Here is a 56779-nt window from a genome sequence, read left to right on the forward strand (position 1 = left end):
AAGGCATCGGTGAGTCAACCGCCGTGGCGTCGGACGAAGGCCAAAACATCCTGAGCAGCGATCTCTTCAAGCACCACCTGGACACCTGCAACTCGCTCTACGACGGCAGCAAAGTCATGCTGAACCGGGCTCGTGGCCAGAGTGTTATTGCAACCGATGCGAGTCTGGTCGCGCTTGTGATGGTCCAGCCGGACATTTTCGGCACGTACTTGCGCAAGTATGGTGAATACGCACGTGGGGTCGGCTTCATTGCGCGCACGTTGTTCACGATTGCAACGCCGCCGCAGTGTTTGTCGCTTGAGGTACGCCCAGGCAGCGACTCATCACTCGTGCAATACCACAGCAGGGTAGAATCGCTCTTGAGAGAGCAGCGTGCGCGAGCGGAAAGTGGGCAAGTCCAGCGCGAACCACTCCAATTTACACCCGAAGCTAGCGCCCTCTTCACATCGCTTGCCCTCGAGCAAGCTCAAAACACGCGAACCCGTTACGCACATATGGAAGACGCTGCCAATCGTGCGTTACAAAACGTGATACGACTCGCCGCCATCATGCATGCCTTCAACGGCGAGCCGGGACATATTCCAGCAGCCACGCTGCTGGCTGCCTATCACATGGTGCAATGGCATCTCGCTCACTTTTCCGTGCTTTTCCCCACGGGAATACATAAAGGCACTCTCTCTGCGCAGGAGCGCTCATATCAGCGCGCCATGCAGCGACTGACAGACGATCGCAACGCTGTTCTCGCCATCATTGGCGAGCTCTGCCGAGCCGCGCAGTCGCCTAGCGCGTTCAAGTCCGAAGTCCAGACGCTGTTCCGTGCCCACGCGTATGACTCGCGCTTCAGAGCTGCCCTGCTACGGCTTAAGAATGAAGGCTTTGTTATCGAGACAGGCGAGGGCAAGGCGTCTCGCCTGAGTTTCGCTCCACTGACCACATGGCCTCCCCAACCGGCCATCGCAACCTCAATGCCAGGGCTCCATTAAGACGCGAATTGATGTCGAGCATCTCGCCCAGAGCTTTGACACCGTGCCCTGCCCTCCCATCAACCGACCAGCTTCATGGCTTCGTCCCAGGCGCGCTGCTTGAGCTGCGCGCCCTGGCCGAACCAGGCGGCATCGCGGCGGTGATCGTCACTGCGTGCACGCCGGTGGTGATCGATGTACTCGGTGACGCTGTTGAGTAGGCCCCACGCCGTGCCACGACTGGAGGCCATCTGCGCCCCCCGTCCGCCGCCCTCGTACAGGGCGCGCACCGTGGCCACCGCTTGCTCATTGACCACCAAGGCCTTGGTGTCCTGCCCCTGGTAGGTGAGGACGCGACGCAACAGCCCCTCCACCGAGTCCGGATCGACCGGACGGTCGACCAGCGCCTTCATGCGCGCGACAAAGCCATCCCAAGACGACACGGTGATGCCGAGCTGGCGCTTGACCGCCTCGGGATCGAACGCACTGCGGTGCGGCACCTTGATCGCGCCGCTGGCCTGCCCCAAGGCGATTTGCAGCGTGTTGTTGCAGACCACCCTGACGCTGGTGAACTGCGCCGTGGTCGCCAGCGTGCCGTCGCAGGCGGTCGCCAGCAGCAGGTAGCCATCGACCTTGTCTCGGCCCTTGAGCGTGGTGCTCTGGCCCGTGCGGGCCAGCGCCCAGAACTTCCGTCCCTCGCGCAGCACGCCGGCCGTTTCCAGCTCGAAACCGTTGCAGGCGGTCAGGTCGCGGTAGAACTCCAGGATCTCGCCCGGCTGGACGACCTGGAAGCGCTTGCTGACCACGGCCAGCGGCGCCTTGGTGTCGGAGCGATACAGCACCTTCTGCTCCGGAAAGGCGTTGATGACACCGACGGTGGTGCCACCAGTGATGTAGCGGACCTCGGAGGCCTCGATCTGCCAGTCCATGCCGGCGTTGACCTTCCAGACCTCGATGGGTTGCTGGGCTTCGAGCTTCTTCCCCAGGCCGTGCCACGGCTTCTCGCCGGCATAGGCCATCGTTTCAACCAGGTGCATGTGGATTTCCTCGGTAATGTGGGAGGCATAAAACGCCGAAGGCCCGGAATCTCCGGGCCTTCGGTGTCTGTCGCGGTGGTAGGTGGGTGGATCAGTCCGGCTTTGTTAGGCCTCCGCTGCAGCGGAGAAAGCCCAACAGCAGGGCGGCCGTCGCGACGAGGACACAGGTCACGACATCGTTCTTCTCAGGGATCATGCGAGTCCATCCCAAGGGGCGCTTCAGGGCGGAAACACCCAAACGCAAGACGGAAGCTCCCCGTCTCGCGTGGGTAATGTAGGCCTGAAGAATATTTGGATCGACCGTACCTGCTCCACCGAGCCGCGTGTGGCGCCGTTATCCATGGCTCTGATCACTTCCCCCCGCCCAGAGCTCGATCCACAGGGCGTGATTTCGGCCTATGACGCGCGTATCCCGCCCACGGCCGGTGGTTTCCCAGCCGCCTGTCAGAGCTGACTTTGGCCGGGCTGCTTGCCTTCACCACACCACTGGTGCCACTCGTCGAGCTGGTCCTGCGTAACTATCGCGTCTTGACCCACTTCCTTCCGGTAGGCCTTGGTCCAGGCATCGACACACGGAGCCAGGGTGTCATCCACACCAGGGGCCACCGCGGCGGTGGCGACCGATGCCGAGGCCCCCATGGCTTGCGCAGGCGCGCTAGCGGCCCGCTGCGGTGGCATCGCTGCCGATGGCGATGCGCCCGCTGCCAGAGCTGACGTCGAGCCCTGGTCAGTGACTATTGCAGAAGTCGAGGTGGGCATTGCTGAGGGATCGGGGACGTGGATGGGATCAACCACGTGCTTGATGAGAGCGTCGTAGCCATCTCGCTTCTGCTCCCACGCTTTCCGCATGAGGCTCTGCTCGCAGAACCAAGGGCTTTGAGCACGCGCGCAGCTCGGATCGATGCTTGGTGCCCCCTGACTCGGCGGGGGGTTGATCGAGACAGCGTTCAACGCGCTGAGCGTGGCGGCGTCCGAGAAGACAAAATGCTTTCCGGTGGCCGGATCGATTCGCACCACGGGAGGAAGGATGTCCTCGCCCTGGAGATTGAACGTCAGGAGCACATGCTTATCGACGTCGTAGACTTTGACGGGACCCGAGGGTGTTCCCTTGCTCCAGGTAAGTTCGACGGAGCTGGCTTGAGGTAAACCGAATAGCTCATCAAGCCTCATGCCGAAGTCATGGGAGAAGCCTTCCTTCAGTAGCTGGTCAACGGCCACGCTGCCGCGATAGACCCACGGCCCATCCTGTTGGCCGTCCCGGTAATTGCCATCGACGACGTGCTTGCTCTCGTCGCTCTCATCCATCCTGAAGTACGTCCCTTCCTTCACGCCGTCCTTGAGCGTGTAGACAGCCGACTCCTTGGGCACATAGATGGTACCGGTGTACTTTCCATCGTCGCCCCACTCGCCCTTGGACAGTCGGCTGCCATCGGCGTTGCGTCGCACTTCTTCCCCGGTCTTGCGGCCATGGTCCTCGTGCCACTCGTGCATGACGTACTTGCCTTCTGCGGACCAGATCCTCTGGTCCCCATCGAGCTGGCCATCGGCCCAGTGATATTCGAAGGCCTTGCCGCCTCCCTGGCCGTAGATGACCTCCTCACCATCCATGCGTTGGTTGCGGACTGAAAACGTTATTGACCTATCCCCGCCGCGGTCGTGGCAGATCACATGCCCCTCGACGACGCCGTTCTTGAATTCGACATCGCAGTTGTCGGTGGAGACGAGCGGATCGACAAAGGCCCCGGTCATCCGTTCAGGCGGAAAACGCAATTGATCGGATACGAACGGAGGCACGTCGTTGAAGTGCACAGTGCCGGTATAGGGATCGGTGCTGCCGTGTTTGTAGGCAACGCCATGGTCGAAGTCGAGCTGCCCGGATTGGATTTTTGATGCACACCCGGCCAGCGCAACAACAGCTGACAGGAACGTCCAGACCTTCAGATGTTTCACGGATATACCCCTTCGCTTGTAATTGGTGAGCGTCCCTTTGGCCTGGGCGACGCCAGACCGCCCCTCAGGGCAGACGCAACAGGCTTTCAACGAGTTAGCTCGCTCTACTGGCCGCGTGGCCCACTCCGCTCGTGCACAAATTGCCCGGCAGCGTATCCATCCCGGCGATCAACATCAAATCTTTTGATATTAAATGTCGGCGTATCTAAAGATGCGCTTTAGGTTCCCCGTCGTTGCGACGAGGTGGACCGATGCCGAACCCCAAGAAGCCGCGCCCGAAGGCCCCGCCGGCGCCGAAGAGCCTGCATCGCCCGGAGTACAAGGCCGTCCTTGCGACGTTGCTTGAGATCCGCGAGGAAGCCGACCTTCTTCAGGCCGAACTGGGCAAGAAGCTGCGACGGTCGCAGTCGTACGTCTCGATGGCCGAGCGCGGGGCCATTCGCCTCGACCCACTGCAACTTCGCGACTGGTGCCTCGCGTGCGACACGACATTGGCTGCCTACGTCGATAAGCTTGAGCACCGGTTGAGCCGAGCCAAGGGCGCCGGTCGCTAGGACCACCGCCCTCCCCTCTATGTGGCTGGGCCCGTCAGAGGAGACCGCGACTGGCCAGACTGACGCAGGTTTCCCCGACGATGACGTGATCGAGGACACGTACCCCAACCAGTTCCAGCGCCTCTTTCAGCGTCTTGGTAATGGCCCTGTCGGAGACGCTGGGCTCAGCAACACCGCTCGGGTGATTGTGCGCAAGAATCACGGCGCTCGCGTTGCGGCCCAAGGCTTCCCGGACCACTTCCCGCGGATAGATGCTGGCACCGTCGATCGTTCCGGTGAACAGTCGCTGGCAGTCTAGGATGCGGTGCCGATTGTCGAGCCAGAGGACATGAAACTCCTCATGAAGCAAACCGCCCAGTCGCATGCGAAGGAAATCGGGGGCATCGGCTGGACTCTCAATCACACCGAGCCGCTTAAGGCGGGCGCGGAGTATGTCTTCCGCAGCGGCAAGGATCTCTTGATCGCTCGAGGACACGCTCGGCACTTTGGGCTTGGCCGATCGTAAAGTGGACATCGTGGACTCCTTGGCGAAGATGCCAGAAAGCCCAAGGCCCGGCATGTGCCGGGCCTTGGGATGAGTGTGGCGTGGGAAAGTGGTGGGCGGGGCCCCGCGGACATCCGGCTATTTGCCGAAAGTCCTGCCGAACACGGCGGCGAAATTTCAGGTGCTCATGCAGGCTGGCTGAATGCATGACCGCATTCGACGCAGCGGTATTTGTCCAGCACGTGTTCGTCGATCACGTCACCGAAGGCCGCGCCAGCGGCGCATCCTGCCGAACCGCTCTTCAGCACGGCCAGCACACCTCCAGCGAGGCTACCGGCCGCGGCGTCCACGGGGTCTGCCGCCGAACCGCTGGCTGCGCGGATGTCCGCACCAGAAAGGACAAGGGCCATGCCGCTGCCGATTCCGGCAGCCGCGCCCAAGGCGCCGCCGATCTTCTTGCCGTAACTGCGGGTTTCGATACATTCGGACTGACAACGCGGACAGAGTAGCACCTGGGCCGCAAGCACCAACGAGGGATCGACCGCCTCGCCGGCCGGCTCCGAGGATATGGATTCATTCATCACGACACTCCCGAGAGGAAGACACCTGCGCGACCATTCGCGCAGATGGAGCGAGGCATTCCCCAACTCAGGCGTGGTGATATGCGCCTGAAATTTCTTGGAATCGCAGATAAACCGGCATGTTTGCGCGGCACGCTCGCGCGCACTCAGTGAGCTCGTCGCACGACCGATCCGGGGCGACCTGCACGCGGGCGGGTACGATCAACCGCAACGTGCGTATTGCCAGCTAACTGATCACGCGCTGCCGAAGCTGTTGACCAAGGCTGACACAGAACTTGATCAGCATCGCCAACGAGCTGACCATCGCCTAAGAGCGCCTGTCGTGCGCAACCGACAGGCAGCAACCGACGGCGGATTCAACCGGTGGATGCAACACATTGCCGATAACGTTCGGCCGGTGTTTCGTAGCCTAGCGTTTTTCTCGGGCGCTCATTCAACTGTCGAGCCACTGCATCAAGCTTGGCTTGCGACACATTCGAGAGATCCATCCCCTTGGGAAAATACTGCCGCAGCAGCCGGTTGGTATTTTCGTTCGAGCCACGTTGCCAGGGCTTGTGTGGATCACAGAAGTAGACTTGGACGTCCGTCGCGAGCGTGAAGTCTCGGTGCCTGGCCATTTCGCTGCCGCGATCCCACGTCAGCGACCGGTACAGTTGCTTAGGCAGGCGACGGGCGCTTTTGATCAGTGCGTTGACCACGGTCTCGCTGTCCTTGTTGGCGACCTTCACCAAGATCACATAGCGTGTCTGCCGCTCGACCAGCGTGGCGATTTGACTGTCCTTGTTGCCAAACACCAGATCGCCTTCCCAGTGGCCAGGCACTGCCCGGTCTCCCGCTTCAGCCGGTCGCTCGCTGATCGACACGGTGTCCTTGATGCGACCGTGATCGCCTGTCTTTTGGGTGTGGTGACGCGACCGGCGCATGGCTCGTGTACGCCGTAGGTGAGCCAGCAGCTCCTTCTTCAAGGCGCCGCGCGACTGGATATACAGTGTGCGATAGATCGTTTCGTGAGACACCTGACGGTTCGCATCCTCGGGGTAGATACGCTTGAGCCAACCGGCAACTTGCTCGGGTGACCATTGTCGGCGGAGCTTGGCAGCCACCTGAGACGCTAAACCCCTGTGCAGGGCCAGCTTACACGGCTTGGGTCGAAGCGCCCGCTCCCAGGCGGCCCGATCAGCCTGCTCTGCACGGTAGTGTTGCCGGCCTTGGTTGCGCTTCAGCTCACGGCTGACGGTCGATGGCGCCCTGTTCAGCCCAACGGCGATCGAACGGATCGACTTTCCAGCAGCCACACCACGCGATATCTCCTCTCGTTCGGCCGGTCGCAACGCCCGCAGTGAGCGATGCCGTGCTGGTGGGCGGATGCCCCCAGACCGAGCGAAGACCCCCGCGACCGCGGAATGGTGTCGATCGAATAGGTCGGCAATCTGCTGCAGCGACTCGCCTCGCTGCCAGCGATCCCACATCAACGACTTCTGCGTCTCCGAGTAATAAATTCGCTTACGTTGGCGCATCTGCAACACTCCTGCTGCCGTGGCAGCTCTCAGTGTGTTGCATCCACCGGTTGAATCCGCCACCCAGAGCGGACGTACATCGTCAAATTGGAGATGACGCAATGGTTCGTGCGGGACTGATCACCAAGTTGCTGAGCTGCGAGCAGCCCCTGCTTCAAGTTCTCGCCGACCTAGCGACATATGGCTGGAATGCCGACGCTCCGCTTGCCAAATTGAACTCATCGCACATCCGCAATGCATTGCACAGGTACGTTCACGCAGAGCTGTCTGCCGAACAGGTTGGAGAGTGGGCTGAGGCTATCGAATGTCGCGAGGACATAGCCTACGATCCAGACTCGTTGGCAGGAGCGACAATTTTTGAACTGACGAATCCGGAGTTGACGCTACCGCTCAACCGGGTGCGAGCAGAGGAGCTATTACAGCAACTTTCCGTTGACTCATAGTGCCTGCCAGCGACCCGAAGTTGCCGTTCCAGGGCCGGCCCCTCTGCCCGGCTATACGCTTGGTTGTTAGCCGGACCAGGCAAAGATAAGCTCCCTTCAGAACAAGGGGTTGCGTCAGAATTTTTGGCGCGAACGTGTATGCATAACCGGACCCACGGGTCCGCATATTCAGTAGTTAGCCTCCCATGACAACTTATGAACGCATCGCAATTATTTCGAGTGCAGGGTTGCTACTTATCGGCATCGAGGCTGACGTCGTTTGTCATGCCGGTCATTGGTTCGCACGCTCAGGGGCGCTGGTGACGGTCGTCGCCATTCTGTTCGCAGCGCTAGACTTAAAAGATCGGCTTTCGTCAGTGCCAGCATGGGTTGAGACGCAGTTGCTGCGCAGTCGCGATGCAATTCGTCAAATGGGCAAGACAGGAGGCCTTGATGATGCAACTTGTGAAACCTTTGTAGATAAAGTTGTTTCCGAAGTTCGAAAAGATGTTCAGTGCGAACTACGCAAAGCAAGTGGTCGCGCACTCCTCGTTGAACTCATCCTGTTCATCGTAGGCACGATCGTCTGGGGTTTCGGCGATCTTGCCACTGACTTATTTATTGCGTCCAAGTCGCTCTGCGGCTAACAACTCGTTCAAGGCGGACGGCTACGCCGCCGCTTAACTCCAGCGTTGACCGTCCGCTTCTGGCCGCAGGCAGCCCTTGCGATCACGGCCGCGACCGAGGATGCTTCGAAGGGCCGGGCCCGACCCTTTGCGGACATTTTTCTTATCATTAATGCTTCGGGAAAAGAAACCCATGAATGCCACAGGGTAATCGTAAGATATATTTTTCGCTTAGAGTGTCGGAAGAATATTCGCTAAAGATCCGCGCGCACCAGCCGCGTGTAGAAACGAAAAAAAGGAGAGTCGTGTGCGGATATCGCGAGTAAAGATCAGCAACTTTGCTAACTTCTCTGAGATCGATGTCGAGACTGGCGAAAGCATCGTCATCGTCGGTGAGAACAAGGTCGGCAAGAGCAACTTCGTCCGTGCGCTGCAACTGATCCTCGACCCTAGTCTTTCTGAACGTGATCGGCAGCTCGGGCTTGAGCATTTCTGGGATGGTTTGGGAGAAGACAAGCTCAGCGAAACAATCGAGGTCGCGGTAGAGCTGACCGACTTCACGGGCGATCCGCGGTTGATGGCGCACCTTAACGACTGCGTGGTCGATCCGGGGCCGCCAATGGTTGCGCGTCTCACCTACCGTTTCCAACCGAAGGCAAATCTCGGGCGGGACCCGGAGAGCCTCGCTGACTATGAGTACATCGTTTTCGGCGGCGATGATCCCGCGATGTCAATTGGGCCGTCACTGCGGCGGATGCTTCCACTCGACGTGCAGGTCGCGCTGCGCAATGCCGAGAAGGATCTGTCGAGTTGGCGAAATTCGCCGTTAAGGCCGTTGATTGAGGAACTGGCGACCTCCCTCGATGAAGACGCGCGGGCCGAAATCCAGGAGCAGGTCAACGAGGCGCAGGCCGAGCTGGTCAGCCATGATGAAGTAGTCGCAACCGCCGAGCGGATCAGCGAGCGGCTGATCGCGATCGCGGGCGAGCAGCATGCGGTGCCGTTGACGCTTGGCCTGGCGCCGACGCGGGTCGATGCGCTGCTGCGCAGTCTGCGTCTGCTGATCGACAATGGTGCGCGCGGCATTCCAGATGCCAGCCTTGGGACGGCGAACCTGATCTTCCTGGCACTCAAGAGCTTGGAACTCGATCGGCTTGTGACGGATGGCGAGCGCGACCACACATTCTTTGTGGTCGAGGAGCCGGAAGCTCACCTTCATCCGCACGTACAGCGTCTGGTTTACCGCTATTTCCTCGGAAGCAGCGGGGATGGCGAAGAGCAAGCACTGCCACTCACAACCATCCTGACCACTCATTCGCCGCACATCGCGAGCGTCACCCCGATCCGTTCGCTCGTGCTGCTTCGTCAAGACGCGGCAACGAATGCGACGATCGTCGTTTCGACGGCCAAGGCGCCGCTCGACGAGCGCGACGAGGCGGACCTTCAGCGCTACATCGACGTAAGTCGTGGCGAGATCTTCTTCGCTCGCGGGGTCATCCTGGTCGAGGGCGACGCAGAGCGGTTTCTCGTGCCTGCCTTCGCCGAGGCGCTGGACATTCCACTTGACATGCTGGGCATCACCGTATGCTCGGTCAGCGGCACGAACTTCACGCCCTACGTCAAGCTGCTGGGCCCCGAGGGCCTCAACATTCCGCACGTCATTCTGACCGATCGCGACCCGAACGGAACGAAACCTCCTCTGGTCCGACGTCGCCTGATCAAGGTCCTGCGGTTGGTCGAAGACGGCGTGAACTACACGCCTCTGAATGCCGACGCCGTCATCGCGCGCGCGGAGGCGTTGGGATATTTCGTGAACAGCAACACGCTGGAACCGGAGCTATTCACCGGCGGGCTTGCTGAGGCGATGCAGGAGGTCATTGAACAGGAACTGTCGATCGGCCAGGCGACGCGCGACCTGATCCAGGGATGGGTCGATGACACCGATACCCTCGACGAGGAGCAACTGATCAAGCTCATCGAGCGGATTGGCAAAGGGCGTTTCGCGCAGGCGCTGGCGCCGCACGTCGATGAGGATACGTGCCCGGATTACATCCGGCAGGCGCTGGAGTATATCCGCGATGCCATTACGTAGTATCAGCGCGGCGTATCTTGCCCAAGCGGCCGATCTCGCGAGCAATCCAGGTCAGCAGGCAGCCTATGATTCCATGGGCAACTGCGTGGTGCTCGCCGGGCCCGGCAGCGGCAAAACCAAGACGCTGGTGCTCAAGCTCGCCCGGATCATGGCAGAGGATGTGCGAGCACCCAGAGGAGCGGCATGCATCACCTATAGCCAGGAATGCGCTCGCGAACTGACGCGTCGGCTGGAGCGACTTGGTCTGCGCGAGGCCCCCAATCTTTTCATCGGCACGGTGCACGGCTTCTGCCTGAGGCATCTTCTTATGCCCTATGGCCGGCTTGCGGATCTGCCGGTGCCGTTTCCGCTCACCGTCGCCACGCAGCGGCAGAGTGACCAGGCGACTAAGCGCATCGGCGATCGGCTGTTCGGCGTCGGCCATCCCAACAAGCCCATAGACCTTGGGCGGCATCGACGGTCTGTCCTTGACCGGACGTCGGTTGCTTGGACGAGTGAAGGAGAGCTCGCGACATGGGCGGAGGGATATGAGGCCGAACTGCGTCGACTAGGTCTGATCGACTTCGATGATCTTGTAATCTTCGGGCAGCGCCTGGTTTCGGAGCACGACTGGGTGCTCCCGCTGCTTCAGGCGAAATTTCCGGTGCTCGCGGTCGATGAATATCAGGATCTCGGCGTGGCCTTGCATCGGATCGTCAAGCGTGCCGCCTTCGATGGCGGCATCCGGCTTTTTGCGGTGGGAGACCCTGACCAGTCGATCTACGGCTTCACCGGCGCAGACGGAGCGCTGTTGCAGGAGCTTGCCGAGCGGGACGATGTCGAGCGCGTTCAATTGCAGCTCAACTATCGTTCGGCGTCGCGCATCGTCAGTGCATCCGAGATGGCGCTAGGCGAGGTCCGTGGCTATCAGTCCAACGACCCGGACCGCCAAGCGGTCATAGAATTCGTTCAGTGCGCAGATGGCCTTGAAGGGCAGGCCGCGCATGCGGTCGCCGAGATCATTCCAGCAGCTCTCGCGGCCAAGCCCGGACGCGCGCTAGGTGACATTGCCATCCTCTATCGTGACTACCGAGCCGGCGACGTCGTGGCGGAAGCCGTCGCTGCCGCTGGTATCGATTTCGTTCGCGTCGACACCGCGGCGCCCTATCGCAAAGTCGCGCTCACGAGCTGGCTCGAGGATTGCGCGGCGTGGTGTGCCGGTGGCTGGCGAGTGGCCCGGCCGCAGTTGCGTGGACTGCTCGATCGCTGGCTCGGATTTCACCGCACTCGGATTTCAGAAATGCAGGCTCGAGAGGAATCCCAGCGCCTAACGCAGCTTCTATGGTCGCTTCGCGTCGAGGAGGGCCTCGCCCGGGATTTCGTGACGGCGGTGCGGGCGGGAATGCTTGATGTGCTGATGGCGGCCGAGCCGAGTCTCGCCGATCAGCGTGAGCAGGTGGATCGCATGTCGGCGGCACTAGCGCTCGGGGGACCGCTCGACGATCTCAATCTTACAAGCCTTGGCGGCCGCGACGGATCTCCATTGCATCTGAACTTGCTGACGCTGCACTCAGCAAAGGGGTGCGAGTACGACGTTGTGATCATGGTCGGTCTCGACCTCGGAAGTTTGCCCTGGCGAAATGAGTTGCCCGCCGCTCGCCGCGAGAGCCGGCGACTCTTCTACGTCGGCCTCACGCGCGCGCGCGACGAAATTCATATGCTCTACTCGGGCTACGTCGACACGGGCCGCGGCCGGATGCATTGGGGGCGCTCGCCATTCTTGGATGAACTTGAAGCGCGAATCGAGGAGGCCGAGGGCGAGTAGTTCGGCGTGCCGTAGAAACCAGTCGCGCGTTCATCGCTACTCGCGATCTAAAATTGTGAAAGCGTCGCTGGAAGTCCGCTCTTGGCCGCATGGCGTCCTGCGGCCAGTGGCGGACGTTCCCGACCCGCGAGCGAATGGCGACCGCACCAGGGCAGTTGGCAACAGTGATCGCTGGCCTGAAGCAGTTTCTGCTGCCACTGATCGAGGACGTAAACGGTGGCTGGCGCTGGAAGCCGCGAGAAGGCTGGGCTCGCTGATACGCTAATGGGTCTGCGGAACACAGGGTCGGCAATGCCCGACGGATCAACTTGGAGTAAGCGCGTTTTGGCCCAGCCCATCGTCATCCAACTCCAGGAGTTAGCATCGGACAGCAATCACGACATCAACGACTTGCTCCGCAAGGCGCTGATGGTGGCCACCAAGCTCGAACTGGGCGAGTTCAGCGAGTGGATTCTCGCCGAACTCAATGGCTATTCCGGGGCCAGCCGGGACAATTTGCCCGAATATCGGATCATCCGTGGCGACCTGCGGGTTCACAATCCTTATCATGGATTGCAGCCGTTCATCGTGCCGCAGGAACTGCACGAGGCCGTTACCCTGATCAATGTGACGGAGTCCGTGGCCTCCTTATGCGAGCTGGCGTCCGGGAAGACGCAAGGTGAGATCGTCTACCAGTTTGCACCCGAGCAGGAGCGCATCCTGATGTCGATGCAGGGAGGATTCGCCCAGCTTCGACCGATGCGAGTTGTGGGGGCCAACAAGCTGAAGGCAATCCTCAATGCCGTGCGCACGCGCATCCTGGAATGGGCGCTCTCGCTGGAGGCGGAGGGTATCGTGGGTGGCGGACTTTCATTTTCGGCAAGCGAAAAGCAGGCGGCCATGGATAGCCAGAGCATCCGTATCGAGAATTTCCAGGGAATCCTCGGCAACGTGCTGGGCGGGTCGGTGACCCAGACTAACACCCTGCATATCGTCGCCTCGGACTTTTCGTCGCTGGCTCGTTATCTGGCCGAGAAGGGCGTCAAGGAGGCTGAGATCAAAGACCTGGAGTTGGCCGTGCGCGACGATCCCGAGCCGGGCAAGGGAGGGAGCTTCGGACCGAAGGTGAGTGCTTGGATTGGAAAGATGGTGACCCTGGCAGCTACAGGAGGCTGGGAGGTCGGCGTGGCGACCGCTGGCGGCGTGCTAGCCGCAGCGTTGAGCAAGTTCTATGGGTTCAGCTGAGCCAGATGGCGGCACTCTGCTCGGTTGCGTTCATGCCAGAGGGAGCTCAATTGATGGGTGTCCACTCCTGGCCGAAGTTGGCCTGTCGACTCATGCTGCTGACGAGCGTTGTCCTACTCGAAGCGGGAGCGTCGCGCCGTCGACGACTGATTGCAGACTCACGTTACCGGCCAAGGCTCGAACCCATGCAAAGTGAAAGGACAGCTCTTAATGCCCTTCCTCGGGTAGCCATACGCGCGTAGAGGTCGACCGCGGCAGAAGCAACATCGATATCAGCAGCGGCCTCGCCCGCCGTCGATGCTGCCCGCAGCCGACACGACGCCGGTCGCACCAAGGGATGACTGCGCGCCGTGTTACTCAATGAAGCGCAGCGACACACAAGCACAAGCAACACCGGGTGGCATACCTGATGGCATACCAGTTAATTTCGTCCACAAAAAAAGCCATGTAAATCATGGCTTTAGTTGCTATATCTGGCGGAGAGAGAGGGATTCGAACCCTCGATAAGGCTTTTGACCCTATACTCCCTTAGCAGGGGAGCCCCTTCGGCCTCTCGGGCATCTCTCCGAATTTTCACCGCATTCCTGCGGAGCCGGCAAGGATACTTGCCGGCACGGCTCAGGTAAAGCCTTTGATCGTTATTCGCCCGAATCCTCGGACGAGCCGGCGTCGTTTTCGCCCTTGATGCGCTGGTAGATTTCCTCGCGATGCACCGCGACGTTCTTCGGCGCATTGATGCCGATCCGCACCTGATTGCCTTTCACGCCGAGAACAGTGACGGTCACCTCGTCGCCGATCATCAGGGTTTCACCGACCCTTCGGGTCAGAATCAACATATCGCTACTCCATTGAATACCAGTGGTCACAGGCCATCTGCGTAGCGGTGCCTCACCCCTGAGCACGACCACTTGCAGTTCGGCTACAGCGTCCGAAAGGCCTTGCCGCCTTCCCGGGCCTTGAAGCTAGAGAATGCTCCGATAGACGCCCTGCCTCCGCAATGCCGCTTACACGACTTCACGACATCCCCCGGATGGTAGCCGAGCGCCGCCCCCGGGTGCAATGCGTTATGCAGGTGCTATGGACGTATGGATCATGCTCTCAGGCTTTCGACAGGTGTTCCGATACCCAGTTCCCCATATCGGCAAGCAATACGGGCAATTGCGGCAGGTCCGCACCACCGCCCTGGGCCATGTCGGGTCGACCACCACCCTTGCCGTCGATCTGACGCGCGACATGCGCTACCACGTCGCCAGCCTTGATCCGGCCCAGCGCGCTGCCATGTACGCCGGCAACCAGCGACACGCGACCATCGGCGGCGCCGGCAAGCAGCACCACGCAATCGCCCAGTTGCTGCTTGAGCTTGTCCATGCTGTCGCGCAGCGCCTTTGCATCGAGGCCTTCGATGCGCGCGGCGATCACCTTAATGCCCTGGATGTCCTGCGCGGAGGATGCGAGGTCGGCAGTGGCGGAACCCGCCGCCTTGCTGCGCAACGACTCCAGTTCGCGCTCCAGTTTCTTCTGGCGCTCGAACAGCTGGCGCAGCTTTTCCACCACCTCGTCGCCGCTACCGGACAGCAACTGCGACAGCTCGCCCAAGCGACGTTCCTCGTCGGATACGTAGGCTAGTGCACCGTCGCCGGTTACCGCCTCGATGCGGCGCACGCCGGAGGCCACCCCCGACTCGGACACGACCTTGAACAGGCCGATATCGCCGGTGCGCGTTACGTGGGTACCGCCGCACAGTTCGGTCGAGAAGTCGCCCATCTTCAGCACGCGGACCTCGTCGCCGTACTTCTCGCCGAACAGCGCCATCGCGCCGAAAGCGATGGCGTCGTCGTAGGCCATGTGGCGCACGTCGGCCTCGGCGTTCCGGCGCACTTCGGCATTGACCAGCGCTTCCACCTCGGCCAGTTCCTCGCGGCTCACCGGCTTGTTGTGCGCAAAGTCGAAACGCAGGCGGTCGGGTGCCACCAGCGAGCCCTTCTGCGTGACATGGGTGCCCAGCACCTTGCGCAGCGCGGCATGCAACAGGTGGGTGGCCGAATGGTTGAGCACGATGGACTGGCGCCGTGCCGTATCCACCTGCGCATCCAGCAGATCGCCGGCGCGCAGCGGCTGCGCACCGTTCCAGATGCCGGCATGACCGAAGAACACACCGCCCATCTTGAGGGTATCGGCCACCTCGAAGCGGCCACCGGCACCGGCCAGGAAGCCGGTATCGCCGACCTGGCCACCCGACTCGGCGTAGAACGGCGTACGATCGAGAATCAGCAACCCCTTCTCGCCATCGTCGAGCTGTGCGACCTGACGGCCGTCGCGCACGATGCCCAGCACCTTGCAGCCGGCAGCTTGCAATGTTTCGTAGCCCAGGAACGCGGTCGGCTGCAGCTGACTGGCCAGTTCGGCCGGCATCTGCCCCTTGGCCTCGAACTTGCCCGCCGCACGGGCCCGCTCGCGCTGTTCGTCCATCGCGCGCTCGAAGCCGTCCATGTCCACGTCCAGACCGCGCTCACGCGCGATGTCGGCAGTCAGGTCGACCGGAAAACCATAGGTGTCGTACAGACGGAAAGCATCCTCGCCGGCGATGGTCTTGCCGGACTTGCCGGCCACCTCGTCGAACACGCGCATGCCATGTTCCAGCGTTTCGCCGAAACGCTGCTCCTCGGTACGCAGTGCGTCTTCCACGAAAGCTTGCTTGGCCTTGAGCTCGGGATACGCCTCACCCATTTCGGCCACCAGCGGCGCAACCATCTTCCAGAAGAAGTCGCCGCGCACGCCGAGCATCCAGCCATGCCGCAGGGCACGGCGAATGATCCGGCGCAGCACATAGCCACGGCCTTCATTGGACGGCAGCACGCCGTCGACGATCAGGAACGAGCACGCGCGGATGTGGTCGGCGATCACCCGCAACGACTTGTTGGCCAGGTCCGGCGTGCCGGTGAACTCCGACGCCGCCTTGATCAGGTGACGGAACAGGTCGATGTCGTAATTGGAGTGGACGTGCTGCAGTACGGCAGCCAGTCGCTCCAGGCCCATGCCGGTATCCACGCAGGGAGCCGGCAACGGCGACAGCGTGCCGTCCGGGGCGCGGTCGAACTGCATGAAGACCAGGTTCCAGATCTCGATGTAGCGATCGCCGTCCTCGTCCGGCGAACCGGGCGGACCACCAGCCACGTCCGGGCCATGGTCGTAGAAGATCTCGGTGCACGGGCCACAGGGACCGGTGTCGGCCATCTGCCAGAAATTGTCCGAGGCGTACGGTGCGCCCTTGTTGTCGCCGATGCGCACGATGCGCTCGGCCGGCACGCCGACGACCTTGTTCCAGAGCTCGTAGGCCTCGTCGTCGGTGTGATAGACGGTCACCCAGAGCTTGTCGGCGGGCAGCTTCAGCACATCGGTGAGCAGTTCCCACGCCCAGGTGATGGCCTCGCGCTTGAAGTAGTCGCCGAACGACCAGTTGCCCAGCATCTCGAAGAAGGTGTGATGCCGCGCGGTGTAACCCACCGAATCCAGGTCGTTGTGCTTGCCGCCGGCACGCAGGCAGCGCTGCACGTCGGCCGCGCGCACGTACGGCAGCTTCTCGCTGCCCAGGAACACGTTCTTGAACGGCACCATGCCCGAGTTGGTGAACAGCAGGGTCGGGTCGCTGGCCGGCACCAGCGAACTGGACGGCACGATGGTGTGGCCCTTCGAGCGGAAAAAGTCGAGAAAAGCGGAACGGATATCGGCGGTTTTCATGCAGGTCGCGGCAAATCAGAGAAATAAAGACCACGCTGTGGCGACGCCGCGCGACGTACCTGCCGGGTGGATCAGGCCTCGTCGTCGGCAGCGTCGTCGACGTCTGCGTGGGTTACACGCCGTACTGTGGCGGCGGAAAAGCCCCGGCGCAAGAGGAACTGGGCCCGACGACGCCCTTCCGCGGCATCCACGGGGCGCGCCGACGCACCGTAGCGGCGGCGCAACTGCGCGGCGGCCAGCGCCTCCCAGTCGGCATCGACGTCCTCCAGCCAGGTGCGGATACGGGGGTCCGGCAAGCCATGGCTCTTGAGTTCGGCGCGCAGCCGGGCCGGGCCATAGCCCTGCGCGATGCGACTGCGGATCAGCACCTCGGCAAAGCGTTCGTCGTCCTGGTAATGCTGCTCGCCCAACTGCGTCAGCGCCGCGTCGGCCTCGACCTCGTCGTAACCGCCCTGGCGCAGCTTGCGCCCCAATTCCCGCCGCGAGTGTTCGCGACGCACTAGCAGCCCCAGCGCCTTGTTGTAGGCGCTGGGGCGTGGCTTGCCGGAACCGTCGTCGTTACGCCGCTTCATCACGAAGCTCCCACATCGCGTGCTGCCCGTACCGACTCGGATGCAAAACAACGCCGGGCATGATCCTGGTCAAGCGTGCCGCATGGTGTGCGTCCATCATGGGGCGGACACCCCTGCCACGGAGCCCTAAGCCGATGTCGAAGCATTTCCCCTCGATCACCAAGGATGTCTCCTCCCACCTCAAGATACTTCGCGCCGATATCGGCGACACCATGCAAGGTTTTTCCGCGATGGCGCAGGCCGCCTTGCGTGACGGCGCGCTGGACAAGAAAACCAAGGAACTCATCGCACTGGCGCTTGGCGTGGCCGGGCACTGCGATGCCTGCCTGGGCTTCCACGCCGAGGCGCTGGTGAAGCTGGGCGCCACGCGACAGGAGGTGGAAGAAGCACTTGGGATAAGTGTCTACATGGGCGGCGGCCCGTCGCTGATGTACGCGGCGGACGCGATCGCGGCATTCGAGCAGTTCTCGTCACTGGCCGAAGCGGCACGCTGAGAACTATCCGGCGGTCCATGCGCCGTGCACGCATGGACCGCCGGTGCGATCAGGCTTCCTCGACCGCCTTCTCGGCCGTGGCGTCCTTGGCCGGCTTGGCGGTGACCAGCAGCCGGGCACGCAGTTCGCGGTCGATCTCGTCGGCAATGGCGGGGTTGTCGCGCAGGAACTGGCGCACGTTTTCCTTGCCCTGGCCGATACGGTCGCCGTTGTAGCTGTACCAGGCGCCGGACTTGTCGACCAGGTTTTCGCGTACGCCCAGCTCGATGATCTCGCCCTCGCGCGAGGTACCCTCGCCGTAGAGGATCTCGAACTCGGTCTGGCGGAACGGTGGCGCCACCTTGTTCTTGACCACCTTGACGCGTGTCTCGGAGCCGATCACCTCGTCGCCCTTCTTCACCGCGCCAATGCGGCGGATGTCCAGGCGTACCGAGGCGTAGAACTTCAGCGCGTTACCGCCGGTGGTGGTCTCGGGGCTGCCGAACATCACGCCGATCTTCATGCGGATCTGGTTGATGAAGATCACCAGGCAGCCGGACTTCTTGATGTTGGCGGTGAGCTTGCGCAGCGCCTGGCTCATCAGGCGGGCATGCAGGCCGACGTGGGAATCACCCATCTCGCCCTCGATTTCCGCCTTCGGGGTCAGTGCCGCGACCGAGTCGACCACCACCACGTCGACAGCACCGGAGCGCACCAGCATGTCGGCGATTTCCAGGGCCTGTTCGCCGGTGTCGGGCTGCGAGACCAGCAGGTCATCCACGTTCACGCCAAGCTTTTCGGCGTAGCTGGGGTCCAGTGCGTGCTCGGCATCGACGAAGGCGGCGGTGCCGCCATTCTTCTGGCAGTTGGCGATGACCTGCAGGGTCAGCGTGGTCTTGCCCGAGGACTCCGGGCCGTAGATCTCGATTACGCGGCCACGCGGCAGGCCACCGACGCCCAGCGCGATGTCCAGGCCCAGCGAGCCGGTGGACACAGTGTCGATATTGTCGTCGGTGCGGTCGCCCAGACGCATGACGGCTCCCTTGCCGAACTGCTTCTCGATCTGGCCGAGGGCGGAGGCGAGCGCCTTGCGCTTGTTGTCATCCATCGTCTTGGGTTCCGGTTGGTGATGTTGGGGAGATGATGCCCGGCATACGTCTCACGGGCTGCGATCTTTGCCGGTCGATTATCCCATATCGACACGAGCCGGCCGGCAGCGCCAGCCGCATCAGTCTGTCAGCGCTTTCCGAAGGCCTTCGAGCGCCGCGGCCACGGTCTGCCGGCGTACCGCCTCGCGGTCGCCGTCGAAATGGAACAGCCGTGCGTGCGCATAGCCGCCGCGCCGCTTCCAGCCGATCCACACCGTGCCGACCGGCTTTTCCAGTGTGCCGCCCGACGGCCCGGCAATGCCGGTGACCGCCACCGCCAGGCCGGCACCGAAACGGGCCAGCGCACCGGATACCATTTCCAGCACGGTTTCCTCGCTGACCGCGCCGGTCTGTTCCAGCGTGCGTGGATTGACCCCCAGCAGCGCCTCCTTGGCCTCGTAGCTGTAAGTCACTACGCCGGCATCGAACCAGGCCGAGCTGCCGGGCAGATCGGTCAGCGTCTTGGCGACCCAGCCGCCGGTGCACGACTCGGCCGTCACCAGCATCAGTTTCTGCCGCAGCACGTCGCCGGCGACCTGGTGCGCCAGTGTGTGCAGCTCGGCATCGGTAGGAACAGAAGGTGACTCCATGCGAGACTCCCAAGCTTGAGCCCGGCACGTTAACGCGTACCGGATATCCCGATCCACCCCCTGCCGCACGCTTTTCGCACGCACGCCCCATGAGCCAAGACGACCTTTCCCAGCACACCCCATTGATGCGCCAGTTCCTCACCGCCAAGGCCGCGCATCCGGATGTGCTGCTGTTTTTCCGCATGGGCGATTTCTACGAATTGTTCTACGACGATGCACGCAAGGCCGCGCGCCTGCTCGATATCACGCTCACCCAGCGCGGGCAGTCGGCGGGCCAGCCGATCCCGATGGCCGGCGTGCCCTATCACGCAGTGGAGAACTATCTGGCGAAGCTGGTGCGGCTGGGCGAGTCGGTCGCGATCTGCGAGCAGATCGGCGACCCGGCCCTGGCCAAGGGCATCGTGGAGCGCAAGGTGGTGCGCATCGTCACCCCCGGCACGGTGACCGACGCCGCACTGCTGGAGGAACGCCGCGACAATCTGCTGCTGGCCATCGCCGCCGGCCCGAAGGGTGCCTACGGGCTGGCCTGGGCCGACCTGTCCAGCGGCCGCTTTCTGCTCAGCGAGGCGCCGAATGCCGAGGCCCTGGCCGCGGAACTGGCCCGGCTGCAGCCGGCAGAAACCCTGGTCGACGAGAGCGTGAGCTGGCCGAAACTGGTCGCCAGCCTGCCCGGCCTGCGTCGTCGCCCACCCTGGCATTTCGAGAGCGATGCGGCCACACGCGAACTCAACCGCTTCTTCGGCACCCGCGATCTCAGCGGTTTCGGCGTCGAGGGCATGCCGCTGGCCGTCGGTGCCGCCGGCTGCCTGCTCGGCTACGTCGAGGAAACCCAGAAGAGCGCCCTGCCGCACCTGTCCGGCATGGCGGTGGAAAGCGCCAGCGAGACCATCGCGCTGGACGCAGCCACCCGCCGCAACCTGGAACTGGACACCCACCCCAGCGGCCGCACCGAACATACCCTGCTGGGCGTGCTGGACGAGACGGTGACACCGATGGGCGCACGCCTGATGCGCCGCTGGCTGAACCGTCCGCTGCGCTCGCGCGAGATGCTGCGCCGTCGCCACCAGGCCATCGCCAGCCTGATCGAAAGTCGCCGTCATCCGCTGCTGCGCGAACAGTTGCGCGGCATTGGCGACCTGGAACGCATCCTCGCACGCGTGGCGCTGCGCTCGGCCCGACCGCGCGACCTGTCCACCCTGCGCGACGGCCTGCTCGCGGCACCCAGCATCAGCGCGCTCATCCACGGCCACGCCAACCCGGACCTGGCCAATCCGGACCCGGCGGCGGAAGCAACCACACTCGAAGCGACATTCCCCGATGTGTCGCCCCTGCTCGGCGACCTCGTCAAGCGCATCGGCGATCACGCCGACACCGCAGCGCTGCTCAAGCGCGCGGTGATCGAACAGCCGCCCGCGCTGCAGCGCGACGGCGGTGTGATTGCCGACGGCTACGACGCCGAGCTGGACGAACTGCGCCGACTGGCCACCCACGCCGACCAGTACCTGGTGGAACTGGAAGATCGCGAGAAGGCCGCCAGCGGCATCAGCACGCTGAAAGTCGGCTACAACCGCGTGCACGGCTACTACATCGAGATCTCCAAGGCGCAGGCCGACAAGGTACCCACCCACTACACCCGCCGCCAGACCACCAAGAACGCCGAACGCTTCATCACCGAGGAACTCAAGCAGTTCGAAGACAAGGTGCTGTCGGCCAAGGAACGTTCGCTGATGCGCGAACGCGCCCTGTACGAGGGACTGCTCGACGCGCTGACCGCGCAACTGGATGCGCTGAAGCAGGCCGCCGCCGCGGTTGCCGAACTCGACGTGATCGCCACCCTGGCCGAACGCGCCGAAACGCTGGACTGGAGCGCCCCCACGCTCACCGACGAGGCCGGCATCGCGATCGAACGCGGCCGTCATCCGGTGGTGGAAAAGGTGCGTGACGAACCATTCGAACCGAACGACCTGGCGCTGGACGACAAGCGTCGCATGCTGGTCATCACCGGCCCGAACATGGGCGGCAAGAGCACCTACATGCGGCAGAACGCGCTGATCGTGCTGCTCGCCCACATTGGCAGCTACGTACCGGCCAGTGCCGCCACGATCGGCCCGGTCGACCGCATCTTCACCCGCATCGGCGCGGGCGACGATCTGTCGCGCGGCCAGTCCACCTTCATGGTGGAAATGAGCGAGACCGCCAACATCCTGCACAACGCCACCGAGCACAGCCTGGTGCTGATGGACGAGGTGGGGCGCGGCACCAGCACCTACGACGGACTGGCGCTGGCGCGTGCGGCGGCAGTGCACCTGGCTGCCAGCAGCCGTGCCTTCACCCTGTTCGCCACGCATTATTTCGAGCTGACCGAACTGGCCGGCGAATACCCCAGTATCGCCAACGTGCACCTGGACGCCGTGGAATACGGCGAGCAACTGGTCTTCATGCACGCGGTGAAAGAAGGACCGGCCAACCGCAGCTTCGGACTGCAGGTGGCCGCGCTGGCCGGCCTGCCGCGCTCGGTGATCGCCGACGCGCGACGCACCCTGGCCGAACTGGAACGTGGCATGCACGCGCAACTGTCGGCTGCACCCGCGGCCGCAGCAGAGCCTTCGGCCCAACTGGGCCTGTTCGCACCGGCGCAGCCTTCGGCCGTGGAACGCGAACTGGAAGGCATCGACCCCGATGCGATGAGCCCGCGCGAGGCACTCGACGCGCTCTACCGGCTCAAGCAGCTGCACTGACGCGGACGCATCAGCGACACCTTTTCGTCACAGCAGGCGCGGCATGCTGCGCTGTCTGGCGGTCATGCCTTTGCCGATAGCCTTCCCCTATCGTCGACATTGGAAGAATCAAATTCAATCAATCGGCATGCCCGCGTAGATTGGTCTGGACGCACCCCCGACCCGGCCGGCCCACCGCCTGCACCGGCGGCCCCGGTCCGGCGCGTCCAACTGGTAGCCACGCCCAAGGAGAAACCGATGTCAGACGAAGCGAAGTGCCCCTTCCATCCCGCCGCGAGCGGCACCACCAATCGCGACTGGTGGCCCAACCAGCTCCGTCTGGATCTGCTGAGCCAGCATTCCGAGAAATCCAACCCGCTGGGCAAGGCGTTCGACTATCGCGCGGCGTTCAAGCAGCTCGACTACGCCGCGCTGAAGAAGGACCTGCTGGCCGTGCTGACCGATTCGAAGGACTGGTGGCCAGCCGATTTCGGCAGCTATGCCGGCCTCATGATCCGCATGGCATGGCACAGCGCCGGCACCTACCGCGTCGGTGACGGTCGCGGCGGCGCGGGTCGCGGCCAGCAGCGTTTCGCGCCGTTGAACTCGTGGCCCGACAACGTCAGCCTGGACAAGGCGCGGCGCCTGCTGTGGCCGCTCAAGCAGAAGTACGGCCAGCAGATTTCCTGGGCCGACCTGATCGTGCTTGCCGGCAACGTGGCGCTGGAGTCCACCGGCTTCCGCACCTTCGGCTTTGCCGCCGGCCGCGAAGATGTGTGGGAACCCGACCAGGACGTGTCCTGGGGCAACGAGACCGAGTGGCTGGCACCCAGCACCACGCCGAACAGCCGCTACGCGCACAACAAGCCCGGCGAACGTACGATCGACAACCCGCTCGGCGCGGTGCAGATGGGCCTGATCTACGTGAATCCGGAAGGCCCGGACGGCAACCCCGACCCGGTCGCCGCCGCGCACGACATCCGCGAGACGTTCGCCCGCATGGCGATGAACGACGAGGAGACCGTCGCGCTGATCGCCGGTGGCCATACCCTGGGCAAGACCCACGGTGCCGCTCCGGCCAGCCATGTGGGACCCGCCCCCGAAGCGGCCCCGCTCGAAGCGCAGGGCTTCGGCTGGGCCAACGACTTCGGCAGCGGCTCGGGCAAGGACGCGATCACCTCCGGCCTGGAAGTCACCTGGACCAGCACACCGGTGCAGTGGAACAACGACTTCTTCAAGTTCCTGCTCGACTTCGAGTGGGAGCTGGAGAAAAGCCCCGCCGGCGCGCACCAGTGGGTGGCCAAGGACGTCGACGCGATCATTCCCGGTCCGACGCCCGATTCGCCGAAGCGTCGCCCGACCATGCTGACCACCGACCTGTCGCTGCGTTTCGACCCGGCCTACGGGAAAATCTCGCGCCGCTTCCGTGACGACCCGGGCGCCTTCGCCGAGGCCTATGCCCGCGCATGGTTCAAACTGACCCATCGCGACCTGGGCCCGAAGTCGCGCTATCTGGGTCCGGAAATCCCCAAGGAAGACCTGCTCTGGCAGGACCCGCTGCCGGCCGCCACGCACACGCCCAGCGCCGCCGACATCGCCGACCTGAAGGCAAAGATCGCGGCCTCCGGACTCAGCGTCACGCAACTGGTCTCAATCGCCTGGGCATCGGCCTCGACCTTCCGCGGCGGCGACAAGCGCGGTGGCGCCAACGGCGCACGCATCCGGCTGGCACCGCAGAAGGACTGGGCGGTGAATGCCGGGGCCATCAAGGCGCTGCCGGAGCTGGAAGCAATCCAGCGGGCATCGGGCAAGGCCTCGCTGGCCGACGTGATCGTGCTAGCCGGTGGCGTGGGTATCGAGATGGCGGCGAAGGCGGCCGGCATCGATCTCGAGGTACCGTTCGCGCCGGGCCGCGTGGACGCCAGCACCGAACAGACCGACGTCGAGTCCTTCGGCTACCTGGAGCCCTACGCCGATGGCTTCCGCAATTACCTCAAGCACGGTGCGGACACCCCGGCCGAACACCTGCTGGTGGACAAGGCCCAGCTGCTGACCCTCACCGCACCGGAGATGACCGTACTGGTCGGCGGTCTGCGTGTGCTGGGCGCCAACTACGACGGCAGCAGCCACGGCATCTTCACCGACCGGCCCGGCGTGCTCGGCAACGACTTCTTCGTCAACCTGCTGGACATGGCGACCGAATGGAAGCCTGCCGGCAAGCTGTTCGAAGGCCGCGACCGCACCACTGGCGTGCTGAAATACACCGCCACGCGCGCGGACCTGGTGTTCGGTTCGAACTCGGTGCTGCGCGCACTGGCCGAGGTCTACGCCAGCGCCGATGGCAAGGACCGTTTCGTCCGCGAGTTCGTGGCGGCATGGACCAAGGTGATGAACCTGGACCGCTTCGATCTGGCCTGATCCACGCAGAAGGCCGGCGTCATCGACGCCGGCCTTCCATGGTCACCGCGCGGAACACCGACGTTGTCGATGAACCGCTTTCAGGCCACCCGCGACATCGCCGCCGCGTCCAGCGCCTGAGCCAGATCAGCCCAGATGTCGTCGACGTGCTCGATACCCACCGACAACCGCAGCAGGCCGGGGGTGATGCCGCAACGCTGTTGTGTATCCGCATCCAGCACGCGATGGGTCAGGCCCGCCGGATGCTGGATCAGCGTATCGACCGACCCCAGGCTTACCGCTGGCGTGGCGAGCGCCACCGACGCCATCACAGTGGCCGCCGCGGCATGACCGCCATGCAGCTCGAACGCCATCAGGCTGCCCGGGCCGCGCATCTGCGAGCCCACCAGCTGGGCATTCGCCACCGTTCCCAGCCCCGGATAACAGACCTTGGCCACCGCCGGGTGCCGTTCCAGCATCTCGGCAAGCCGCTGCGCGTTTTCCTGCGCCTGCAGCACGCGCAGACCCAGCGTCGGCAGACCACGATGCAGCAGATAGGCGGCCAGCGGATGCAATAGTCCGCCGGTGGCGGCGCGCACCTGGCGCAGTGCACCAGCCCACGCACTGTCGCAGGCCACTACGCCGGCAATCACGTCGCCATGGCCGCCAATGAACTTGGTCGCGCTGTGCAGTACCAGCGCCGCCCCCTGCGCCGCCGGCTGCTGCAGCACCGGCGTGGCGAAGGTGGAATCCACCAGTACCGGCACGCCCTGCGCAGCGCGTACTACGGCCGCGATGTCGACCAGGTCGAGGGTCGGGTTGGCCGGCGTCTCAATGATCACCAGTGCGGTATCGGCATCGATGGCCGCGGCGATTCCGGCAGGCTCCACCCAGCGGGTCTCGATACCGAGCAGCCCCGAATTCAGCAGGTGATCGCTGGTGCCGTACAGCGGACGCGCAGCCAGCACATGCCGGCCGCGCTGACCCGCCGCCAGCAGGCAGGCCGACATCGCGGCCATGCCCGAACCGAAAGCCACCGCATCGCTGGTGCCTTCCAGTTGCGCGAAGGCGGCCTCGAAACGCGCCACGGTGGGGTTGTGCAGGCGCGCGTAGATCGGGTTGGCCGCGGTGGCGGCGCCACCGACCAGCGCATCGAAGCTCTCGGTTCCGGTCGCCAGGTCGCGCACGGGGTACGTGGTGGACAGGTCCAGCGGCGGCGCATGCACCCCCAGCTCGGCAAAGTCCTCACGGCCGGCATGGACAGCAAGCGTCTGCGGATGAAACGGGGTAGAGTCGCGCATCGGGCACCCATGATTCGTCTGAATCGGGCAAGCCTAGAATCAAAGAACACTCATCAGGAAGCATGTCGAATTTTATTTCGACAAGAGGGCATTCCATGCATCTCGATCGAACCGACTTCGCCATCCTTCGCGAATTGCGGAAGAACGCACGGCTACCCAACAAGCTGCTGGCCGAACGCATCGGCGTGGCGCCGTCCACGGCACTGGAGCGGGTCCGTCGACTGCGCGAAAGCGGCGCGATCCAGGGCTTCCATGCGGAGATCCAGCCGCAGGCGGTCGGCATCGGACTGCAGGCCATGATCAGCGTGCGGCTGGCCCGCCATGCACGTGGCGACCTTGATGCCTTCCACGCCTACCTGCTGACCCTGCGCGAAGTGCTCGGGTTCTATCACGTGGCCGGTGCCAACGATTACCTGGTGCACGTGGCGGTGCACGACAGCGACCATCTACGCGACTTCGCGCTGGACGCGTTCACCACTCGAGCCGAGGTGGCGCACATCGAGACCAGCCTGATTTTCACCTTCCGGCGAAACCCCGACCTGCCGGTGTATCAGGACAGCGAACGCGAGTGAGTGGGGGGCGTCTCAGGCCGCCGCGCCGGAAACGTGACTGGCCGGCACCACCGCCGGCAACGCAGGCACCGCCGACGGCACGGCACGCCCGGCCAGTCGGCCGGCACGCACCAGTTGCTGGATGCTCGCGTTGACCTCGGCGTGGCCGAACGGCTTCTTGATGAAGTCATCCGCACCGAAGCGCTGCACATAGAACTGCTCGGTCGCCTGCGGATTGCCGCTGATCATCACGATCGGAATGTGCGCGGTGCGCGGATCGTGACGCAGCGCGCGCAACACGGCGAAACCGTTGATGCCGGGTAGCACGATATCCAAGAAGATCAGCTGGGGCTGCATTTCGCCGGCCCATTCAAGCGCGCTCTCGCCATCCACGGCTTTCTGCACCGCATAACCGTCGCGCTCCAGCATGCGCCCCAGCACCGCGCAGATGGTCGGCGAGTCGTCCACCACCAGCATGCGTGTGCCAACCGCCGCCTTGCGCGGAAGCTCGATACCACGAAAGCTGTCGACGGCCAGCCGGCCGAACATGCGCTTGAAGAATCCGATCACGGCGCTTTCTCCCCCAGTTCATCCACGAGCGCGCTGGCATGACACGGCATGCCATCCGGCCTTGTGTATGTTCGGGCAACAACCGCGCTAAATCTGCGAAGCAATACTCAACCGGAATCCTTCAACCGTCGCAGTTCGCGCCGTGCCTGCTTGTCCGGACGTTTCGGCGGTGCCGCCGCACCGATCATGCGGCGCTGCATCCGCGCGTCTTCGCGCACCTTCCTGCTCGCTTCGCTCTCGCGGTACAGGGTCTGCGCCACGCTTGCCGGACCGCGCCGTTCGGACAGCCCAAGCACCTCAATTTCCAGGCGCTCCTCGCCACGGGTCACGCGCAGGCGGTCGCCCACGTGAAGCGTCCTGGCCGGCTTGCAGCCGGCGTCGTTGACATCGACATGGCCACCCACAATGGCCTGCTTGGCGAGACTGCGCGTCTTGAAGAACCGCGCAGCCCACAACCAGACATCCACGCGGACCTCACCCTGCCCGGCTGCGTCGGCTTCATTCATTGGAGGCATGCTTTCTCTCACTTTCAACAACCATATTCATTCCGTGCCGACCAGCACTCACATGTTCCTCACACCGTGACGTGTCACCCCGCGGGCAGCCAGAGGTTGGCCAGCGGCACGGTCAGCAGCGACAGCACGATGCCGGCGCCAAGCACCGTATTCGCCAGCGCGGGTTCCAGTTCGTACTCGTCGGCCAGGATCGCGGCCGACACCATCGGCGCCATCGCCGCCTGCAGCACGCCGGCGGTCAGCACGAGACCGCCTACTCCAGACACCACGCCCAGCACCCAGCAGGCGAGCGGTGCAGCAAGCAGTTTCCAACCCAGTCCCCAGCTCATCGCACCCAGCTCGCCGCGGTCGGGTCGGAAACTGAACTGCAGGCCCACCGAGAACAGCGCCAGCGGCGTCAGCGTGCTGCCGATCGGCCCGAACACGCCATCCAGCCATGTCGGCCAGCCACCCAGCGCGCCGACCACGATGCCCACGATCAGGGCATCGAATGCCGGGAAGGTGAGGATGCGCCGCACGATCACCCGCGGCTGCGGCGCCTGCCCCGCATACAGGCAGGCCACCACGACGCCCAGCGACGCCAGCAGCGGAAAACAGCCCAGCTGATCGGCCACCACCGCCAGCGACAGCCCGGCCTGCCCGTGCAGCGCCTGCAACATCGGGTAACCCATGAACGAGGTATTGCCCAGCCCGCACACCAGCACCAACGCACCGATCCGTTGCCGCGACCAGCCCCGCCAGCGTCCCAGCAGCGCGAACAACAGCCATGCGCCGAGGAACACCACCCACATCGCCGCCACCGGAAACCACAGTTCCGGATTCGGCTTCAGTTTCGGCACCAGTTCCAGCACCAGCGCCGGCAGCGCGATGTTGATCACCCACCAGTTGATCCCGTGCACCATGCCCGACGGCGGCCGCGCGAAACGCGCCACCAGCATGCCCAGTACGAGACAGACAAACAGCAACAGCAGCGCGCTCATCGTAGAACCGGTTCAAGCCATGTCAGGCCGCCATTAGACGCGATGGACCGGGCACACGTCACGCCGGTGCACGCAGACGCGCGGCCTATCGGAGATAATGGCCGCTTTCCGTCCACGGCCTTCGCCCGCGCATGAGCACAACCGATCACCGCGTGCACGGCCTCGCCGCCGACGAGATCGCACCCGACTGGCCGCCGCTGACCGCGACCGAAGTGGCGACGCTGCTCGAGCGCTACCCGGGACTGGTCGCACCGCGAACGATCCACTGGCACAGCCCGCGTCCGCTGTCCGCCGCCGCGCTGGTCGATACCGCAGGCGGGCGTGTCTTCGTCAAGCGCCACCACGCCAGCGTGCGCACGACGACGACGCTGTCGGAAGAACATCGCTTCATCGCCTGGCTGCGTGCCGCGGGCATGCCGATACCCGCTGTACTTGCCGACCGTGATGGTCACACCGCCATCGCCATCGACGACAGCACCTATGAAGTGCATGCATCGGCGGCCGGCATCGATATTTACCGCGACACCATGTCCTGGGTGCCATTGCGCGAGCTGCGACACGCGCACACCGCCGGCACCATGCTGGCACGCCTGCACGACGCCGCCGAAGGGTATGCCGCACCTCAGCGCGACTGCCACCGGCTGGTCGCCCGCAGCGATTTGATCGAGGCGGACGATCCGCTGCAGGCGCTGGCCGCCCAGTTGCCGCAACGACCGGCACTGGCCGCCTATCTGGCCGGTCGCGACTGGCAGCGCGAGATCGCCGCGGCAGTCGCCCCGTTCCACGCTGTGGCGCAGCCGCAGCTGGCACGCCAGCCGCGCCTGTGGACGCATGGCGACTGGCATGTATCCAACCTGTGCTGGAGCAGCGACGCGCCCGATGCCCGCATCGAGGCAGTGCTCGATTTCGGCCTGTCCGCGCGCAGCTTCGCACTGTTCGACCTGGCTACCGCGGTCGAGCGCAACGCGATCGCGTGGCTTGAAGTCGACGGCGACATCGGCCATCACGATGTCGCCACGGCACTGCTTTCCGGTTACCACGCCGTGCGTCCGCTGGAGCGCGACCAACGCGCACTGCTGGCCGCGCTGCTGCCCATGGTTCACCTGGACTTCGCGCTGTCTGAAGTGGAGTATTTCTGCGCAGCCACGCACACGCTCGCACACGCCGACGTGGCCTACGACACCTTCCTGCGCGGCCACGCCGCGTGGTTCCGCACCCCGTACGGACAGGCCCTGCTGGAAACCATCCGCGAAGGGTGATGCACGGCAGCGAGCACGCGGCCGTCATTCGTGGTTCAATAGAAAAAGAAGCGGGGGTGCCCGGCGAAGGCCGGGCTGAGAGAGTCCCTTGGAACCTGATCCGGTTTGCACCGGCGTAGGGAGCTTGATAGAGGAAAGGCGCGATCCGTCCCGGCGGGTCGTCCGCGCGTTCCGCCGTCGCTTCGTCCGCAACCACTACGACGACGAACGACGATGCCCACGATCCGATTGCCCGCACCCGCACTGCTCCCCCTGGCCCTGCTCGCCGCGATCGGCAGCAGCCGAGCCGCCGAGACATCCACCGCGCCATCCAGCGCCCAGAACACCACCCAGTCGGCCCAATCCCAGGCCAAGTCGCTACCCACCGTGCAGGTGAATGGCCAGGCCGCGCCGCGCGTGCCCAGCGGCAGCGTGGCGGTGTACGGCCCTGCTTCGTTGCACGACACGCCCGCCGCGATCAGCGTGGTTTCGCACCAGCAGCTGGCCGATGCACAGGTCCAGAACCTGCGCGACCTGGTCCGGCAGAACGCCTCGCTCAGCGACGACTATGCGCCGGTCGGCTACTACCAGGACATCGCCATCCGCGGCTTTCCGATCGACCTGGCCACCGGCATCCGCTTCAACGACCTGATCGTCAACGGCGAACAGGACATGTCGCCGGAAGACAAGCAGAGCGTGCAGATCCTCAAGGGGCTGGCCGGCATCGAGGCCGGCGTGATGGAACCGGGCGGCCTGATCAACTACGTCACCAAGCGCCCGGCGAAAGTACGCGAGGTCACCTTCGGCACCGACTCGCACGGCTCGCGCTACGCCGCTATCGATTACGGCACCTGGCTGACACCGAACTTCGGCGTGCGCGTCAACGCCGCCTACGACGTCACCCACAGCTACGTCGAACAGGCCAACGGCCGGCGCAATTTCTATTCGATCGCCGCCGACTGGCGCATCACGCCAAACGCCAAACTCGAACTGGACAGCGACTACGAAGCACGCGCGCAGCGCTCGGTATCCGGCTTCCAGTTGCTGGGCGGTACCACGCTGCCGACCCATGTCGACGTGACCCGCATGCTGGGCTACGAGCCGTGGCAGCAGCCGGTCAGCATCCACTCGTCCAACACCAGCGTGCGCTATATCCAGAAGCTGTCGGACAACTGGCAGCTGCGCCTCGCGGCCGGCCACAGCCGGGCACTGATCGACGACAACGTCGCCTTCGCCTACGGCTGCTACTACGTCAGCGTGTGCGCGGACGGCACCGCCATTCCCGGGCACTACTTCGCCCCCGATGGCCAATACGACGTGTACGACTGGCGCAGCCCGGACGACACCCGCACCAACGACCAGGTGCGCGCCGTCCTGCAGGGCCGCTTCGAAACCGGCACGGTGAGTCACCAGCTTACTTTCGGAGTCAGCGACTTCAGGCGCCAGCTGAACCAGCGCGCCTACGTTTACGATTACGTAGGCACCGCCAGCATCTACCAGCCCAACCCGCCGTACTTCCCGCCGTCGCCGAACCAGCCGGGGACACCAGTGCCTACGATGGACAGCTGGCAACATACCGGCTTCGCCATGGACCGGATGACGCTGACCCCGCACTGGCAGGTTCTGGCCGGCGCGCAGTTCGTGCGCCTGCACGAACGCACCTGGGATTTCGACGGTACCAAGCTGCGTGACACGCGCATGGAAAAGCTGCTGCCGCAGGCCGCCGTGTTGTGGAAACCGACGGCGGCATTGACCGGCTATGTCAGCTACGCCAAGGGCCTGTCGCTGGGCGTCGCCTCGCCGTTCTGGACCAGCAACGGCAATGCCATCCTCGGTCCGCGCCTGTCGCGACAGTGGGAAACCGGCCTGAAGTGGAAGGCCAGCGATGCGCTGGACCTCAACGCGGCGCTGTTCCACATCTCGCTGCCGTACCAGTACGCCAAGCCCGACTCCACGGCAGCCGGCTACACCTTCGTGCAGCAGGGCAGCGAGGTGCATACCGGGCTTGAACTGAACGCTGATGGCGCACTCACCGACAACCTCACCGTGCATGCCAGCGTCAGCACCATCCGCGCCGTGGCCGAGAACAGCGGCACGCCTGCCTACGACGGCCACCAGGTGGAAAACGTGCCGCGCTGGCGCGCCAGTACCATGCTGGCCTGGCGCCTGCCCGTGCTGCCGCAGCTGACCCTGCTGGGCGGCTGGCGCTATGCCTCGTCCAACCCCGCCACGCCCAGCGGTTCGGTACGCGCACCGGCCTGGCAGGTATTCGATGCGGGGCTGCGCTACCAGACCACGCTGGCGCATCATGCGGTGACCTGGCGCCTGATGGTGAACAACGTGTTCGACCATTTCTACTGGGTCGACACCGGCACCTCCGGCGGCGATGCCTACCTGTTCCCCGGCGCTCCACGACTGGCACGGTTGACCATGAGCTACGCATTGTGACGGTGGACTGGCCCGAACTCATCGGCGCCCTGCTCAGTGTGTGGGGCGTATGGCTGACCGCCCAGCGCCGCATGCTGAGCTGGCCGGTCAATGTCGTGGCCTGTGCGGTTTACGGCTGGGTGTTCCTCGACGCCCGGCTGTATTCCGACACCCTGCTGCAACTCACCTTCGCGATCTTCATCGCCTACGGCTGGTACCGCTGGAAGCAGAACCTGGGGCGGGACCGTCGGGTGAGAGTGGCACGGCTGCAGCCCACGCATGCCTTGCTCAACCTCGGCGTCGGCGCGGTAGGGGCACTGTGCCTGGGCTACGTCATGCATGCCTGGACCGATGCCGCACTGCCATGGCTGGACTCGGCGTTGACCGCCTTCAGCCTGGTCGCGCAATGGTGGCAGGACCGCCGCCATTGCGCGGCATGGTGGCTGTGGATCATTCTCGACGCGATCTACGTCGGCGAATACATCTACAAACAGCTGCTGATCACATCGGCGCTGTACGCCGGCTTCGTGGTACTGGCGATCATCGGTCTGCGCGCCTGGCGCCAGGCCGAACATGACGAGATGCCGGCGCTCGCTACCGAGGCTCAGCGGTAGCGCGCCTCGGCCAGATCGATCTCACGTACCAGCTTGCGTGAGGTTTCGTCGGAAATGCGCATGTGCCGGGCCAGGTCGAAGACTTCGTTGCGTTCGGCCTGCAACCCGGCCAGGCGCAGCGAACGCTCGATCTGGTCGGACTTACGCAGCTGTAACGCGTCGCCGTTGTCCCCGCTGCGATCGTCCAGCCGGTGCCGGTAGAGCGCGATGACCCGTGCGGCCGCCTGCGTGCAGATGTCCGCATCGGTCGACGGCATGCCCGACAGCAGCACCTGCTGCTCTTTCTCGATCGCGGCGATGGCCTGCTCGACGGCCTTGCGCCGGGCGAAATCCTCTTCCTGCGCCTCACCGGTCTCCGCTGGCATCTTCAGCCCTTTCAGCAGCGCCGGCAGGCCAAGGCTTGCCAGCAGCAGCGACACCAGGATCACCGCCGCGGCCAGGAACACGGCCAGGTCACGCGCCGGGAACGGAGTGCCATCGGGCAACACCAGCGGCAGGGTCAGCACGCCGGCCAGGGTGATCGCGCCGCGTACGCCGGACAGCGACATCGCCAGCACCAGTCGCCAGTGCGGCTTCTCGCGGACCTCGCCACGACGCATGGCGCGCAGCCGACTCAGCCGCAGCGACACCCGTACCCACACATAGCGCAACACGGCCAGCCCAAGGCTGAGCACCAGCGCGTAGACCAGCAGCCACCACGGATTGCTGCGTCCGCCCTGCGCCACCGAGGCCAGTGCACCGTGCAGTATCCGCGGCAACTGCTCGCCCATCAGCACGAACACGACACCGTTCAACGCGAACTGGACGGTGGCCCATACCGCCGCGCGCTGCATGCGCATGTTGGCCATAGCCCGACCGCTGAGTTCCACGTAGCTCATCGCCATGCCTGCGGCGACCGCCGCCAGGATGCCCGAGGCCTGCATCATCTCGGCCACCAGATAGGCACCGAACGGAGTCAGCAGACTGATCAGGATCGGCGAACCGCTGTCCTGGCCGAACCTGCGCGACATGCCCTGCTGCACCACGCTTACCAGCAGGGTGAACGCGACCCCGATGCCGACACCCGCCAAGGCCAGCCATAGAAAGGTGAGCGAGGCCGAGAACAGCGAAAAGCTGCCGGTCATGGCGGCCGCCACGGCGAAACGGAAGCAGACCAGGCCAGAGGCATCGTTGAGCAACGACTCGGCCTCGAGAATGTGCATCATTCGTTTCGGAATCGGCACCCGGGCCGCGATCGAAGACACCGCCACCGGGTCGGTCGGCGACACGATCGCCGCCAGCGCGAACGCCACGGCCAGCGGCATCGCGGGGATCAGCATGTGGATCAGAAAACCCGCGCCGACCACGGTGAACACCACCAAGCCCAGGGCCAGCTGCAGGATCACCCGGCGGTCCCGCAACAAGCCGTTCTTGGGAATGCTCCAGCCGTCGAGGAACAGCAGCGGCGGCAGGAACAACAGGAAGAACACTTCCGGTTCGAGCGTCACGCCACGCCCGGAAACGGCGGTGATCGCCGCGCCCAGCGCGATCTGCACCAGCGGCAGCGGCAACGAGAACGGCAGCATGCGTACCAGATAGCCGCTGGCCACCACCGCCAGCAACATCGCCAGAACCAGTTCGATCGAACTCATGCCGCGTCCCGCTCGCCATCCCTGCCGCACGCGCGGCACCCGCTCATCATGCATCAAGCGCAGCCCCGGGGGATGCAGCCGTCGTCGCACGGATTAGCCGCTTCATGAAAAAGCCCGCCAAGTGGCGGGCTTTTCCGGTACAGCGACCAGGATGCGAGATCAGCCCAGCAGCACCCGGTTCATGCGCTGCACGAAGGCAGCCGGATCAGGCAGTTGGGCACCGGCGGCGATCTCGGCCTGTTCCAGCAACAGGTTGGCGAGGTCGCCAGCCTTGGCTGGGTCGGTCTCGCTTTCCACGCGTTTGACCAGGGCGTGCGCCGGATTCACCTCCAGCGTGGGCTTGCTTTCCGGCATTTCGTGACCGGCTTCGCGCAACAGCCGCGCCAGATGCGGGGCCATCTCGAAATCGGCCAGAGCCAGGCAGGACGGCGAGTCGGTGAGACGCGCCGATACCTTCACGTCACCGACACGGTCGCCCAGCAGTTCCTTGAGCTTCTTCAGCAACGGCTCGGCGGCCTTGGTCGCTTCTTCCTGCTTCTGCTTGTCGGCCTCGTCCAGCGGCAACTCGCCCTTGGCCACGTTGCGGATCTTCTTGCCTTCGTACTCGGTGAGCGAACCCAGCATCCATTCGTCGATACGGTCGGACATCAGCAGCACCTCGATGTCCTTCGCCTTGAAGGCCTCGAGCTGCGGGCTGCCCAACGCAGCGGCATGGCTGTCAGCGGTGATGTACCAGATGGTGTCCTGGCCCACCGCCATGCGACCGATGTAGTCGTCCAGCGAAACCACCTGCTTGGCGCCGTCACCCTTGGTCGAGGCGAAGCGCAGCAGCTTGGCGATACGCTCACGGTTGGCGTGGTCCTCGGCGATGCCTTCCTTCAGGGTGTTGCCGAACGCCTTCCAGAAGGTGGCGAACTTCTCGGGTTCGTCGCGGGCCAGCTTGTCGATCAGGTCGAGCACACGCTTCACGCACGCGGCCTTGATGCGCTCCAGCTGCCGGTTCTGCTGCAGGATCTCGCGGCTGACATTGAGCGGCAGGTCGTCGGCATCCACCACGCCGCGCACGAAGCGCAGGTAGTTGGGCAGCAACTCCTCGGCCGCGTCCATGATGAAGACGCGCTTGATGTAGAGCTTCAGGCCCTTGCGCTCGTCACGCCCGCCCATCATCAGGTCGAACGGCGGCTGAGCCGGGATGTACAGCAGGGTGGTAAAGCTCTGGCTGCCCTCGACCCGGTTGTGCGTCCAGGCCAGCGGGTCGCTGAAATCATGCCCCAGCGACTTGTAGAAACCGATGTAGTCCTCGTCGCTGATCTCGCTCTTGGGCTTGGTCCACAGCGCGGACGCCGCGTTGATGGTTTCCCATTCGTCGCTGGGCTTGCCGTCCTTCTCCACCGGCAGGCGGATCGGGAAGGCCACGTGGTCGGAATACTTGCGCACCAGCGAACGCAGCTCCCAGCCCTTCAGGAACTCGTCCTCGTCAGCCTTGAGGTGCAGCACGATCGTGGTGCCGCGCTCGGCCAGTTCCGCCGACTCCAGCAGGTACTCACCCTTGCCGTCGCTCTCCCACTTGACGCCATCCGTCGCCGCCGCACCGGCGCGACGGGTCAGCACGGTGACCTTGTCGGCAACCACGAAGGCCGAATAGAAGCCCACGCCGAACTGTCCGATCAGGCGCGCATCGGCTTTCTGTTCGCTGCCCATGGCTTCCAGGAATCGGCGCGTGCCGGAGCTGGCGATGGTGCCGATGTTGGCGACGACCTCGTCGCGGGTCATGCCGATGCCGTTGTCGCGCACGGTGACCGTGCGCGCGTCCGGGTCCCAGCTCACGTCGATGTGCAGTTCGCTGTCGCCGGCGGTCAGCTCCGGATGGGCCAGCGCCTCGAAGCGTAGCTTGTCGCAGGCATCGGAGGCGTTCGAGACCAGCTCGCGCAGGAAGATCTCTTTGTGCGAGTAGAGCGAATGGGTCACCAGGTGCAGGACCTGGGCGACTTCGGCTTCAAATTTGCGGGTTTCGCTAGCGGGTGCGTTCATGCGTGATACGTCCAGGGTTGAATGTCGAATCAGATGGCGGGTGAGCATCGTGCGGAACGCCATGTCCCGCCCCTCACCGCGCGCCTTTTCCCTGTCAGGGAAAAGGCAGATGGATCAGGCTGCCGTGGCGGCCTTGCGGAGCGCCTCGATGCGCTCTTCCAACGGCGGATGGCTCATGAAAAGCCGCTGCAGACCGGTTCCCATGCGGTCAGAAATACCGAATGCAGCCAGGGTCTTGGGCAGGCTGTTCTCGCCATGATCGACCTGCAGACGCTGCAATGCGGAGATCATCGCCCCACGGCCGGCCAGTTTCGCACCGGCGGCGTCGGCATGGAACTCGCGCCAGCGCGAGAAGGCCATCACGATCATCGATGCGAACAGGCCGAACACCACCTGCAGCACCATCACGGTGACGAAATAGCCGATACCGCTGCCACCGCGATTGTCGTTGCGGCCACCGGACATCCAGCTGTCCACCAGCTGGCCGATGACGCGTGCGGCAAGGATCACCAGAGTATTCAGCACGCCCTGGATCAGGGTCATGGTCACCATGTCACCGTTGGCGACGTGGCCGATCTCGTGCCCCAGCACGGCCGCCACCTGCTCGCGGTCCATCTGCTGGAGCAGGCCAGTGCTGACCGCCACCAGCGCGCTGTTCCTGGTCATGCCGGTGGCGAAGGCGTTCATCTCGGGTGCGTCGTACACCGCGACCTCGGGCATGCCGATACCGGCGTGCTGGGCATGCTGGCGAACCGTGTCCAGCAGCCAGCGCTCGTTTTCGTTGCGCGGCTGCTCGATGATCTGGGCGCCGGTGGTCCACTTGGCCATCTGCTTGGACATGGCCAGCGATATGAAGGCACCGCCCATGCCGAAGATCGCGGCAAAGACCAGCAGGCCGGTGATACCGCCGGCATTCTGGACGGCGGCATAGCGGTCCACCCCGAACAGGTGGCAGACGATGCTCAGCAGGAGCAGGACGGCAATATTGGTACCGAGGAACAGGGCTATGCGGCGCATGGGTCTACTCTCGAGACAGTCGTGGATGGAAACGGCGGCTGCGAATCGCAAAAATCGGGGCGCTGGCGGCCGCTTTCAAGAGATCCGGCACGCACCGACACCCGTCATCCGGGCATCAGCGCCGGGCGAGGCATCCTAGAATGTCTGCATGACCTACCGAGGACGCTTCGCCCCCTCTCCGACCGGATGCCTGCATTTCGGTTCCCTCGTCGCCGCCGTGGGCAGCTGGCTGTGCGCCCGGCATGCCGGCGGGCAGTGGCTGCTGCGGATGGAGGACATCGATCCACCCCGCGAAGTCGCCGGGGCCGCCGCCGACATGCTGGCCACCCTGCCCGCCTTCGGCCTGACCGCCGATGCCACGCCGCTGTTCCAGTCGACGCGACAGCCGGCCTACGACGCGGCTTTCGAACAACTGCGCGCCACCGGCCTGGTGTTCCCGTGCTGGTGCAGCCGCAGCGACCTGGCTGCATCCGGGGGGCTGCATCGCGATGGCCGCTGCGTAGCCTCCCCCATCGAAGGACGCGCGCCGGCCTGGCGACTGCGTGCACCTGATCTGGACATCCATTTCGAGGATGCCCTGCAAGGCTCGCAACGACAGAATCTGCGCGAATCGGTGGGCGACTTCGTGATCCGCCGGGTCGAGGGCTTCTACGCCTATCAGCTTGCCTGCGTGGTGGACGATGCCTTTCAGGACGTCACCGAGGTGGTTCGCGGCAGCGACCTGCTGGACGCCACGCCACGGCAGATCCATCTGCAGCGCCTGCTCGGGCTACCTACACCCGGCTACCTTCATCTGCCGCTGGTGCTGGACGCACAGGGACGCAAGTTGTCCAAGTCCGATGCTGCCCATCCGGTCGACCCGGCCAACCCGTTGCCGGCACTGCGCAGCGCGCTGTCCTTTCTTGGGCTGACGGTTGAATCGGACGCCTCCGACCCAGCGGAGCTGCTCGATCGTGCGCTGGTTGATTTCGATCCCGCACATTTGTCGCGCTGCGGCAACCGTCGTGCCGCGATAGCGGGTATAAGTGAATCGTAGGACATAATCACCGCATGCATGCGGTGGCGGTCCTGCACCGCTAACGACTCACCATTACCCACGCAATCGTAGCTAAGAAAGGAGATACACCATGGCGCAACGCACGGCATTGGTCACTGGCGGCACCGGCGGTATCGGCACCGCCATCGTGCGCTACCTCGCCGGACAAGGACATCGTGTTGCCACCAACTACCGCAATGCCGCCAAGGCCGAGGCCTGGCGCAAGCAGATGGCCGACGAAGGCATCGACGTCTTCATGGTGGAGGCCGACGTGTCCGATCCAGCCGCCTGCGAGGCGATGGCCCGCACCATCGAGGAAAAGCTCGGCCCGATCGACATCCTGGTCAACAACGCCGGCATCACCCGCGACACCACCTTCCACAAGATGAGCTACCAGCAGTGGAACGACGTGGTGAACACCAATCTCAACGCCTGCTTCAACGTCACCCGTCCGGTGATCGAAAGCATGCGGGCGCGCAAGTGGGGCCGCATCGTGCAGATCAGCTCGATCAACGGCCAGAAGGGTCAGTACGGCCAGGCCAACTACGCCGCGGCGAAAGCTGGCATGCACGGCTTCACCATCTCGCTGGCCCAGGAAAACGCGAAGTTCGGCGTCACCGTCAATACCGTCTCGCCCGGCTACGTCGGCACCGACATGGTGATGGCGGTGCCCGAGGAAGTCCGCGAGAAGATCGTGGCGCAGATCCCGGTCGGCCGCCTCGGCAAGCCCGAGGAAATCGCCCACGCCGTGGCCTTCTTCACCACCGACGAAGCCGCCTGGATCACCGGCGCCAATCTCGCCATCAATGGCGGGCATTACATGGGCTGGTGATTGGGGCGAGGAGCGAGTGGAGAGGAGTGAGAAGTGAGAGCAAGTCCGCAAACCGGACGCTCTGCGCTTTATCTCTCACTACTCACTGCTCGCTCCTGATTTTCACTTCTCACCTTTTCCGAGCAATTTCTCCAGCACCTTGCCTACGGCCGCAAAGGCGAAGGCGCCGGTGATGTGGGTCGCGGCCCCCAGGCCGCCGCCGCACGCCAGGTTCAGGGCATCGCCTCCCGGTGGACGCGTGCCGCAGACCGTGCCGTCGGGCTGCGGATACTGCACGTTCTGTAGCGAATAGACGGCCTGCACCCCGAAATAACGCTGCGGGCTGCGCGGGAAATTGAAGTCGCTACGGAGCTTCTTGCGAATCAGACTGAACATCGCGTCGTGCTCGGTACGCGACAGGTCGCGCACGCGGATCTGGGTCGGGTCGGTCCGTCCGCCCGCCGAGCCGACGGTGACGATGGGCAACTTGCGACGCCGGCACCAGGCGATCATTTCCAGCTTGACGCGGAACGCATCGCAGGCATCCAGCACCACGTCGTAGCCACGGTCGAGCAGTTCGTCCAGCGTGCCCGTGGTGAGAAAACGCTCGATCGCTTCCAGGCGCAACGTCGGATTGATCGCGTGCAGGCGCTTGGCCATCACGCCCACCTTGGGCTTGCCGTATTCACCGTCCAGCGCATGCAGTTGCCGGTTGGTATTGGACACGCACACTTCGTCGGCATCGATCAGGGTGAGTCGCCCCACCCCACTGCGCACCAGTGCCTCGGCCGCCCAGGAGCCTACCCCGCCGACGCCGACCACGCAGACGTGCGCGTCCGCCAGCCGGGTGACGCTGCCAGTGCCATAAAGTCGTTCGACGCCGGCAAAACGCTCGGCGGGATCATTCGGTTCGCTCATGCTCTGAATGCCTGCGGTAAAGCCCCCCGGACGGCCCTGCGGGCCTGCACCGGATTCGCCAAAACCCGTATTTTATCGGACCCGCGCGGCAACGACGAAAGACTGGGTTATGCTCGGCGACTTCGTCACCACGGACCCCGATAACATGCGTGCAGCCCTACTGATCGTGCTTGGCCTGGCCATCGGCATTCTCGGCACCGTACCGGTGATGAACGTCCTCAACCAGCGCAATCCGATGCCCAAGGCCGTGATGATCACCATGGGCTATCACATGCACCAACTGCAGGACGAGCTGAAGGCCAAGCGCTGCGATGCGACCGCCAGCCTCGGCCAGTTGCAGCACATGCAGGCGATCGCGGGCGACATTCCGGCCGCGTTCCCGAATACGCCCAAGGCTTTCGTGGAAGACACCACGCACCTGCAACAGGCACTCGGCGCCGCCGTGCAGGCCGCGCCCGCCGACTGCCCGGCACTGGCCGTCGTACTCAAGCCCGTCGGACATGCCTGCCAATCCTGCCACCAGGCGTTCCGCTGAGCGGTCGCGGCTCGACTCAGAGCCGCACCTTGCCGCGCCACACCTGCACATACATCACCCAGTCGCCCAGCAGGCTGTAGAGCGGATGGCGGAAGGTGGCGGGGCGGTTCTTCTCGTAGGCGAAATGACCGACCCAGGCAAAACCGTAACCAGCTACCGGCGCCAGCCACAGCCAGGCCGGACGAGCACTGACGATCGCCAGCAGAATCACCAGCAGGACCAGTGTGCTGCCGGCGAAATGCATCCTGCGACAGCGCCGGTCGCGATGTTCGCCGAGGTAGAACGGATAGAACTCGCGAAAGCTGGAGAACTCGGCCATGGATGCGCCCCGTCGGATGGCAGCGCCCAGCCTCGCGCGAAGCCGCTCACCTCGCAAGTCCGGGCCCTGGACCAAGCGTCTGGAGGTCAATAGTCCGGTAGCGGAATGAACTCGTCCTCGTCGCCAGGCACCTTACCGAAGCGCTGGTGGCGCCAGTCGTCCTTGGCCTGTTCGATCCGCTCGGTCGAACTGGATACGAAGTTCCACCACAGGTGACGTTCGCCATCCAACGGCGCACCACCGAACAACATCACGCGACTGGATTCGCGTGCGTGCAGCGCCGGTGCCGACGGGCCGGACTGCACTGCCATCTCGCCGGCCACCAGTTGGGTGCCGTCCCACTCGACAGCACCCTCCACCACATGCACGCCGCGCTCGGCGTGCTCCAGCGGCAACGCCAGGGTTGCGCCGGCATCGAGCTGTGCCTCGACGAAGAACATCGGCGCGAACACCTTCACCGGCGAGGTCTCGCCGTAGGCTTGCCCGGCGATCAGCACGAGCCGGGCACCGGGCAGGACGATCTTCGGCAGCGCCCCGGCATCATAGTGGTGGAACTCCGGGGCGACTTCCTGATCCGCCTGCGGCAGCGCCACCCACACCTGCACACCATGCATGCGCTGGCCACTGGATCGCGCCGCCGGCGGGGTACGCTCGGAATGCGTAATACCGCGACCGGCGGTCATCCAGTTCACCGCACCGGGGGTGATGTCGGCCATGCTGCCGAGGCTGTCGCGGTGGCGGATCGTGCCCTCGAACAGCCAGGTGACGGTAGCCAGCCCGATATGCGGATGAGGCCGGACATCCATACCCTTGCCCGGCGCCAGATCGACCGGCCCCATGTGGTCGTAGAACACGAACGGACCGACGTGGCGCGCGTCGAGCACGGGCAGCAGCCGACGCACGCTGAAACCGTCGCCCAGATCGTGCAGCCGGCCCTTGACCTGTTGCGGTGTTGCCTTCATGCCTTGTCTCCCTGCTGGTCGCCGTTGCTGCTCACCAGGCCCGCTGGTACTGCACCGGCGCCTGGATGGATGCGCCGAGCTCGTGCGCGGCGCGACGCGGAAAGTACGGATCGCGCAGGCTTTCGCGTGCAATCGATATCACGTCGGCGGCACCCTCCGCGAGAATGGCCTCGGCCTGGGCAGCTTCGGTGATCAGCCCCACCGCACTGGTGGGAATATCCGCCTCGCGACGTATCTGTGCCGCGAACGGCACCTGGTAACCCGGCCCCAGCGGAATCTTCACATGCGGTACCAGACCACCGCTGGACACGTCGATCAGGTCCACGCCCAACAGCTTCACCTGCCGCGCCAGCTCGACGCTTTCCTCGGCATTCCAGCCACCCTCGGCCCAGTCGGTGGCGGAAATGCGCAACCAGACCGGCAGGCCTTCCGGCCACACTTCGCGTATCGCGGCGACCACCTCGCGCAGCAGCCGGGTTCGGTTGTCGAAACTGCCGCCGTAATTGTCGGTGCGATGGTTGCTCAGCGGCGACAGGAACTGGTGCAACAGGTAGCCATGGGCGCCGTGCACCTCGACCAGCTTGAAGCCGGCGTCCAGCGCGCGCTGTGCCGCCGCGCGGAAATCGGCAATGACCTTGCGCAGGCCGGCTTCGTCCAGGGCCTGCGGCACATGCCAGCCGTCGTCGAACGGAAGGGCTGACGGTCCCACCGTGGCCCACGCACCCTCCACTGCCGTCAGCGGGCCACCGCCACGCCAGGGCTGATGCACGCTGGCCTTGCGCCCGGCATGCGCCAACTGCACGCCAGGCACGGCGCCCTGCGCCTCGATGAACGCCGTGATCGGCTGCCAGGCAGCCACCTGCGCATCGTTCCAGATACCGGTGTCCTGTGCCGAAATGCGCCCCTCCGGCGATACCGCCGTAGCCTCGGCCAGCACGGCGCCCGCACCGCCGGTCGCCCGACTCCCCAGATGCACCAGATGCCAGTGGTCGGGCAGACCGTCGACGGCGGAATACTGGCACATCGGTGCCACCGCGATGCGGTTGCGCAGAGTCAGGTCGCGTTGCGTGAAGGGTTCAAAAAGCCGAGCCATGGAAACGCCTTGTGCCTACGGGGGGAGTAAGGCACATGCTTGCACATCACGCCGACTTCAAGTGCCCGGTACCAGGAACGCTGCGTTCCGCGCATCGATCCAGCCTGCCATGCGCGACGCAATCGCATCCGGCTGCTTCATCCACGCGAAATGATCCGCAGGCCGGCCTTCGAGTTCGTCCGGCATGATCACGTCGGTCTGCTGGAGCGCCCGCGGCATCTTGCCCAGCAGCCAGCCCAGCGATGCGGCCGGCCCCAGCCAATCGTCGCGAAGACGCAGTGCCAGCACCGGTTGTCGCAACAAGGCCAGGCGCTGTTCCAGATCCACGCCCAGGCCCTTGGCCGCATAACGCCCGCCGCGCCCGCCGCGCCCGCTGCGCGACCAGTCGGCAATCACGCCGCGCGCCTCGTTGCCGCCAAAACCGATGCGGCGCCCCGGCAGGTGACCCAGCGTGTTTGCCAGCAGCGGTGCCAGCAGGTACGCCGCGCCAATGGCATAGCGACGCCGGAAGCGACGCCAGTACGGTGCGCCACTGGCGACCAAGGCGATACCGGAGAATGCGTCCGGATGCAGCGCGGCATACAGGCAGGCCAGTTGCCCGCCCAGGCTGTGGCCGCCGAGGGTGCAGGTGGCCTGTGGCCAGCGCTCGCGCATCGCCTGCACCCCCGCGGGAAGGTCGGCCGCGAGCAGTTCCCGATAGCCCCAGTCCACGTGCCGTCCGGCACGACGGTCGCTCGAGCCGATGCCACGCCATTCATGCAGCGCCACAGCCACGCCTTGCCCGGCCATGGCCATCGCCAGCGGCAGGTAATGCTTCGCCGGGACACCCATCGCCGGAAGCCAGTACAAGACTTGGCGCGGCGATGGTTCCGCTGTCAGTAACAGCAGTTCGGAACGCGTACCGTCGGCGGCGGTGACCGACAGGATTTCGGGCCCGATCGAGTGATGGTCGGCAACGAGCGAAGTGGCTGAAGTCATCCTGTCAGGCTAGCGATTCGGCGTTACTGCACAAGCCCCGTAAAACGGGCTCCATGAAAAAGGCCGGCTTGCGCCGGCCTTTCTGTTGCACGCTCGGCCCGAACTTACTCGGGCGAAACCTCATCCGCCTGCAGGCCCTTTTGGCCCTGCACGACATTGAAGCTCACCTTCTGGCCTTCCTTCAGACTCTTGAAACCCGAGCCGGTGATGGCGCGGAAATGAACGAAGACGTCGGGGCCATTCTCGCGACTGATGAAGCCGAAGCCCTTGGCGTCGTTGAACCACTTGACGGTGCCAACCTCACGATCCGACATGACTCACTCCGATCCTTGACATTTGAAACTGAGACCAGCCGACCACGAAGGCCGACGCCTTACTGGGCATGCTGAGGATCGAGTGGAGCGACACGGATTCCTGAGACCGCGCCAGGACACGCACGTGACCGAGCAAACACAGTGTGTCCAAGCATAACGGATTTTTTAAATGCAAGTGCTGGAAGGCCGCGTCTTTTCGAATCGAAAATCAACCCGTTGTTTCCAAATGAAAAAAGCCGAGCGAAAACGCCCGGCTTTTTCCTAATCCGATGCCGAAAAGGCAATCAGGCGGCGGACACCTCGTCAGCCTGCAGGCCCTTCTGGCCCTGCACGACCTTGAAGCTGACCTGCTGGCCTTCCTGCAGGCTCTTGAAGCCATTGCCGGTGATCGCGCGGAAATGCACGAAAACGTCCGGGCCATTGTCACGGCTGATGAAGCCGAAACCCTTGGCATCGTTGAACCACTTGACGGTACCGATCTGACGATCAGACATAAAACACTCCACTAGGTATCAAAGGATAGACTCGGCGGCCGCACTTCGCGACGCCGGCTTACTGGTGTGCAAGGAACCCTAGGGGGTGAGCGATGAGACGGTTCTTGATCGGCAGCATCGGGTCACATGACTCTGGTGACCCCGGCAAACACAGCGCGGTAAGCATAGCCGGAGTTGCGTCGCGGCGCGACTATCCCTCCCGCGGCATCCGCAGGCGGTTCAGCCACCGGCTACATATGTATGGCACACAATGACGTGCGGCGGATCAGCGTCGCCCGCGATAAAGTGACGCCGCGTCCCCGCCCCTCCCCCGTACCCAAGGAAACGACCGCATGGACAACGCGCTGCCACGACGGATCGCCGCAGGCGGTCTGATCTGCGTGCTGCTGGCCGCCTGCAGTTCGCAGCCGGTCCGGCACACACCACCGGTCAATCCGGGCACGTCGGGGCCGGGCTACGCACCGGTCACCGGCGTCCCCGCCTGCGACGCCTATCTGGCCAGCTACCTCGCCTGTCATCGTGCCGCCGGCATCTATCCATCCGGCCAGACGCAGAGCCACTACTTGGCGATGCGCCGGATTCTGCTGCACGAGGCGCAGAATCCCGCCACCCGCCCCTACCTGGACGGCCGCTGCGCCTCGCTGAGCAACAACCTCCGCAGTGCGCTGCATGGCCTGAATTGTTCCGGCCCCGCACCCCGCACCGCCGACGCACCCTGAATCCAGCACCGGGCGTCGCCGTCACCCCGCTTCTGCCTGCCGTTCGCGCACGGACCTGCGCAAGGCTCCGGCCAACGCCGATGGCTGGCACCACCCCAACCGGACCTGCGGCGTTCCATGCCAGCGCGCCGTCGAAACCAGTGCGGCAGCCAGGTCCTGAAGCAATCGTGGCGACACCTCCACCCCCTGTTCCAGGAACAGCGCCTTCACCTCGAAAACGCCATCGGCTCGATGCGCCTTGGCGTCCAGCCGTCCGACCAGCCGACCGCGTTGCAGGATCGGCAGCACGTAGTAACCGTAGCAACGCTTCGCCGCAGGCAGGTAACACTCGATGCGGTAGTCGAAATCGAACATGCCAAGCAAACGGGCACGGTCCCAGACCAGCGGATCGAACGGCGAGAGCAGCGCCGTATGGGTCGCACGCAGCCGCCCGCCTCGCGCACGCTCCAGCAGGTCGGCATGATCGCGATGCGCATAGGCCGGCTCGCTCCAGCCCGCGACCGCCAGTTCCACCAGTTCACCGGACAGCAGCAGCGGCAGCAGTTCCTGCCTGTCGACCGCCGGCTTCAAGCGGTAGTAGTCGGCAATCCAGCGTGCGCTCGTCACCCCCAGCGCCCGGACCGTGTCGACAATAAAGCGCTGGCGCAACTGCTCACTGGACATACCGGTCATGGCCGGATCGATGGGCGGCCGCAGACGGGCCAGCACCCGGTCGGCCAGATCGTAGACCCGCTGGAAACGCTCGCGCCGCGCCACCATCAGCTCGCCCTCGGCGAACCACGCTTCCAGCCAGCGTTTTTCGGGCTTCCATTCCCACCAGCCTGATTTGCCGCGATCGGCACGCTCGAAATCGGCAGCGCGCACCGGTCCACCGGCCCGAACCCGCTCCAGCAGCGCATCCATGCCTGCCGCCTGTTCGCGCCGCATGCGCTGTGCATGGCGATAGGCCCAATGCCCGGCCCGCTGGTCGCGCCATGCCCGGTGCAGCGGAACGTCGGCTGCCGGCACGAAACAGGCCTCGTGCACCCAGCATTCGGCCAGCCAGCCATCGGCCAGCGCCTGCTCCAGCCATTCGGCCGGGTACGACCCAAGCCGTGCATGCAGCACCAGATAGGGGCTGCGGGCCACCACGTGGATGCTGTCGATCTGCAACAGGCGCATCTGCGCGATGGCATTCACCATGTCCTCGCGCCGCGCGCGACGGCGCGGTGCGTGAAGCAGCCCCTGTGCCGCCAGCTGCACGAGCCTGGCCTGGGCTACGGTCAATGACGGTGCGACAACTGAAGATTTGCCCAACGCATGCACCGCCTTCACGAAACTACTGCCGGCATTTTGAGTCCTTGTCGACGGAACGCTTGCTAGCGTACCCGGTGAGCATGGAGACCTTAGCAACGGCCATCCGACGTGCGCCGTCATCCATCTTCATTAAGGAGTAACGACGATGAATTTCCGTTCACTACTTGTCCTTCCACTGGCCGGCGGCCTGCTGCTGGCCGGCCAGGTGCTGGCGCAGGGCCAGCCGGCCATTAGCGACACCAGCAGCACCACGTTCAACACCCCGCAGGGCCAGGTGACGATCGACTCGAAGCCGGCTGCGGCTCCTGCCGTCGGCAGCGCGCCGGACTTCGCGGCGCTCTCCGGCGGCAAGAAATGGATCACCCGGGCCCAAGCCGCATCGTATCCGCCGCTGGCCAACGACTTCGGGTTCGCCGACAGCAACCACGACGGCCATATCAGCAAGGCCGAGTACGCGCGCTGGGTGAAACAACTGAACTGAAAGCGCAGGTCATCAACCGGCCAGACTCTCCGGCAGGCGCCGGTCACGCCATGTGACCGGCGTTTTTTTACCTGTCGCGGACGCCGGCTACACTGGGCCATGCCCGCGCCAGGAACGGCGCCCTGCGGAGCCCTTCATGAAGAAACAGCCGACTGCCGTCGCTGCCGCCCTGGTCGCCAGCCTGCTGAGTCTGCCCGGCCATGCGCAGAACCCCGATCCGATGGATATCCGCGCCTGCACGGCCATCGAGAACGATGCGCAACGCCTTGCCTGCTACGACAAGGCCACCGGCCGCGACCAGTTGCCGGCCGCCCGGAAGCGACAGTCCGGCCCGGTGCCACAGTTGCCGCCGGACGACCATGTGTTCGTCCACGATATTCCGCTGGCCGGCCGATCCGGCAGACCCGGCAAACCGATGTCGCTGCTCGACAGCCGCTGGGAATTGTCGCGCGGGAGCAAGCTCGGCACCTTCAACATCCGTGGCTACCGGCCGGTGTACGTACTGCCGATCTTCGTCACCAGCAACCAGAACAATCGCCCGACCAGCCCCAACCCGAACAACACGGTGCGTACGGCGCAGCAGTTGCAGAACATCGAAATGAAATTCCAGCTCAGCCTGAAGACCAAGATCTGGCAGGGCGTGTTCGGCGACAAGGGCGACCTATGGGTGGGCTATACACAGTCATCGCGCTGGCAGGCCTACAACGCCAGGATCTCGCGCCCGTTCCGCGAAACCGACTATCAGCCCGAAGCGATCCTGGTGTTCGGCACGCACTATCACCTGCTGGGCTGGGAAGGCCGGATGTTCGGTATTGGCCTGAACCACCAGTCCAATGGGCGCGCCGACCCGCTGTCGCGCAGCTGGAATCGCGTGATCGCCGACTTCGGCTTCGAACGCGACGGCTGGACGCTGATGATCCGTCCCTGGTGGCGTATTCCCGAGGCACGCAAGGACGACAACAACCCCGACATCAGCAACTACGTGGGCCGCGCCGACATGCAACTGGTGCATGAATGGCACGGCCAGGAATTCGGCCTGATGGTGCGCCACTCGCTGCGTGGGGGTAGCCGCAGCCATGGCGCCGCCCGGTTTACCTGGAGCTTTCCGCTGGCCGGCAACGTGCGCGGCTACATGCAGGTATTCAAGGGCTACGGCGAGAGCCTGATCGACTACAACCACAACGCCACCTATCTGGGCCTGGGCATCTCGCTGCTCGACTGGTACTGAACGATCGATCGCCGGAAACGACGAAGGCCCGGGGTATCCCGGGCCTTCGCGCATGCAACCGAAGTGGCAATGCTCAGTGCTGGTGGCCGCCGGCACCGTGCACGTGGCCGTGGGACAGTTCCTCTTCGGTGGCCTCGCGCACTTCGACCACCTCGATGGCGAAGTGCAGCGTCTTGCCGGCCAGCGGATGGTTGCCGTCGATGTGCACGGTCTCGTCCTCGACCTTGGTCACGGTGACGTTGAAGACGCCCTGCGGCCCCTGGCCCTGGAACTGCATGCCCGGCTGGATGTTGTCCACGCCCTGGAAAGCGCTGCGCGGCACGGCCTGGATCAGCTCCGGCTGGTGCTCGCCATAGCCTTCGGCGGGCGCCACATCGACATTGAACTTGTCGCCGACCTGGTGGCCTTCCATCGCCTTTTCCAGGCCCGGCACGATCTGCCCCTGGCCATGCATGTAGGGCAGCGGCTCGCGCCCGGCGGAGCTGTCGACGACCTGGCCGGCATCGTCGGTCAAGGTGTAATGGAAGGAGGCGACGGTGCGCGGTGCGATCTGCATCGTGGGAAATTCCGGTAACGTGTGAATGGACCGGTTCTGCGCCGGTACGAACGAACAGCCTAACAGATCGGCGCCACGCCTTCCCGGAGCAGCCGCGCCGCCAAGCCAGAATGCACCACCCACCGGAACCCCGAAGACATGGCAACCCTGCTGGCCGACTGGCGCCACGGCCCGACCCATCGACACGTCTGGGCACTGGCCACGCCGATGATCCTGTCCAACCTGTCTGTTCCGCTGGTGACGCTGGTGGACAGCACGGTGGCCGGCCACCTGCCGCACACCAGCGACCTTGCGGCCGTTGCGGTGGGCAGTGCCATCTACACCCTGCCGGTATGGTGCATGGGCTTCCTGCGCATGGGCACGACCGGCTTTGCCGCGCAGGCGCACGGCAGCGGCAGCGGAACGGCGCTGCGCACGATCCTGGCGCAGGCGCTGCTGCTGGCGGCAGTCATGGGCCTCTTAGCGGGCACGCTGATGTGGCCGGTACTGCCATGGTTAATCGCGCAGATGCACCCGTCCGCCGCCCTGGGCAGCCTGGGCCTGCAGTACCTGCACCTGCGGCTGTTCGGCCTGCCTGCGGCGATGCTGAACTATGCGCTGGCAGGCTGGTTCATCGGCAAGCACGACACACGTTCCGCACTGTATCTGCTGCTGGTGACCAACCTGGTCAACATCGCACTGAACCTGCTGCTGGTGCCGGGACTGAAGATGGGGGTGCCGGGCATCGCATGCGCATCGGTCGGCGGCGTGTGGTGTGGCTCCCTGTTCGGCCTGAACCGCGCGCGCGGCATGTTGCGCAACCTGGGCGGCCGGGCCGACTGGCAGGCGATGCGCAAGTGGACGCACTGGCGGCCGCTGCTGCTGGTCAACCGCGACATCTTCCTGCGCACGCTGGCGCTGGTTGCGGTGTTCTTCTCGATGTCACTGCTCGGCACGCGGCTGGGCGATGCCGTGGTCGCAGCGAACACGCTACTGCTGAACGGGCTGATGGTGACCGCCTTCGGGCTGGACGGCTTCGCCAACGCGATCGAGGCGCTGACCGGTCACGCCATCGGCGCCCGGGATACCGCCAGTCTGCACCGGGCACTGGTCGTGGCGGGCGGATGGTCCTTGCTGGGAAGCCTCGGCTTCGCGCTGTTCTTTACATGCTTCGGCCACCTGTTCGTGGATCTGCAGACCAGCCTGCCGGCCGTGCGCCGGATCGCCTACCGCGCCCTGCCCTGGCTGGCGATCCTTCCGCTGGTCGGCGTGTGGAGCTACCTGCTCGATGGCCTTTTCGTGGGCGCCACCCGCGCCCGCGAAATGCGCAACGGCATGCTGCTGTCGGCGCTGCTTTTCGGGCTGCTTGCATGGGCCTGCCGCGACTGGGGCAACAACGGGTTATGGCTCGCCTTCGTGGCCTTCATGGCCATGCGCGGGGCCAGCCTCGGTTTCATGGCATGGCGACTGCGACACCGTGGCGCATGGATCGCCAGCCCGGCAACTGGCTGAGCATGGCACCGCTGCGGGATACTCGTCGGATGAAGCAGACCCCGCCGACGCGCCCTGGCGCCCACCTCGCCGCCCTTGTCCTCGCCACGTTCGCCCTCCTTCTGCCCACTGGAACGTTCGCGCAGGCCCCGCCGGCACCGGCTGCGCATTCGATCGCCGCGCTGGGCGGGCAGATCGACGCGATCATCCACCAGGCGCGTTTCGCCGGTGCCGCCTGGGGCATCAAGGTAGTGTCGCTGGACAGCGGCGACACGCTGTACAGCTATCGTCCCGACCACCTGCTGCTGCCTGCGTCCACGGCGAAGCTATACACCGCCGCGCTGAGCCTCGACACGGTCGGCGCCAATTACCGCATTCCCACCCGCCTGCTGGGTACCGGACCGATCAGGCAAGGCACCCTGGAAGGACCGCTGGTGCTGTACGGCATGGGCGACCCGTCGCTCGGCGCAACCGATGCCACCGCCGACTGGGCCGACCAGCTTGCCCGTCAGCTGATCGCGCGCGGCATCCGTCGCATCCGCGGCAACCTGATCGCCGACGCCCGCTATTTCACCGGCCCGCGCCTCGGCCCTGGCTGGGAAGCCAGCGACCTGCAGAACTGGTACGCCGCGCCCGCCTCGGCACTCACGGTCGACGAAAACACCATGACGGCCACCGTGCATCCGGCGAACCGCCCCGGCTGGCCCACCCGCGTCACGCTCGACCCCGCGGACGGGGTGGGTACGCTGCGCAACACGATGCACACCGGTGCCACGCACTCGCCCGCGAACATCAATCTCTACCGCGCCCCGAACTCGCCCACGCTGTATGCCTTCGGCAGCGCGCCCGCGGGCTCGCCAGTGCAGCACTACCGGCTGGCCATCAACGATCCGCTGCGGTTTGCCGGCGCACAACTACAGCGGGCGCTCGCTCAGCACGGCATCAAGCTGTTAGGTCATGTACGCACGCTGCGCTGGCCGCAACAGGACACGGACTTGCTGGCACACGCACAACTGCTGGGCGAAGTGCTGTCGCCGCCGCTGATCGACGTGCTTCGCAGCGGCCTGAAACGCTCGCAGAACCTGTATCTGCAGAACCTGTTGCAGATCGCGGGCGTGCGCGCACAGGCTGCCGCCACATCGGACCCGCCGCCGACAACGTTTATGAGCAGCACCGACTGGGGCCTGCATGCGCTACAGGCGCTGCTCAAGCGGATCGGTATCGCACCGTCGGAAGCCCTGCTCGAAGAAGGTACGGGACTCTCGCGGCAGGACCTCACCACGCCGGCCGCGCTGGTGCGCCTGCTTCAATACCTGGCTGCGCAGCCGTATGCCGACCAACTACGCAATGCGCTGCCGATCGCCGGCGTCGACGGTACCCTGAAGTGGCGCATGCGTGATACGCCCGCCGCGGGCAATGTGCATGCAAAGACGGGCAGCATGACCTACGTGGACTGCCTGGCCGGCTATGTCACCACCGCCGGCGGAGAGCATCTGGCCTTCGCCATCATGCTCAACCACTACCACCGACCCGACAGTGCTCCGCCGGCCGGACGTGACATCGATGCCATCGCCGAACTGCTGGCGACCCTGCAGGGCCGGAGCTGAACCCGGCCATCGGCCGGGCAGGCGCTCAACTTGCGGGCAGGTCGCGGGCGATCTTCGCGGGCGTATCGGTCGGCGCGTAACGCTTGCGCACCTGTCCGTCCGGGCCGATCAGGAACTTGGTGAAGTTCCACTTGATCGCCTCGCTGCCTAGGATGCCCTTGCCCTCGTGCTTCAGCCACTTGTAGAGCGGATGCGCCACCTCACCGTTCACCTCGATCTTGGCAAACATCGGAAAACTGACGTCGTAGCGGGTGCTGCAGAAGCTGCGGATCTCCGCTTCGTCACCCGGTTCCTGGTGGCCGAACTGGTCGCAGGGAAAGCCCAGCACGGTGACGCCGCGGTCGCGATGCTCGCGCCACAACGCCTCCAGTCCCTCGTATTGCGGGGTGAAACCGCATTTCGAGGCCACGTTGACGATAAGCAGGGTGCGCCCACGCCATTCGGCTAGCGGGCGTTCGTTTCCGTCGATGTCACGTGCGCTGAAATCGTAGACACTGGTCATGGCGTGGCCTGATCGGGCATGAGGGGAAAACTGGACGTATGGAAGTCTACGCCAGCGGCTAGAATACCGTCCCGCCTCCAGTCCCGACCGCCGTGATCCGTTTCCTCGACGTCCACAAGTCCTACCACGTCGATGGCCGTGACGTTCCGGCCCTCGCTCCCTTCAGCCTCGATATCGACGACGGCGAGGTGTTCGGCATCATCGGGCACTCGGGCGCCGGCAAATCTACCCTGCTGCGCATGATCAACCTGCTGGAACGGCCCAGCGGTGGCCGCGTGCTGGTCGGCGATCTGGATATGACCGCACTGGACGACACCGCACTGCGCATGCAGCGCCAGCGCATCGGCATGATCTTCCAGCACTTCAACCTGCTCGACTCGCAGACGGTAGCGGACAACGTGGCCTTCCCGCTGAAGCTCGCCGGCCAGCACGACACGTCCACGATCCGCGCACGCGTCGATGAACTGCTGGCACGGGTCGGCCTGAGCGGGCACGCCGACAAATACCCGTCGCAATTATCCGGCGGCCAGAAGCAGCGCGTCGGCATTGCCCGCGCCCTGGCCAACCGCCCGTCGATCCTGCTCTGCGACGAGGCGACCAGCGCGCTCGACCCGCAGACCACCGGCGACGTGCTGGAGCTGCTGGCCGAGATCAATCGCGAACTCAGGCTCACCGTCGTGCTGATCACCCACGAGATGGATGTGGTCCGCCGCATCTGCGACCGCGTAGCGGTGCTGGACAGCGGACACATGGTGGAACTGGGCGCGGTAGCCGACGTGTTCCTGCACCCGCAGCACCCGACCACACGGCGCTTCGTGGAAGAAGCGCTGCCCGAGGAAAGCGCCGCGGAACAGGCGCCGTATGCGCAGGTGAGCGGACGCATCCTGCGCCTGAGCTTCCGCGGCGAGGCCACGTGGACACCCTCGCTGAGCCGAGTCATGCGCGAAACCGGGGTGGATTTCAACATCCTTGCCGGCCGCATCGACCGTATCAAGCACCTGCCCTACGGCCAGCTCACACTGGCACTCGAAGGCGCCAACGTGGACGCCGCACTGCAGGCGCTGCGCGGTGCCGGCATCGAGATCGAGGAGATGACGCGATGACCGCCGCACCATTGCTGCACGCCCTGTTCCCCAACATCGACGACTGGGGCGAAATCGGCCAGGGCTGCGTCGACACCCTGCTCATGCTGGGCGGTTCGCTGGCGCTTACCGTGCTGATCGGCCTTCCGCTCGGGGTTCTGCTATACCTCACCGCACGCGGCCAGTTGCGCGCCATGCCGAGGCTTTATGGGCTCACCGCGCTGATCGTGAACGTGCTGCGCTCGATCCCCTTCATCATCCTGATGATCGTGCTGATGCCGGTCACCTATTTTCTCGTCGGCACCCGCCTCGGCATCCGCGGCGCGATTCCACCGTTGGTGATCGGCGCCGCGCCGTTCTTCGCCCGGCTGGTGGAGACCTCTCTGCGCGAGGTGCAGCCCGGCGTGATCGAGGCGGCACAAGCCATGGGTGCCAGCACCTGGCAGATCGTGCGACGCGTACTGCTGCCCGAGGCCCGCTCCGGTATCGCCGCCGCGATCACCGTAACCGCCATCGCACTGGTCGGCTACACCGCGATGGGTGGCGCGATCGGCGCCGGCGGTCTTGGCGATCTGGCCTATCGATATGGCTACCTGAGCTACAAGTCGGACTACATGGTGGTGACCGTATTCCTGCTGATCGTTCTGGTACAAGCGCTCCAGGTCATCGGCGAGCGTATCGTGACGAGGCTTTCCAGGCACTGACAGGCGTTTTGCACATGGCCGTATGGACGGCTATCCTTGTGCGCCGCAAAGAGACTCACGCCATGAAACTGCTGCTTGCCGCCGTCGTCGCCACGCTGGCCCTGTTGCTGCTGGCCGGCTGCGCGTCGCATGACGACGAAGACCCGCACACGCTCACCGTGGCCGCCACCGCCATCCCGCATGCCGAGATCCTGCAGCAGGTCAAGCCGATCCTGGCGAAGGAAGGCGTGAAGCTGAAGATCAAGGTCTTCGCCGATTACGTTCAACCCAACCTGCTGGTTGCCGAAAAAGCCATCGATCTCAACTACTTCCAGACCCGCCCGTATCTGGATGCCTTCAACCGCGAGCACGGCACGCATCTGGTGACCATCGTGGGCGTGCACATCGAGCCGTTCGGCGCCTACTCGCGCAAATACAAGAACATCGGCCAGCTTCCCGATGGCGCCAGCGTGGCCTTGCCGAACGACCCGAGCAATGAGGGCCGTGCCCTGCTGCTGCTGGCCCACAACGGCCTGATCACGCTGAAGAACCCCAAGGACCAGCTGTCCTCGCTGCAGGACATCGTGGCGAACCCCAAGCACCTCCGGTTCAAGGAGCTGGAGGCCGCCATGCTTCCGCGCACCCTGGACGAAGTGGATCTGGCGCTGATCAACACCAACTACGCGCTGGCCGCCGGCCTCGATCCGCAGAAGGACGCGCTGCTGATCGAGAACAAGGATTCGCCGTACGTGAACTACCTGGTCGGCCGCCCCGATGAAGTTAACGATCCACGCGTGCAGAAACTGGCGAAGGCCTTGACCAGCCCGGCCATCAAGGCCTTCATCGAGAAGAAGTATCACGGCGCCGTGCTGCCGGCATTCTGACCTTCTTCAACCGCAGCACGCCCGGTCCTCGTTCGACGGACCGGAATCCGTGACCACGGCGCCGCGCAAGCGGCGCCTGCACGTCAGCCTTGCCCGGTCAGCCCTGCGAGGCGGGAATCTCGAACACCTGACGCAGATAGGTCACGTAGGCCTCGTCGTCGCACATGTTCTTGCCGGGCGAATCGCTGAGCTTGGCCACCGGCTGCCCGTTGCAGCGGACCATCTTGATGACGATGTTGAGCGGTTCCGGCCCCACGTCGTTGCTGAGATTGGTACCGACACCGAAGGCCAGCAGACAGCGACCACGGAAGTGTTCGTATAGCTGCATCACCTTGGGAATATCCAGTCCATCGCTGAAGACCAGCACCTTGCTGCGGGGATCGACGCGGTTGGCACGGTAGTGCGCGATCATCCGCTCGCCCCAGGCGAACGGGTCGCCCGAGTCGTGCCGGGCACCGTCGAACAGCTTGCAGAAGTACATGTCGAAGTCGCGCAGGAACGCCTCAAGTCCATACACATCGGACAGCGCGATGCCGAGATCGCCGCGGTACTCCCTGGCCCAGGTTTCCAGCGCCGCCACCATCGAGTCGCGCAGGCGTGGACCCAGCGCCTGGTGCGCCTGCAGATACTCGTGGGCCAGGGTGCCCAGCGGAGTCATGCCCAGGCGCTTGGCGAACCACACGTTGCTGGTGCCGGCCAGCTGCCTGCCCAGGCCATCGCGCAGCGCGACCAACACCTCTTCATGCCAGTCGCGCGAGAAGCGCCGGCGCGTGCCGTAATCGGCGATGTGGCAATGCTCGAAGTCCGGCGTCTCGTGCAGCATCGCCACCTTTTCGTGCAGGCGTCGGCGTCCTTCGGCAAGGTCCAGTCCTGGCTGGGTGTTGCGGAAATACACCTCGTTGACGATCGCCAGCAGCGGGACCTCGAACAAAATGGTATGCAGCCATGGCCCACGGACATGGATATCGATCTCGCCGTTGCCGGCCGCGGCCGGCTCGATCGTCACGTACTTGCTGTTGAGCTTGAACAGGCCCAGAAAGTCGACAAA

The 56779-nt window shown here is 64.7% G+C and carries 52 protein-coding genes, 1 tRNA gene and 1 riboswitch (2 of these 54 running past the window's edge); of the genes, 24 read left to right on the forward strand and 29 right to left on the reverse strand.

Translation table 11 applies throughout. The annotated features are described in order from the left end of the window. Positions 1–983 carry the 3' portion of a DUF3987 domain-containing protein gene (locus tag RA164_RS10220; protein ID WP_329740745.1) on the forward strand. It extends 322 nt beyond the left edge of the window, so only the last 983 of its 1305 coding nucleotides appear in the window; the start codon falls outside the window, past its left edge; its stop codon occupies positions 981–983. A 59-nt stretch (positions 984–1042) separates the two neighbouring features. On the opposite strand, the gene RA164_RS10225 is transcribed toward RA164_RS10220, so the two are convergent. Further along, positions 1043–1999: a DUF932 domain-containing protein gene (locus RA164_RS10225; protein ID WP_329740746.1), complete on the reverse strand. Its 957-nt coding sequence runs from the start codon at positions 1997–1999 to the stop codon at positions 1043–1045. A 444-nt stretch (positions 2000–2443) separates the two neighbouring features. Next, entirely contained in the window at positions 2444–3949 is a 1506-nt protein-coding gene (locus tag RA164_RS10230) for a toxin-antitoxin system YwqK family antitoxin (protein WP_329740747.1), read from the reverse strand. A gap of 251 nt (positions 3950–4200) precedes the next feature. Here RA164_RS10230 and RA164_RS10235 point away from each other — a divergent pair, with 251 nt between their 5' ends. Then, complete coding sequence (locus RA164_RS10235) at positions 4201–4503, forward strand: helix-turn-helix domain-containing protein (RefSeq protein ID WP_329740748.1); 303 nt, start codon at positions 4201–4203, stop codon at positions 4501–4503. A 34-nt stretch (positions 4504–4537) separates the two neighbouring features. Here the strand turns inward: RA164_RS10235 and RA164_RS10240 are convergent, their stop codons facing one another. From RA164_RS10240 to RA164_RS10250, 3 genes are all read right to left on the reverse strand, one after another. Further along, the gene (locus RA164_RS10240) at positions 4538–5017 is read right to left on the reverse strand and encodes a JAB domain-containing protein (protein ID WP_329740749.1); all 480 of its coding nucleotides are present in this window, start codon (positions 5015–5017) and stop codon (positions 4538–4540) included. A gap of 155 nt (positions 5018–5172) precedes the next feature. Further along, complete coding sequence (locus tag RA164_RS10245) at positions 5173–5568, reverse strand: hypothetical protein (protein ID WP_329740750.1); 396 nt, start codon at positions 5566–5568, stop codon at positions 5173–5175. Between the two features lie 356 nt (positions 5569–5924). Then, positions 5925–7085, reverse strand: coding sequence for an IS30 family transposase (locus RA164_RS10250; RefSeq protein ID WP_329740751.1), 1161 nt, complete (start codon positions 7083–7085; stop codon positions 5925–5927). Between the two features lie 628 nt (positions 7086–7713). On the opposite strand from RA164_RS10250, the gene RA164_RS10255 reads away from it, so the two are divergent. From RA164_RS10255 to RA164_RS10270, 4 genes are all read left to right on the forward strand, one after another. Next, positions 7714–8154 carry a hypothetical protein gene (locus RA164_RS10255; RefSeq protein WP_329740752.1) on the forward strand — a complete coding sequence of 147 codons (441 nt, stop codon included), beginning with the start codon at positions 7714–7716 and terminating at the stop codon, positions 8152–8154. Positions 8155–8440: 286 nt separating this feature from the next. After that, positions 8441–10225, forward strand: coding sequence for an ATP-dependent nuclease (locus tag RA164_RS10260; RefSeq protein WP_329740753.1), 1785 nt, complete (start codon positions 8441–8443; stop codon positions 10223–10225). After that, the gene (locus tag RA164_RS10265; protein WP_329740754.1) at positions 10212–12029 is read left to right on the forward strand and encodes an ATP-dependent helicase; all 1818 of its coding nucleotides are present in this window, start codon (positions 10212–10214) and stop codon (positions 12027–12029) included. Before RA164_RS10260 ends, RA164_RS10265 begins: the two co-directional genes overlap by 14 nt. A gap of 324 nt (positions 12030–12353) precedes the next feature. Continuing rightward, complete coding sequence (locus RA164_RS10270) at positions 12354–13253, forward strand: AbiTii domain-containing protein (RefSeq protein WP_329740755.1); 900 nt, start codon at positions 12354–12356, stop codon at positions 13251–13253. Positions 13254–13727: 474 nt separating this feature from the next. Here RA164_RS10270 and RA164_RS10275 read toward each other — a convergent pair. The 4 genes from RA164_RS10275 to RA164_RS10290 form a co-directional block, all read right to left on the reverse strand. Then, a tRNA-Ser gene (locus RA164_RS10275) sits at positions 13728–13820 on the reverse strand. A 71-nt stretch (positions 13821–13891) separates the two neighbouring features. Next, positions 13892–14089, reverse strand: coding sequence for a carbon storage regulator CsrA (gene csrA / locus RA164_RS10280; RefSeq protein WP_329740756.1), 198 nt, complete (start codon positions 14087–14089; stop codon positions 13892–13894). Positions 14090–14351: 262 nt separating this feature from the next. After that, on the reverse strand, positions 14352–16991 hold the full coding sequence (gene alaS, locus RA164_RS10285) for an alanine--tRNA ligase (RefSeq protein ID WP_329740757.1): 2640 nt from the start codon (positions 16989–16991) through the stop codon (positions 14352–14354). A 71-nt stretch (positions 16992–17062) separates the two neighbouring features. Then, positions 17063–17563 carry a regulatory protein RecX gene (locus tag RA164_RS10290; RefSeq protein ID WP_329740758.1) on the reverse strand — a complete coding sequence of 167 codons (501 nt, stop codon included), beginning with the start codon at positions 17561–17563 and terminating at the stop codon, positions 17063–17065. 134 nt (positions 17564–17697) lie between these two features. On the opposite strand from RA164_RS10290, the gene RA164_RS10295 reads away from it, so the two are divergent. Beyond that, positions 17698–18057, forward strand: a complete 360-nt coding sequence (locus RA164_RS10295) for a carboxymuconolactone decarboxylase family protein (RefSeq protein ID WP_329740759.1) — start codon at positions 17698–17700, stop codon at positions 18055–18057. Positions 18058–18106: 49 nt separating this feature from the next. Here RA164_RS10295 and recA read toward each other — a convergent pair whose 3' ends face one another. Next, positions 18107–19144, reverse strand: a complete 1038-nt coding sequence (gene recA, locus RA164_RS10300; RefSeq protein WP_329740760.1) for a recombinase RecA — start codon at positions 19142–19144, stop codon at positions 18107–18109. Between the two features lie 120 nt (positions 19145–19264). Then, a complete protein-coding gene (locus tag RA164_RS10305; RefSeq protein WP_329740761.1) occupies positions 19265–19774 on the reverse strand; it encodes a CinA family protein in 510 nt (169 codons plus the stop codon). Between the two features lie 89 nt (positions 19775–19863). On the opposite strand from RA164_RS10305, the gene mutS reads away from it, so the two are divergent. Both mutS and katG read left to right on the forward strand, forming a co-directional pair. After that, positions 19864–22512, forward strand: coding sequence for a DNA mismatch repair protein MutS (gene mutS, locus RA164_RS10310; RefSeq protein ID WP_329740762.1), 2649 nt, complete (start codon positions 19864–19866; stop codon positions 22510–22512). A 237-nt stretch (positions 22513–22749) separates the two neighbouring features. After that, positions 22750–24909, forward strand: a complete 2160-nt coding sequence (gene katG, locus RA164_RS10315; protein WP_329740763.1) for a catalase/peroxidase HPI — start codon at positions 22750–22752, stop codon at positions 24907–24909. Between the two features lie 80 nt (positions 24910–24989). On the opposite strand, the gene RA164_RS10320 is transcribed toward katG, so the two are convergent. After that, on the reverse strand, positions 24990–26189 hold the full coding sequence (locus RA164_RS10320; RefSeq protein WP_329740764.1) for a trans-sulfuration enzyme family protein: 1200 nt from the start codon (positions 26187–26189) through the stop codon (positions 24990–24992). A 95-nt stretch (positions 26190–26284) separates the two neighbouring features. On the opposite strand from RA164_RS10320, the gene RA164_RS10325 reads away from it, so the two are divergent. Then, positions 26285–26761: an Lrp/AsnC family transcriptional regulator gene (locus RA164_RS10325; protein WP_329740765.1), complete on the forward strand. Its 477-nt coding sequence runs from the start codon at positions 26285–26287 to the stop codon at positions 26759–26761. Positions 26762–26773: 12 nt separating this feature from the next. On the opposite strand, the gene RA164_RS10330 is transcribed toward RA164_RS10325, so the two are convergent. The 3 genes from RA164_RS10330 to RA164_RS10340 form a co-directional block, all read right to left on the reverse strand. Further along, the gene (locus RA164_RS10330) at positions 26774–27310 is read right to left on the reverse strand and encodes a response regulator (protein ID WP_412731019.1); all 537 of its coding nucleotides are present in this window, start codon (positions 27308–27310) and stop codon (positions 26774–26776) included. Between the two features lie 107 nt (positions 27311–27417). Continuing rightward, positions 27418–27816 carry an RNA-binding S4 domain-containing protein gene (locus RA164_RS10335; protein WP_329740766.1) on the reverse strand — a complete coding sequence of 133 codons (399 nt, stop codon included), beginning with the start codon at positions 27814–27816 and terminating at the stop codon, positions 27418–27420. 83 nt (positions 27817–27899) lie between these two features. Beyond that, on the reverse strand, positions 27900–28805 hold the full coding sequence (locus tag RA164_RS10340; RefSeq protein ID WP_329740767.1) for an AEC family transporter: 906 nt from the start codon (positions 28803–28805) through the stop codon (positions 27900–27902). Positions 28806–28936: 131 nt separating this feature from the next. Between RA164_RS10340 and RA164_RS10345 the strand changes: the two genes are divergently transcribed. From RA164_RS10345 to pnuC, 3 genes are all read left to right on the forward strand, one after another. Then, the gene (locus RA164_RS10345) at positions 28937–30064 is read left to right on the forward strand and encodes a phosphotransferase enzyme family protein (RefSeq protein ID WP_329740768.1); all 1128 of its coding nucleotides are present in this window, start codon (positions 28937–28939) and stop codon (positions 30062–30064) included. Between the two features lie 42 nt (positions 30065–30106). Then, positions 30107–30203, forward strand: a riboswitch (TPP riboswitch). A gap of 74 nt (positions 30204–30277) precedes the next feature. Beyond that, positions 30278–32491 (forward strand): TonB-dependent siderophore receptor, encoded by a 2214-nt coding sequence (locus RA164_RS10350; RefSeq protein ID WP_329740769.1) that lies wholly within the window; start codon positions 30278–30280, stop codon positions 32489–32491. A 2-nt stretch (positions 32492–32493) separates the two neighbouring features. Next, positions 32494–33084, forward strand: a complete 591-nt coding sequence (pnuC, locus tag RA164_RS10355; RefSeq protein ID WP_329740770.1) for a nicotinamide riboside transporter PnuC — start codon at positions 32494–32496, stop codon at positions 33082–33084. Here the strand turns inward: pnuC and RA164_RS10360 are convergent. From RA164_RS10360 to htpX, 3 genes are all read right to left on the reverse strand, one after another. Beyond that, entirely contained in the window at positions 33075–34715 is a 1641-nt protein-coding gene (locus tag RA164_RS10360) for a Na+/H+ antiporter (protein WP_329740771.1), read from the reverse strand. The two genes, pnuC and RA164_RS10360, sit on opposite strands and share 10 nt — an antisense overlap. Before the next feature lie 159 nt (positions 34716–34874). Beyond that, on the reverse strand, positions 34875–36746 hold the full coding sequence (gene htpG, locus RA164_RS10365; RefSeq protein WP_329740772.1) for a molecular chaperone HtpG: 1872 nt from the start codon (positions 36744–36746) through the stop codon (positions 34875–34877). Between the two features lie 114 nt (positions 36747–36860). Beyond that, positions 36861–37763, reverse strand: a complete 903-nt coding sequence (gene htpX / locus RA164_RS10370) for a protease HtpX (protein WP_329740773.1) — start codon at positions 37761–37763, stop codon at positions 36861–36863. Positions 37764–37911: 148 nt separating this feature from the next. Between htpX and gluQRS the strand changes: the two genes are divergently transcribed. Then, the gene (gene gluQRS / locus RA164_RS10375) at positions 37912–38799 is read left to right on the forward strand and encodes a tRNA glutamyl-Q(34) synthetase GluQRS (RefSeq protein ID WP_329740774.1); all 888 of its coding nucleotides are present in this window, start codon (positions 37912–37914) and stop codon (positions 38797–38799) included. 91 nt (positions 38800–38890) lie between these two features. Then, entirely contained in the window at positions 38891–39631 is a 741-nt protein-coding gene (gene phbB / locus RA164_RS10380; protein ID WP_329740775.1) for an acetoacetyl-CoA reductase, read from the forward strand. A gap of 102 nt (positions 39632–39733) precedes the next feature. Here the strand turns inward: phbB and RA164_RS10385 are convergent, their stop codons facing one another. Next, a complete protein-coding gene (locus RA164_RS10385) occupies positions 39734–40528 on the reverse strand; it encodes a tRNA threonylcarbamoyladenosine dehydratase (protein WP_329740776.1) in 795 nt (264 codons plus the stop codon). Between the two features lie 145 nt (positions 40529–40673). On the opposite strand from RA164_RS10385, the gene RA164_RS10390 reads away from it, so the two are divergent. After that, a complete protein-coding gene (locus tag RA164_RS10390; protein ID WP_329740777.1) occupies positions 40674–41063 on the forward strand; it encodes a cytochrome C in 390 nt (129 codons plus the stop codon). Positions 41064–41079: 16 nt separating this feature from the next. On the opposite strand, the gene RA164_RS10395 is transcribed toward RA164_RS10390, so the two are convergent. The 6 genes from RA164_RS10395 to RA164_RS10420 all read right to left on the reverse strand — a co-directional run bounded on the left by RA164_RS10395 (position 41080) and on the right by RA164_RS10420 (position 45223). Beyond that, a complete protein-coding gene (locus RA164_RS10395) occupies positions 41080–41382 on the reverse strand; it encodes an Mpo1-like protein (RefSeq protein ID WP_329740778.1) in 303 nt (100 codons plus the stop codon). Between the two features lie 86 nt (positions 41383–41468). Then, on the reverse strand, positions 41469–42344 hold the full coding sequence (locus RA164_RS10400) for a pirin family protein (protein ID WP_329740779.1): 876 nt from the start codon (positions 42342–42344) through the stop codon (positions 41469–41471). Between the two features lie 31 nt (positions 42345–42375). Next, complete coding sequence (locus tag RA164_RS10405) at positions 42376–43437, reverse strand: NADH:flavin oxidoreductase/NADH oxidase (RefSeq protein WP_329740780.1); 1062 nt, start codon at positions 43435–43437, stop codon at positions 42376–42378. Positions 43438–43494: 57 nt separating this feature from the next. Continuing rightward, entirely contained in the window at positions 43495–44415 is a 921-nt protein-coding gene (locus RA164_RS10410; protein WP_329740781.1) for an alpha/beta hydrolase family protein, read from the reverse strand. A 104-nt stretch (positions 44416–44519) separates the two neighbouring features. After that, complete coding sequence (locus tag RA164_RS10415) at positions 44520–44729, reverse strand: cold-shock protein (protein WP_329740782.1); 210 nt, start codon at positions 44727–44729, stop codon at positions 44520–44522. Positions 44730–45013: 284 nt separating this feature from the next. Beyond that, positions 45014–45223, reverse strand: coding sequence for a cold-shock protein (locus RA164_RS10420; protein ID WP_329740783.1), 210 nt, complete (start codon positions 45221–45223; stop codon positions 45014–45016). A 332-nt stretch (positions 45224–45555) separates the two neighbouring features. On the opposite strand from RA164_RS10420, the gene RA164_RS10425 reads away from it, so the two are divergent. Next, positions 45556–45942, forward strand: a complete 387-nt coding sequence (locus RA164_RS10425; RefSeq protein ID WP_329740784.1) for a hypothetical protein — start codon at positions 45556–45558, stop codon at positions 45940–45942. 21 nt (positions 45943–45963) lie between these two features. On the opposite strand, the gene RA164_RS10430 is transcribed toward RA164_RS10425, so the two are convergent. Continuing rightward, positions 45964–47256, reverse strand: a complete 1293-nt coding sequence (locus RA164_RS10430) for a winged helix-turn-helix domain-containing protein (protein ID WP_329740785.1) — start codon at positions 47254–47256, stop codon at positions 45964–45966. Between the two features lie 127 nt (positions 47257–47383). Here RA164_RS10430 and RA164_RS10435 point away from each other — a divergent pair, with 127 nt between their 5' ends. Together RA164_RS10435 and RA164_RS10440 are read left to right on the forward strand one after the other, a co-directional pair. Next, positions 47384–47719, forward strand: coding sequence for an EF-hand domain-containing protein (locus RA164_RS10435; RefSeq protein ID WP_329740786.1), 336 nt, complete (start codon positions 47384–47386; stop codon positions 47717–47719). A gap of 136 nt (positions 47720–47855) precedes the next feature. Beyond that, positions 47856–48947, forward strand: coding sequence for a phospholipase A (locus RA164_RS10440; RefSeq protein WP_329740787.1), 1092 nt, complete (start codon positions 47856–47858; stop codon positions 48945–48947). Between the two features lie 73 nt (positions 48948–49020). On the opposite strand, the gene RA164_RS10445 is transcribed toward RA164_RS10440, so the two are convergent. Further along, on the reverse strand, positions 49021–49503 hold the full coding sequence (locus tag RA164_RS10445; protein ID WP_329740788.1) for an FKBP-type peptidyl-prolyl cis-trans isomerase: 483 nt from the start codon (positions 49501–49503) through the stop codon (positions 49021–49023). A gap of 138 nt (positions 49504–49641) precedes the next feature. Between RA164_RS10445 and RA164_RS10450 the strand changes: the two genes are divergently transcribed. Together RA164_RS10450 and dacB are read left to right on the forward strand one after the other, a co-directional pair. Beyond that, positions 49642–50994: an MATE family efflux transporter gene (locus RA164_RS10450; protein WP_329740789.1), complete on the forward strand. Its 1353-nt coding sequence runs from the start codon at positions 49642–49644 to the stop codon at positions 50992–50994. Beyond that, positions 50943–52580, forward strand: a complete 1638-nt coding sequence (gene dacB, locus RA164_RS10455) for a D-alanyl-D-alanine carboxypeptidase/D-alanyl-D-alanine endopeptidase (protein ID WP_329740790.1) — start codon at positions 50943–50945, stop codon at positions 52578–52580. Before RA164_RS10450 ends, dacB begins: the two co-directional genes overlap by 52 nt. A 25-nt stretch (positions 52581–52605) precedes the next feature. Here the strand turns inward: dacB and RA164_RS10460 are convergent, their stop codons facing one another. Next, on the reverse strand, positions 52606–53082 hold the full coding sequence (locus tag RA164_RS10460; RefSeq protein ID WP_329740791.1) for a glutathione peroxidase: 477 nt from the start codon (positions 53080–53082) through the stop codon (positions 52606–52608). A gap of 92 nt (positions 53083–53174) precedes the next feature. Here RA164_RS10460 and RA164_RS10465 point away from each other — a divergent pair, with 92 nt between their 5' ends. From RA164_RS10465 to RA164_RS10475, 3 genes are all read left to right on the forward strand, one after another. Further along, positions 53175–54185 carry a methionine ABC transporter ATP-binding protein gene (locus RA164_RS10465; RefSeq protein ID WP_329740792.1) on the forward strand — a complete coding sequence of 337 codons (1011 nt, stop codon included), beginning with the start codon at positions 53175–53177 and terminating at the stop codon, positions 54183–54185. Beyond that, complete coding sequence (locus RA164_RS10470) at positions 54182–54868, forward strand: methionine ABC transporter permease (protein WP_329740793.1); 687 nt, start codon at positions 54182–54184, stop codon at positions 54866–54868. Before RA164_RS10465 ends, RA164_RS10470 begins: the two co-directional genes overlap by 4 nt. A gap of 62 nt (positions 54869–54930) precedes the next feature. Continuing rightward, entirely contained in the window at positions 54931–55731 is an 801-nt protein-coding gene (locus RA164_RS10475) for a MetQ/NlpA family ABC transporter substrate-binding protein (protein ID WP_329740794.1), read from the forward strand. A 97-nt stretch (positions 55732–55828) separates the two neighbouring features. Here the strand turns inward: RA164_RS10475 and pncB are convergent, their stop codons facing one another. Beyond that, positions 55829–56779: the 3' portion of a nicotinate phosphoribosyltransferase gene (gene pncB / locus RA164_RS10480; protein WP_329740795.1), read on the reverse strand. It continues 234 nt past the right edge of the window; only the last 951 of its 1185 coding nucleotides appear in the window; the start codon falls outside the window, past its right edge — the gene reads right to left on this strand; the stop codon is at positions 55829–55831.

This window comes from Dyella sp. A6 (assembly GCF_036320485.1).
In the GTDB taxonomy this organism is placed as follows: domain Bacteria; phylum Pseudomonadota; class Gammaproteobacteria; order Xanthomonadales; family Rhodanobacteraceae; genus Rhodanobacter_A; species Rhodanobacter_A aluminiiresistens.

What these genes read in the sequence shown, in the direction of transcription:
- RA164_RS10235 (WP_329740748.1), top strand. Translation starts at nt 4,201, where the DNA reads ATGCCGAACCCCAAGAAGCCGCGCCCGAAGGCCCCGCCGGCGCCGAAG.
- RA164_RS10395 (WP_329740778.1), bottom strand. Translation starts at nt 41,382, where the DNA reads ATGGCCGAGTTCTCCAGCTTTCGCGAGTTCTATCCGTTCTACCTCGGC.
- RA164_RS10245 (WP_329740750.1), bottom strand. Translation starts at nt 5,568, where the DNA reads ATGAATGAATCCATATCCTCGGAGCCGGCCGGCGAGGCGGTCGATCCC.
- RA164_RS10475 (WP_329740794.1), top strand. Translation starts at nt 54,931, where the DNA reads ATGAAACTGCTGCTTGCCGCCGTCGTCGCCACGCTGGCCCTGTTGCTG.
- RA164_RS10255 (WP_329740752.1), top strand. Translation starts at nt 7,714, where the DNA reads ATGACAACTTATGAACGCATCGCAATTATTTCGAGTGCAGGGTTGCTA.
- mutS (WP_329740762.1), top strand. Translation starts at nt 19,864, where the DNA reads ATGAGCCAAGACGACCTTTCCCAGCACACCCCATTGATGCGCCAGTTC.
- RA164_RS10415 (WP_329740782.1), bottom strand. Translation starts at nt 44,729, where the DNA reads ATGTCGGATCGTGAGGTTGGCACCGTCAAGTGGTTCAACGACGCCAAG.
- RA164_RS10410 (WP_329740781.1), bottom strand. Translation starts at nt 44,415, where the DNA reads ATGACTTCAGCCACTTCGCTCGTTGCCGACCATCACTCGATCGGGCCC.
- RA164_RS10360 (WP_329740771.1), bottom strand. Translation starts at nt 34,715, where the DNA reads ATGAGTTCGATCGAACTGGTTCTGGCGATGTTGCTGGCGGTGGTGGCC.
- katG (WP_329740763.1), top strand. Translation starts at nt 22,750, where the DNA reads ATGTCAGACGAAGCGAAGTGCCCCTTCCATCCCGCCGCGAGCGGCACC.
- gluQRS (WP_329740774.1), top strand. Translation starts at nt 37,912, where the DNA reads ATGACCTACCGAGGACGCTTCGCCCCCTCTCCGACCGGATGCCTGCAT.
- htpG (WP_329740772.1), bottom strand. Translation starts at nt 36,746, where the DNA reads ATGAACGCACCCGCTAGCGAAACCCGCAAATTTGAAGCCGAAGTCGCC.
- RA164_RS10420 (WP_329740783.1), bottom strand. Translation starts at nt 45,223, where the DNA reads ATGTCTGATCGTCAGATCGGTACCGTCAAGTGGTTCAACGATGCCAAG.
- csrA (WP_329740756.1), bottom strand. Translation starts at nt 14,089, where the DNA reads ATGTTGATTCTGACCCGAAGGGTCGGTGAAACCCTGATGATCGGCGAC.
- RA164_RS10240 (WP_329740749.1), bottom strand. Translation starts at nt 5,017, where the DNA reads ATGTCCACTTTACGATCGGCCAAGCCCAAAGTGCCGAGCGTGTCCTCG.
- RA164_RS10425 (WP_329740784.1), top strand. Translation starts at nt 45,556, where the DNA reads ATGGACAACGCGCTGCCACGACGGATCGCCGCAGGCGGTCTGATCTGC.
- dacB (WP_329740790.1), top strand. Translation starts at nt 50,943, where the DNA reads ATGGCGACTGCGACACCGTGGCGCATGGATCGCCAGCCCGGCAACTGG.
- RA164_RS10440 (WP_329740787.1), top strand. Translation starts at nt 47,856, where the DNA reads ATGAAGAAACAGCCGACTGCCGTCGCTGCCGCCCTGGTCGCCAGCCTG.
- RA164_RS10345 (WP_329740768.1), top strand. Translation starts at nt 28,937, where the DNA reads ATGAGCACAACCGATCACCGCGTGCACGGCCTCGCCGCCGACGAGATC.
- htpX (WP_329740773.1), bottom strand. Translation starts at nt 37,763, where the DNA reads ATGCGCCGCATAGCCCTGTTCCTCGGTACCAATATTGCCGTCCTGCTC.
- RA164_RS10295 (WP_329740759.1), top strand. Translation starts at nt 17,698, where the DNA reads ATGTCGAAGCATTTCCCCTCGATCACCAAGGATGTCTCCTCCCACCTC.
- RA164_RS10340 (WP_329740767.1), bottom strand. Translation starts at nt 28,805, where the DNA reads ATGAGCGCGCTGCTGTTGCTGTTTGTCTGTCTCGTACTGGGCATGCTG.
- RA164_RS10265 (WP_329740754.1), top strand. Translation starts at nt 10,212, where the DNA reads ATGCCATTACGTAGTATCAGCGCGGCGTATCTTGCCCAAGCGGCCGAT.
- RA164_RS10320 (WP_329740764.1), bottom strand. Translation starts at nt 26,189, where the DNA reads ATGCGCGACTCTACCCCGTTTCATCCGCAGACGCTTGCTGTCCATGCC.
- RA164_RS10445 (WP_329740788.1), bottom strand. Translation starts at nt 49,503, where the DNA reads ATGCAGATCGCACCGCGCACCGTCGCCTCCTTCCATTACACCTTGACC.
- RA164_RS10325 (WP_329740765.1), top strand. Translation starts at nt 26,285, where the DNA reads ATGCATCTCGATCGAACCGACTTCGCCATCCTTCGCGAATTGCGGAAG.
- RA164_RS10400 (WP_329740779.1), bottom strand. Translation starts at nt 42,344, where the DNA reads ATGAAGGCAACACCGCAACAGGTCAAGGGCCGGCTGCACGATCTGGGC.
- RA164_RS10450 (WP_329740789.1), top strand. Translation starts at nt 49,642, where the DNA reads ATGGCAACCCTGCTGGCCGACTGGCGCCACGGCCCGACCCATCGACAC.
- RA164_RS10390 (WP_329740777.1), top strand. Translation starts at nt 40,674, where the DNA reads ATGCGTGCAGCCCTACTGATCGTGCTTGGCCTGGCCATCGGCATTCTC.
- RA164_RS10435 (WP_329740786.1), top strand. Translation starts at nt 47,384, where the DNA reads ATGAATTTCCGTTCACTACTTGTCCTTCCACTGGCCGGCGGCCTGCTG.
- RA164_RS10250 (WP_329740751.1), bottom strand. Translation starts at nt 7,085, where the DNA reads ATGCGCCAACGTAAGCGAATTTATTACTCGGAGACGCAGAAGTCGTTG.
- RA164_RS10405 (WP_329740780.1), bottom strand. Translation starts at nt 43,437, where the DNA reads ATGGCTCGGCTTTTTGAACCCTTCACGCAACGCGACCTGACTCTGCGC.
- RA164_RS10470 (WP_329740793.1), top strand. Translation starts at nt 54,182, where the DNA reads ATGACCGCCGCACCATTGCTGCACGCCCTGTTCCCCAACATCGACGAC.
- RA164_RS10290 (WP_329740758.1), bottom strand. Translation starts at nt 17,563, where the DNA reads ATGAAGCGGCGTAACGACGACGGTTCCGGCAAGCCACGCCCCAGCGCC.
- alaS (WP_329740757.1), bottom strand. Translation starts at nt 16,991, where the DNA reads ATGAAAACCGCCGATATCCGTTCCGCTTTTCTCGACTTTTTCCGCTCG.
- recA (WP_329740760.1), bottom strand. Translation starts at nt 19,144, where the DNA reads ATGGATGACAACAAGCGCAAGGCGCTCGCCTCCGCCCTCGGCCAGATC.
- RA164_RS10460 (WP_329740791.1), bottom strand. Translation starts at nt 53,082, where the DNA reads ATGACCAGTGTCTACGATTTCAGCGCACGTGACATCGACGGAAACGAA.
- RA164_RS10350 (WP_329740769.1), top strand. Translation starts at nt 30,278, where the DNA reads ATGCCCACGATCCGATTGCCCGCACCCGCACTGCTCCCCCTGGCCCTG.
- RA164_RS10225 (WP_329740746.1), bottom strand. Translation starts at nt 1,999, where the DNA reads ATGCACCTGGTTGAAACGATGGCCTATGCCGGCGAGAAGCCGTGGCAC.
- phbB (WP_329740775.1), top strand. Translation starts at nt 38,891, where the DNA reads ATGGCGCAACGCACGGCATTGGTCACTGGCGGCACCGGCGGTATCGGC.
- RA164_RS10335 (WP_329740766.1), bottom strand. Translation starts at nt 27,816, where the DNA reads ATGAATGAAGCCGACGCAGCCGGGCAGGGTGAGGTCCGCGTGGATGTC.
- RA164_RS10385 (WP_329740776.1), bottom strand. Translation starts at nt 40,528, where the DNA reads ATGAGCGAACCGAATGATCCCGCCGAGCGTTTTGCCGGCGTCGAACGA.
- RA164_RS10305 (WP_329740761.1), bottom strand. Translation starts at nt 19,774, where the DNA reads ATGGAGTCACCTTCTGTTCCTACCGATGCCGAGCTGCACACACTGGCG.